This is a genomic window from Erwinia sp. AK-PDG3-5, assembly GCF_056821705.1.
On record NZ_CM165967.1, the window covers coordinates 2870686 to 2928356 of the forward strand.

Here is a 57671-nt window from a genome sequence, read left to right on the forward strand (position 1 = left end):
TTACGCTGAAATTGATCGATAACGGCTTTAGCATCAGCTAAAAGGGCATGAATTGCATACGATGTTGAGAGCGGATTTTGACGAATTTTCGCAGAAGATTTTTGCAGAGGTTTTGCAGAACAAAGCCATTGAGCAATTTTAGAGAGCGGGAGCATGATGCTCCCGCCAGCAAACACACTTACATGTGTTTGATCATTGCGTCACCAAACTCAGAAGATTTCAGCAGTTTAGCGCCATCCATCAGACGCTCAAAGTCATAGGTCACGGTTTTGGCAGCGATTGCGCCTTCCATGCCTTTAACAATCAGGTCTGCGGCTTCGAACCATTCCATATGACGCAGCATCATTTCTGCGGACAGGATCACTGAACCTGGGTTCACTTTATCCTGACCAGCGTACTTAGGTGCTGTGCCGTGGGTCGCTTCGAACAGTGCACACTCGTCACCGATGTTTGCACCAGGCGCAATACCGATACCGCCAACCTGCGCCGCCAGGGCGTCGGAGATGTAGTCACCGTTCAGGTTCATACAGGCAATAACGTCATATTCAGCCGGACGCAGCAGGATCTGCTGCAGGAACGCATCGGCGATCACGTCTTTTACCACGATCTCTTTGCCGGTGTTCGGGTTCTTGATCTTCATCCACGGGCCGCCGTCGATCAGCTCACCGCCGAACTCTTCCTTCACCAGCTGATAGCCCCAATCCTTGAAGGCACCTTCGGTGAACTTCATGATGTTGCCTTTGTGAACCAGCGTCAGCGAGTCACGATCGTTGGTGATGGCGTACTCGATGGCAGCGCGAACAAGGCGTTTGGTGCCTTCTTCTGAACACGGCTTAACGCCGATACCGCACTGCTCTGGGAAGCGAATTTTCTTCACGCCCATTTCATCACGCAGGAACTTGATCACTTTATCCGCTTCTGCAGAACCGGCTTTCCACTCGATACCCGCATAGATATCTTCAGAGTTCTCACGGAAGATGACCATGTCGGTCTCTTCTGGACGCTTAACCGGGCTTGGTGTGCCGGTGTAATAACGCACCGGACGCAGGCAGATGTAGAGATCAAGCTGCTGGCGCAGAGCCACGTTCAGGGAACGAATACCGCCGCCGACTGGGGTGGTCAGTGGGCCTTTGATCGCCACGCGGTACTCTTTAATCAGGTCCAGCGTCTCTTCTGGCAACCAAACGTCCGGGCCGTAGAGCTCTACCGATTTTTCACCGGTGTAAATTTCCATCCAGGAAATTTTACGCTCACCGTTATAAGCTTTCTGCACAGCGGCATCGACAACTTTGATCATCACTGGAGAAACGTCCACACCGATACCGTCACCTTCAATGAAAGGGATGATAGGGTTGTTAGGTACGTTCAGTTTTCCATTCGCCAGGGTGATTTTCTGACCTTCCGCCGGAACAACTACTTTGCTTTCCATTAACCTCTCCTTCGAGCGCTTTTTTTGTTAATGATTTGTAAGATGCGCGTCAATACTACTTGAATATTCACGTCGCGCCAATCATCTCCGGATTGCGGTATAATGCGCTCATGGTTTTAAAGTGCAAAGCATATGCGAAAATCTTCCGTTAAGAATCACCGCGTTAAACGATTCAGCCCGTCCTCTAGCGCCCGTCAGGTCGATAAAGGTCCACGCCGTGTCATTATTTTTAACAAACCTTTTGATGTGCTGCCCCAGTTCAGCGATGAAGCGGGACGAAGTACGTTGAAGGATTTCATCCCGGTGGCCGGTGTTTACGCCGCAGGACGCCTGGACCGTGACAGCGAAGGGCTGATGGTGCTGACCAACGACGGCGCGCTGCAGGCCACGCTGACTCAGCCCGGAAAACGCACCGGAAAAATTTACTATGTCCAGGTGGAAGGCATCCCCGATATCAGCCATATTCAGGCGCTGCGGGATGGCATTAATCTGAAAGATGGCCCGACCCTGCCCGCCGGCGCAGAGTTAGTGGCCGAACCGGAGTGGTTATGGCCGCGTAATCCACCGATCCGTGAGCGAAAAGCCATTCCCACCAGCTGGTTAAAGATCACTTTATACGAGGGGCGTAATCGCCAGGTCAGAAGGATGACCGCGCAGATTGGCTTCCCTACCCTGCGCTTGATTCGTTTTGCGATGGGCACGCAGATGCTGCAGGATTTACCGCCGGGCGAATGGCGAGACGTCACCGCCGAATTTCCTCTTTGAGCCACTTAAGCCATTACCCGCAAGGAGTCAGCCATGTTCAAACCCCACGTCACCGTGGCCACCGTTGTACAAGCCGAAGGGCAATTTTTAGTGGTGGAAGAGATGGTAAGAGGACGCGCGACCTGGAATCAGCCTGCCGGTCATCTGGAAGCTAACGAAACCCTGCTGCAGGCCGCGGTGCGCGAGCTGTATGAAGAGACGGGGTTGGAAGGCGTTCCGCAGGCGTTTTTGCGCCTGCATCAATGGATCGCGCCGGATAATACGCCGTTTTTACGCTTTCTGTTCGCGCTGGATTTACCGAACGTGCTGCCGACGTACCCGCAGGATCGCGATATCGATCGCTGCTGGTGGCTACCGCCGGACGAGATCCTCAACGCGAAAAAGCTCCGTTCTCCGCTGGTTGCGGAAAGTATCCGCATTTATCAGCAGGGGCCGCGCTATCCACTGGAGGTGCTGAGCGCGTTTCAGTGGCCATTTAGCGAGGATGCGCCCGCGGCAGACGCGTGGTAGAATATGCCGCAATTTTACAGGGCAGCCTTTAACTGCCACTAAAGTCGGGTATTTCTCATGTCTCTAAGCCAGAAAAAAGTGATCGTCGGTATGTCCGGCGGTGTTGACTCCTCGGTTTCCGCCTGGTTACTGCAACAGCAGGGCTATCAGGTTGAAGGCCTGTTTATGAAAAACTGGGAAGAGGACGACGGTGAGGAATACTGTACCGCCGCGGAAGATTTGGCCGATGCGCAGGCGGTCTGCGACAAATTAGGTATCTACCTGCATACGGTAAACTTTGCTGCCGAATACTGGGATAACGTTTTTGAGCACTTCCTGGAAGAGTACAAAGCCGGACGCACGCCTAACCCGGATATTCTTTGCAACAAAGAGATCAAATTCAAAGCCTTCCTCGAGTTTGCCGCCGAAGATTTGGGCGCCGACTTTATCGCGACCGGTCACTATGTTCGTCGCCAGGATGTCGATGGCAAAAGCCGCCTGCTGCGCGGCCTGGACGATAATAAAGACCAGAGCTACTTCCTCTATACCCTTGGCCACGAGCAGATCGCACAAAGCCTGTTCCCGGTTGGCGAACTGGCAAAACCGGAAGTGCGTCGCATTGCCGAAGAACTTGAGCTGATTACCGCTAAGAAGAAAGATTCGACCGGCATCTGCTTTATTGGCGAGCGCAAATTCCGTGACTTCCTGGGCCGTTACTTACCGGCTCAGCCAGGTCCGATTTTAAATGCCGAAGGAGAAGTGGTCGGCGAACACCAGGGCCTGATGTACCATACGTTGGGTCAGCGTAAAGGTTTGGGTATTGGCGGCACCAAAGCCGGCAGCGAAGAACCCTGGTACGTGGTCGATAAAGATGTCGCCAATAACATCCTGGTGGTGGCACAGGGCCATGAGCATCCGCGCCTGATGTCTGTTGGCCTGGTGGCACAACAGCTGCACTGGGTGGACCGCGAAATCCTCACGGCGCCGCTGCGTTGCACGGTCAAAACCCGTTACCGCCAGGCCGATATTCCTTGCACCGTGACGCCATTAGGCGAAGATCGGATTGAAGTCCGCTTCGACGAGCCGGTTGCCGCTGTCACACCGGGCCAGTCTGCGGTGTTTTACCTTGATGAAATCTGCCTGGGCGGTGGGATTATCGAAGCACGCATGCCGCTGCTTTAAGCCCACGCTGCCCCTGAGAATGATAACAGCATACTGGCGTAACCCCTGAATAAGGGGATTTACAGGAGTTACCGTGGCGAAGAATTATTACGATATTACGCTGGCCCTCGCGGGCATCTGCCAGTCTGCTCATCTGGTCCAGCAACTGGCGCATCAGGGCCATTGTCCGGCAGAGCCGCTGAAAACCTCGCTGCAAAGCGTGGTCGATCTTAACCCGGCCTCCACGCTGGCGATTTATGGTAATGAAGAAGCCAATCTGCGCTTCGGTCTTGAGTCGCTGCTGGCAGTGTTAAACAGCAGCAGCCGCCACGGTGCCGGTGCCGAACTGACCCGCTATACGCTGAGTATGATGGTGCTGGAGCGTAAGCTCAGCGCCAATAAGACCGCGCTGAACGACCTTTCTCAGCGCGTCAGCCAGTTAGATCGCCAGCTGGCGCACTATGATTTAGATTCCGACACGCTGCTGAGCGCCATGGCGGCCATTTATGTCGATGTGATTAGCCCGCTCGGTCCACGCATTCAGGTTACCGGCTCGCCCGCCGTGTTGCAGAATGCGCAGATCCAGAGCAAAGTCCGCGCCACCCTGCTTGCCGGCATCCGTTCTGCGGTACTCTGGCACCAGGTCGGCGGCGGTCGCCTGCAGTTAATGTTTTCACGCAATCGCCTCGCCGCCGAGGCGAAGCAGATGCTGTCCCGTATGCCCGAGTCTTCACTCTAATTTGTTAACCGATCCAGGAGTTGCACCGATGGAATTATCCTCTCTGACTGCCGTCTCACCCGTTGATGGCCGTTATGGCGACAAAATCACCCCGTTACGTGGCATTTTCAGCGAATTTGGCCTGCTGAAATTCCGCGTGGAAGTGGAAGTTCGCTGGTTACAGAAACTGGCCGCCTGCGCAGAGATCAAGGAAGTTCCTGCATTTGATGCCGACGCAAACGCTTTCCTCGATGCGATTGTCAGCAACTTTAGCGTGGAAGATGCAGCGCGCATCAAAACCATCGAACGCACCACCAACCATGATGTGAAAGCGGTTGAGTACTTCCTGAAAGAGAAGGTGGAGCCAAACGCCGCGCTGCATGCGGTTTCTGAGTTCATCCACTTCGCCTGTACCTCTGAAGACATCAACAACCTGTCTCACGCACTGATGCTGGAAACCGCACGCCGTGAAGTGATCGTGCCTTACTGGACCCAGATCATTACCGCCGTGAAAGACCTGGCCGTGCAATACCGCGATATTCCTCTGCTTTCCCGTACCCACGGTCAGCCGGCCACGCCGTCTACGCTGGGTAAAGAGATGGCGAACGTGGCATACCGTTTCGAGCGTCAGCTTCGTCAGCTGGAACGCATTGAAATGCTGGGTAAAATCAACGGCGCTGTCGGTAACTACAATGCACACATCGCTGCTTACCCGGAAGTGGACTGGCATGAACTAAGTGAAAGCTTTGTCACCGGTCTGGGCATCACCTGGAACCCGTACACCACGCAAATCGAGCCGCACGACTACATTGCCGAGCTGTTTGACTGCATGGCGCGCTTCAACACCATCCTGATCGACTTCGATCGTGATGTCTGGGGTTATATCGCTCTGAACCATTTCAAGCAGAAAACCATCGCTGGCGAAATCGGTTCTTCCACCATGCCGCATAAAGTTAACCCGATTGACTTCGAAAACTCAGAAGGTAACCTGGGCCTGGCCAATGCCATGATGCAACACCTGGCAAGCAAACTGCCAGTTTCACGCTGGCAGCGCGACCTGACTGACTCCACCGTGCTGCGTAACCTTGGCGTGGGTGTCGGCTATGCGGTGATCGCTTATCAGTCAACGCTGAAAGGCATCTCTAAGCTGGAAGTGAACCGTGACCGTCTGCTGGACGAGCTGGATCACAACTGGGAAGTGCTGGCTGAGCCAATTCAGACGGTGATGCGCCGTTACGGCATTGAAAAGCCATATGAGAAGCTGAAAGAGCTGACCCGTGGCAAGCGTGTGGATGCTGCAGGCATGAAGGACTTTATCGACAGCCTGGCGCTGCCGGAAGAAGAGAAAACCCGCCTGAAACTGATGACCCCGGCTAACTATATCGGCCGTGCAATTCAGATGGTCGACGACCTGAAGTAATACTGCCTTTCGGGCCGGCGCTAGTCGGCCCGCGTTAACCTGCTGTTTATCTGCTTTCACCTATACTCTGCAAAGACTTATAACAAGGCTCTGGGGCCGTAACACTGTCATAAAGAAAGGATAAATTATGCGCGTACTGGTTGTGGAAGATAATCAACTGCTTCGTCACCATCTCGCCGTACAGTTGCGGGAGATGGGCCATCAGGTTGATGCCGCTGAAGATGCGAAAGAAGCCGACTATTTCCTCAACGAACACACGCCTGATATCACTCTGGTTGACTTAGGCCTGCCCGATGAAGATGGCATGGCGCTGATCCGCCGCTGGCGTAGCGAAGATGTTAAGCAACCAATTCTGGTGCTGACCGCGCGTGAAGGCTGGCAGGCAAAGGTCGAAGCGCTGGAAGCCGGTGCCGATGATTACGTCACCAAACCGTTCCATATTGAAGAAGTGGTTGCCCGCATGCAGGCGCTGATGCGCCGTAACAGCGGTCTGGCCTCACAAATTATTTCGTTAGCGCCTTTCCAGGTCGACCTCTCACGCCGTGAGCTGACCATTAACGACACTCAAATTAAGCTGACCGCGTTTGAATACACCATCATTGAAACGCTGATCCGCAATGCAGGCAAAGTGGTCAGCAAAGATTCGCTGATGCTGCAGCTCTATCCGGATGCTGAACTGCGTGAAAGCCATACCATCGATGTCCTGATGGGCCGTCTGCGCAAGAAAATGCAGGCTGAACATCCGCTGGATGTGATCACCACCGTGCGCGGTCAGGGCTACAGGTTCGATTTGTAAACAGATGCCAGACTTCCGCCCGAAAACGCCCTTCTCGCTCCGCGCCCGCTTCCTTGTGGCTACTGCTGCCGTGGTACTGATCCTGTCACTTTCCTACGGGATGGTGGCGGTGGTCGGCTATGTAATGAGCTTCGATAAAAACACCTACCGGGTGATGCGCGGTGAAAGTAACCTGTTCTTCACCCTTGCGCAGTGGCAGGACGGTAAATTAACCATCGCCCAGCCAGAGCGGGTTTCGCTAAACTTCCCGACGCTGGTGTATATCTATAACGAGAAAGGCAAGCTGCTGTGGCAACTGCGCGACGTGCCGGAAATCCGCAATAAGATTAAGCGCGAATGGCTGAAAAGTTCGGATTTCTACGAGATCGATACCGACAACAGCACCAGTCGGGAAGCGTTGGGAAATAATACCGAAGCGCAGAACAAACTGACCGCGTACGACGATGATAATAACGACACCTTCACCCATTCGGTGGCGGTTAACCGTTATGATGCCACGCCGAACCTGCCTGCGCTGACCATCGTCGTGGTCGATACCATTCCGCAGGAATTGCAGCATTCAGACGTGGTCTGGTCATGGTTCAGTTATGTGCTGTTGGTGAACCTGCTGCTGGTGATCCCCCTGTTATGGCTGGCCGCGCACTGGAGTCTGCGCCCGATTGGCACGCTGGCGGCGCAGGTTCGCGAGCTGGAAGGTGGCACGCGCGACACGCTGGATCCCCGGCCGCCGCAGGAATTAAAAAGCCTGGTGCGCAACCTCAACCTGCTGTTGGATAACGAGCGTCAGCGATATACCCGCTATCGCACCACGCTCAGTGATTTAACCCACAGTCTGAAAACCCCGTTAGCGGTGCTGCAAACCACCCTGCGCTCGCTGCGCGGCGGTCAGAATCTGTCGATTGAGCAGGCCGAGCCAATCATGCTTGAGCAGATCAGTCGTATTTCGCAGCAGATTGGCTACTATCTTCACCGCGCCAGCATGCAGGCCGACCACAACGTGCTGAAGCGCGAACTGCATTCGGTTCCGGCGCTGCTGGACAGCCTGTGCTCAGCGCTGAATAAGGTTTATCAGCGCAAAGGCGTGGTGCTTACCTTGGATATCTCCCCTGAACTGACCTTTGTTGGCGAACATAACGATCTGATGGAAGTGATGGGCAACGTGCTGGATAACGCCTGCAAATATTGCCTGGAATTTGTCGAAATCAGCGTGCGTCAGACCGACGAAGAGCTGCATCTTATTGTTGAGGATGACGGTCCGGGCATTCCTGAAAGTAAACGGGACATGATCTTTATCCGCGGACAGCGAGCCGACACCCTGCGTCCAGGCCAGGGGTTGGGTTTAGCGGTAGCGAGAGATATTCTTGAGCAGTATGCCGGTGACATCGTCGCCTCCACCAGCGAGCTGGGTGGCGCGCGGATGGAAGTGATATTCCGGCGTCAGGAAGTCTTACACACCGACGAATAGTGACGACCGCCGCTTCCCTGAGCAGTGCCGGGAAAATGGGTACCCCGACCCCGCCCGGCACTGTTATAATCGATTAAATTCAGCGTTTCAGGAACTCCCTTCATGGATTATCAACTCGATCTCAACTGCGCAGATTTTATTCAGCGTTACTGGCAGAAACGTCCGGTAGTGCTTAAGCGTGGCTTTAAAAATTTCGTTGACCCAATCTCCCCGGACGAACTGGCCGGGCTGGCGATGGAAAACGAAGTCGACAGCCGTCTGGTCAGTCATCAGGACGGAAAATGGCAGGTCAGCCACGGCCCCTTTGAGAGTTTTGATCACCTTGGTGAGAACAACTGGTCGCTGCTGGTGCAGGCTGTCGATCACTGGCACGAGCCTTCTGCCGCGCTGATGCGCCCATTTAGTTTCCTGCCTGACTGGCGTACCGACGATCTGATGATCTCCTTCTCGGTCCCTGGCGGCGGCGTGGGTCCCCACTTCGATCAGTACGACGTGTTTATTATTCAGGGCACCGGCCGCCGTCGCTGGCGCGTGGGCGATAAGGTGCCGTTAAAGCAACATTGCCCGCACCCTGACCTGCTACAGGTTGAGCCGTTCGACGCGATCATTGATGAAGAAATGGAGCCAGGCGACATTCTGTATATTCCGCCGGGATTCCCGCATGAAGGCTACTCGCTGGAAAACGCCATCAACTACTCTGTTGGTTTCCGTGCACCGAGCGGCCGTGAACTGATCAGCGGCTTCGCTGATTATGCTATCGCCCGTGAATTAGGCAGCCACCGCTTCAGCGATCCGGATGTGCCGGCACGTGAACACAAAGCTGAAATCCTTCCCGAAGAACTGGAAGGCATCCGCGCGATGATGATCGACGTGATCAACCAGCCGGAACAATTCAACCAGTGGTTCGGCGAGTTTATTTCGCAATCGCGCCATGAGCTGGACGTGGCTCCGCCAGAACCGCCGTATCAGCCAGATGAGATTTACGATGCGCTGCAGCAGGGCGATAAGTTATCGCGCCTTGGCGGTCTCCGGGTGCTGACTATCGGCTCTGCGGTGTTTGTGAACGGCGAGCAGATGGAATCTCCACATCATGCAGCCCTGACCGCCATTGCTAACCTGCATCAGCTTGGCGCAGAGGATCTGGCCGAGGCGCTGGACGATCCGTCTTTCCTGGCTCAGTTGGCGGCACTGGTGAACAGCGGTTACTGGTACTTCGGCGACGAAGACTAGTAGACAGCCCTGAATAGGATCTGCACCCCAAAAGTTGCATAGCTAACAGAGTAAGGTGCAGTTCATTAAACAGACGGAATTTTTTGGCGTTATAACTCCCGCGTAAGGCATCATTCCCTGATAAGGAGGGTACTTGTAGTTTGTTACCTGACGGTAGTTGTGTTATTCGACTTAGTTTTGTTTAATTCTAAAATGCATCTGTTTTTCCAATACGCTCCTGAAGGTAATTTATTAAGTGCTATATTGGCCTTCGATAAGTATTCCATCACTTCATCGCTGGAGGGTTCGATGAACGGCGCACCACATATAGCGCCTATATTTGATTCATCAAGGAACTTCAAAACCTCTAAAGGATTTTCAGGCAGTGCATACGCCATCGATATATTCAAACCCTCTTGCAAAGAGGTAATACCCAGAAATGGCGGTTTTGTCAGTGTTGGGTAGAGATCAACCCAGTATGCTTTACCCTCAGAGATGTAGTGAGTTAACTGATCATAATCAACGTCTGATAAACTTTGTATATCATCTTTTTTTGCGGCTAGTGTTATTTTATTAAACAAATTTTCTTCTTCATTTTTTACGCCAGAAGATGAGCAGGACAAAGAGAGTAATGTGAATATGAGTATAATTCGCAGTTTCATCGTACAATCAACTCCTTGTCGCCACTGTCTGCAATTTCCTTTCTGACAATGAAAGACGCGACTATGCATCCATTAGATGCTGTACCATGACCATTATCCCCATGTATAAGAAACCCGGCACGACCACACATATTATTGCCGGCATAAGGAGTTAAACGCAGAACAAACCGACCCGCTGTGGAGTGCTTTGCCACAGGGTTACCAATCTTGTATTTCCCTCTTGGCAGCGGACCTTTGTTTACCTCACACCCTAAACCGGGGTCGTCTTTATATCCTTCAGCGCCAGCATAAAGAGCATCGAACTTATAGTCTCCATTGAGTGTGAAATATTTTTTCCTGACATCATAAATCCATGTCATGTAACCTCCTATTGATGGCGCAAGGAGAGATTGCGCCATGACATTATAAATTATGCGCGTTCCTTCCAGGAATCTGAATGCTGAATATTTCCATCACAATATTTCCAGGTTATTTTTTCATATCGTAACGTGACTGATTCAAGATGATTCATATTTTCAATCGATTTAATATTATGCATAAGCGGATTCACGGACACCACCTTTACCTTTTCAAGGAACATGTTGAATTATTCTTCCTCCTGACCTGCATAGTTAATTCGATACCATTTTATTTCTGCTGACTTCAGTGTCTGACCGGATGAGACTGCTTTATATAGGTAGGGACTGGATGAATCGAATTCTTTTTCGAATTCTAATGCGCTATGAATGCGCGTCCCGGTGAGTTTCCCAGTATGGGAGTCAGTAGGGATACTTAAGCCATGCATGAAACTAAGAACTTCGATACTTCCTTCCCTATCCCGAACATCAACCGAACCTTTTATATCCGCACCACCGTCGTCCTTCAACCATAGATAAGCGGGGATTGCCATAAGCGTAAACCTCCATGTTGAGTAAAAATCTGAATTTACTGTAATTAATCCGAGAGGGCTTGACTAAAGTCAAACTGGAGGCCATTAGCGATATTATTGCGGGTAAAAAAACAAAAAGGCCGATATCGCATCGGCCTTTATTTTGTGCACTTATTTCGCTTTTTCTGCCGTTAGCGCAGCGATGCGCATAATCACCGTCACCGCTTTTTCCATATTATCCAGCGAGGCAAACTCGTGCTTACCGTGGTAGTTATAGCCGCCGGTAAACAGATTCGGGCAAGGTAACCCCATAAAGGATAATGCCGCGCCATCGGTGCCGCCGCGAATAGGCTTCACCTCCGGTTCAATATCGCACTCACGCATCGCCTGCAGCGCCAGCTCGACAATATGGGGATGGGCCTCCACCTTCTCGCGCATATTGAAGTAGCTGTCATCAATTTGAACGTCGATACGGCAACCCGCCTGCAGATTTTTGCTTTGCGTGGCCGCAAGATCCCTTATCAACTGCTTACGGGCGGTGAAGCTGTCAAAATCAAAATCTCGGATGATGTAGTGCAGCTCGGCTTTATCCACGCTGCCCTTGATGTTGTGCAGATGGTAAAAACCTTCATAGCCCGACGTGTGTTCCGGCACTTCTTTTTCCGGCATCGCCGCATGGAAACGCATCGCCAAATCCAGCGCATTCACCATCACGTTTTTAGCGGTGCCGGGATGAACGTTATTGCCGGTGATTTTGACCGTCGCAGAAGCCGCGTTAAAGTTTTCAAACTCGAACTCACCCATACCGCCGCCATCCACGGTGTAACCCCATTCGGCGCCAAAAGCCGCCACATCAAAACAGCTGGTGCCTTTACCGATCTCTTCGTCTGGCGTAAAGGCCACGCGGATTCTACCGTGCGGAATATTCTCTGTTTTCAGCCGCGCCAGCGCGGTCATAATTTCGGCAACGCCGGCTTTGTCATCAGCGCCCAACAGGGTTTTACCGTCGGTGGTGATAAGCGTATGGCCAATCAGGCTGTGCAATACCGGGAACATCACTGGCGACAGAATTTCATCACCAATGCCGAGGGCAATATCGCCGCCGCGATAATTTTCGACGATTTGCGGATTAACGTGTTTCGCGGTGAAGTCCGGCGAGGTGTCCATATGCGAAATAAAGCCAATCGTCGGCACGTCCCAGTCGACATTCGCGGGGAGCGTCGCCATCACAATGCCGCGATCGCTGAGCGTAATGTCGCTGAGGCCCAGGCTTGTCAGCTCCGCCTGCAGCACGCGCGCCAGCTGCCACTGTCCTTCAGTGCTCGGCACCTGACGTGCGGCGCCTTTCGACTGCGTGTCATAAGAAACATAGTTTAAGAAGCGATCGAGTAAGTTATTCATCTGCCGTCCCTCTGAATGCGAATGCGTAGTATGTGAAACCTCACCCATCAGAATATTGCTCCAGGTCACTACTGCGGCAAGTTACCCGGCTGTTGTTGCCTTCTGACGGTATTTAGTGGGTTTTGGGATAGTGGATCAGGCTTTGGAAGTGAACCACCCGATCGGTTTCATTACGATAGCTGTGCGGACAGTCGGCCTGAAAACGTAATCCTTCCCCGGTCTGCAAACTGTGCCAGCGTCCGTTAACCTCTAGCGACAATTTGCCGCTGAGCACGATCACATGTTCGATTACCCCGTGGTCGTGTGCCGAAGAGTCACTGGATGCGCCCGCCGCCAGCTCGACGGCCAACATATCAAATCCCAACTGGGGATCGAAAGGAAACACCGGCGTGACCTGCATATTGCCGCTGTGTTGCTGCCAGCTGGCAATGGAACCACTGCGTTGCACCTCTGTTGAAGATGGCGGTGTGGTCGCGGTGATAAACAGTGAAAACGGGACGTTAAAGCCGGTGGCGATTTTCCACAGCGTGGCCACCGTCGGGCTGGATTCGCCGCGCTCTATCTGCCCGAGCATGGCTTTACTGACGCCAGTCTGCTCCGCCGCCACCGTCAGGCTCCATTCGCGCGACGTTCGCAGTGATTTCAACGTGTGTCCAAGGTCGGGTTCCATCAATCCTCCAGTCATTCCGGGGCTCAGTATAGCGCTTGTACGTTATAACGCACAGTGGTAGCGTGTGCGTTATAACGTACAAACAGGAACTTGCCATGCGCCCGCCGTTTTCCTTTAAGCATCTGACCTTCCCGGCCGTCGCGGCCGGTTTTGTTGCCGTGTTGGTGGGTTATACCAGTTCAGCGGCGATCATTTTTCAGGCTGCGGGTGCCGCCGGTGCCTCTGAGCTGCAAATCGGAGGCTGGCTAAGTATGCTCGGCCTGGCGATGGGCATGACATCGCTGGGACTGTCGCTTTACTACCGCGCGCCGATTCTGACCGCCTGGTCAACGCCCGGCGCGGCCCTGCTGGTGACCAGTCTGCCAGGCACGCCGATTGCACAAGCGATTGGCATCTTCATTTTCGCTTCAGGGCTGATTTTCCTGTGCGGCGTGACGGGTCTGTTTGCGCGGCTGATGAACTATATCCCGCAGGCGATTTCTGCCGCGATGCTCGCCGGGATCCTGCTGCGGTTTGGTCTGGATGCCTTTGGCGCGCTGAAGCTTAACTTTCCGCTCACCGCCAGCATGTGTCTGGCTTACCTGCTGGCAAAGCGCTATCTGCCCCGCTATGCCATCGTGCTGACGCTGGTCGCCGGGCTGCTGATCGCAGGCTTCAGCGGTGAGATCCACTTCTCCCATCAGCCGTTGCGCTTTGCCCTGCCGCAATTTATTGCCCCTGAGTTTAGCCTCTCAACGCTGCTCGGCATTGGCATCCCGTTTTTTGTGGTGACCATGGCGTCACAGAATGCGCCGGGCATTGCTACCCTCAAAGCCGCCGGTTACCAGGTACCCATTTCCCCGTTGATGAGTTGGACCGGCCTGGCCTCGCTGCTTCTGGCACCTTTTGGCGGATTCTCGGTGTGTATTGCCGCGATTACCGCCGCGATTTGTATGGGGCCTGATGTGCATCCCGATCCCCAGCGGCGATACTGGGGTGCGGCCTGCGCCGGCTTTTTCTACCTGCTCGCAGGATTATTTGGCGCCGCGATTGGGCAGTTATTCAGCGCCCTGCCGCCAGCATTGATCCACACTATCGCCGGCCTTGCCCTGCTGGGGACCATCGCTGGCAGTCTGCAACGTGCTCTTGCCGACGAGAAACAGCGGGAAGCGGCGGTGATCGCTTTCCTGATCACCGCGTCCGGGCTGAGTTTGCTCGGTGTGGGTGCCGCGTTCTGGGGCCTGGTGGGCGGCGTGATCACCCATCTGATCCTTTCCCTGCCAAAGAAAAAGCCCGTTGAGGTATAGTCGTTATCCCCAAGCGAGTGGTGGCAGCACGATGAAAAAGAAAGACTTTGTGACTCAGGATTTGCTGAGCAAAATCTATCAACAGCACGATCCGGCGCAGCGTAAGCTGCCGCCAGAGCGACAGCTGGCGGAAGAGTATGGCGTGTCGCGCTTTACCATCCGCCAGGCGCTGGAGAAGCTGGTGAGCATTGGCGTGGTCAATGTGGTGCAGGGATCGGGCATCTATATCAGCGAGCGCGCCCGCACCAATCCCCTGGTCTTTAACTCGATTACCGAAAAGCGTTTCGACCAGATTGGCTTTAAGCTGATCAGTCTGCATAAAAAGCTGCCGGATAAAGACGAGCGTCAGGTATTTGGCCTGGCGGCAGACGCGTGGATTTGGCAGTTTTGCCGGGTACGTTACGTGGATAATGTACGCACGCAGATTGAGGTGTCGAAGCTGCCGGTGACCGATTTTCCGGATCTCAACCAGCACATTATTGAGAGTTCACTGCAAAAATACGTTTTGAGCCGCGGGTTCCGCATTTCGCATCTGCTCACCAGTTATCAGGCGATTGCGGTCAGTAAAGAGCAGGCGGCGTTGCTCACCTGCAAAAAAGGCATTCCGGCGATGCAGATCAACACCAGGGGAATTCTGGAAGGCGGCCGCGTATTTGAGATCAGCGAGGTGGTGGATATCCATTACAACTGCACCTACGTCATCCCGTTTAATCACGACAGCCTGACCTTCCGCCAGTCTTCGGGTTAAGGCGTATGCATGGCGCCATTGGGTAAGCGGCTTTGCGTCCATTCATGCGCGCGATACGCTACCGGAAACGCTTCTGCGGCCTGTTGTTCAAAGCCCACCCCAATGCCCGGCCGATCTATCGGATAGAGATAGCCCTGCTCCGCCTGTGCAGCCTGTGGGAAGACCTTCAGCGTATTGGCACCATACGGGTTGAATTCCTGAATCGCGGCATTATGCAGGTGGATATTCAGATGGGTATTCACCGCGGCGCCAATTGGCGTCATATCCGGCGGCCCATGCCAGGCGAGCCGCACGCCAAATGCCTGACAGAGCACCGCCAGTTTCAGCGCCGGGGTGATTCCGCCCAGTTGAGAGACGTGGCAGCGGATAAAATCAATCCGACGGTTAACCACCAGGTCGTGCCATTCGGCCGGATTGTTAAACAGTTCGCCCAGCGCCAGCGGCACGCAGGAATGGGCACGCACCTGCTCGAGCCAGCCGGATTGCTGAGGCGAGACAATATCTTCGATAAAGTACGGCTGATAAGGTTCAACGGCTTTGGCAAACTGGATCGCCTGCTGTGGAAACAGGCGTTCATGGACGTCGTGAAGGATATGGAAGCGATTGCCGTACTTTTCCCGCAGCGCCTTAAACATCGCCACGGTGTTGGCCATATATTCATCCTGATCGAAGTAAGCGCCCGGCGTGGGTTGTCGGGTGCTGTGCATCCCTTCCGGCGTACCGCCGTAAAAGCCGAGCTGGCAGCGAATATGCCGATGACCGTCGGCGAGTAATGTATCGATCTGTGGATAGAGGCCTTCCAACGTTTCCGCCGACGCGTGGCTGTATACGGCGATAGCATCTTTTGATTTACCGCCGAAGAGCTGATAAAGCGGCATACCGGCCAGCTGCCCTTTGATATCCCACAGCGCCATATCCACGCCAGAGACCGCATTGTTGATCACCGGGCCATTCCGCCAGTAGGCATTCACCATCATCATCTGCCACAAATCTTCAATGGCATTGGCATCGCGGCCAATCAGCAGCGGCTTAAGATAGTCATCCACCATGGTTTTCACCGCCAGTGGGCGTTGCTGGAAGGTTGCGCAGCCATAACCAATGATATTTTTATCGGTGGTTACACGGACCACAATTAAATTGTGGCGGTCAGGCTTAGTGATAAAACATTCAATATTTTTAATCAGCGTGGGTGACATTAAAATAGGCTCCGGTCTGGATCAGGTGTTCACTGAAGAGGTTTTCCCCGGTTAATGTGCAGTACTATGAAGCTATTTATCGGCTGGCGTAAACCCTTTTTTTCGTCTGTTTTTTTTGGTCTGAAAAGCCTCATGATTTTCGCAAAAAACCAGACCAATTCTTGATTACCCTGTCTTTTAGCGCCTACTGATGGCGAATTGTGAGCTGAGTCAACATTTATTGGTTTGTTATAGGTTGAGGGTTTCTCTACTATTTCGCCTGGAATATCAGATCGTTTCAGGAGCAGGCTTTATGGGAATTACCGCGACAAGTCAAAAAATAATAGAGCTGGTAGGGGGTGCCGGAAATATAAATAAAGTCTGGCACTGCATGACCCGTCTGCGTTTTGATCTGGTTGATAAGAGCAAAATACGTCAGGCCGATATTAAGGCGTTACCGGGTGTATTAGGCGCACAGATTCAGAGCGATCAGTTTCAGATCATTATCGGGCCGAAGGTCAATGAGTGGTATCAGGCGATTTTGCCTCAGGTGTCGCCGGAGGCCGATCGGCCACCCGCTGCGGGAAAAGCCAGAAAAGGGCTGATTTCGCTGTTTATGGATACGGTTTCGGGGGTATTTGGTCCAATTGTACCGGCCATCGCGGGTGCCGGGATGATCAAAGGGTTGCTGGCAGGATTGATTGCCCTGAAGGTGATTTCGGCCAGCAGCGATACGGTGGTGGTGATTGATTTGATTGCCAGCGGCGTGTTCTATTTTCTGCCGTTTTTCCTGGCAATTTCTGCCGCGAAGATGTTCAAAACCAACGAGTATCTGGCTGCGGCAGTGGCGGCCTGTCTGATGTATCCTTCGCTGATTGACGCAGCGAAAGCGTTGGCCAGCCATGCATCTGACGCAGTGGACACTATTTACTTCCTCAACGTGGTGCCGGTATCGGTGTTTAATTACGCCTCCAGCGTGATCCCGATTATTTTCTCTGTACTGGCGCTCAGTTATATCCATCGTTGGGTCGACCGGTTTATGCCGGACGTGCTTAAAACGGTATTCACCCCGACATTGACGCTGTTTATTGCCGCATTAGTCGCGCTGGTGGTGATTGGACCAATGGGCATCTGGCTGGGCAAGCTGTTGGCCTGGTTTATCGAAGGGTTGTTTAGCATTTCGGCAAGCTTCGCGGGTCTGGTGGTCGGTGCCATCCGTCCGGTAGCGATTCTTACGGGAATGCATCACGCCATGACGCCGATTGCGTTGCAGAACTTTACCGATCGCGGCTATGACATGCTGATGCCGATGATGTTTATGGCCAATATGGCGATAGCCGGTGCAACCTTCGCCATCTGGCTGCATTGCAAGACGCGTCAGGAGAAGTCCGTGGTGCTTTCTGCAGCGATTTCAGCGTTATTGGGAATTACCGAGCCGGCACTGTTTGGGGTGTTAACGCGTTATAAGAAAGCGTTTATCGCCGCGACCATTGCCAGCTCATTAGCCTCGGCCTTTATCGCCTTCTTCGGCGTGCGGTTATACGGTTATATTCTGTCGAGCATTTTCAGTTTGCCCGCCTACATCGGCCCCTATTTCGTTTTCGCGTTAATGGGCGTAGCAATAGCGTTGGTGTTGTCGTTTACGCTGACGATGTTGTTGGTAAGGAATAAACCGGCGGAGAGTGCTGAGCAGGTGGTTGAGGGCGAGGCATGAAGGGGGATGAGGGGGTGAGGTCAAAGGCGGGCGCGGTGGCACGGCGTCAGCATAGAGTGCCTTATCCGAGACGCCGTAAATACATCCCTGTAGGCTTGGCTGCGGCATCCCTGCCGCAGACACTCGGCTAAGGCACTCTAAGCCGCCACCCAATAACAATTGCGTCGTTGATTGGATTCGTGGACGCACAGGTCAAGAACAGCACGGTGCCACGGTGTCGGTGGCTGGGCCTGTCGGACGCCAATTCTGAAATATGTCGCCGCGAAGGGTTTTGACGTGTGCAGCCCCCTTTAACCAGGCGGCAATAACCTTAGAGGAAGGGAGAGAAGGTTGATAGCGAGTCTTCGGCGACAGGGATGTCGCCGCTGAGCCCCAGGGATGGGTTTACGGCGTCTTTGCGTTCAACCTTCTCTCCCTGACCGGGACACCGGGCCATGCAGACGACTTACCATCCCCCAGCGACAAGCTCAGCTGAACCTATCGCCCGATCACCCAGACGACTTACCCACCCGCCTTTCCCCTCAACCCCGGCAAATTACCGTGCGATTTTCGCCAGCAGATTGTGCACAAACTTCGGCACGACTTCACTCGCTAAACCGTAGTCTTTTTCTTCGAACTCACTGCCGACCTGGCTGGGCTCGAGGTTCAGCTCGACGGTATGCGCGCCCTGTAGTTTGGCTTCGTGAACGAAACCGGCGGCGGGGTAAACGTGGCCTGATGTACCGATGGCGACGAAATAGTCGGCCTCGCTCAATGCCGCGTAGATCTCGTCCATCTGTAATGGCATCTCGCCAAACCAGACGACGTGGGGACGCAATACAGACGGGAACTGGCAACAATGACAGCGATCTTCTGGCTTAACGTCATCACCCCAATGCAGGATCTGCCCGCTGGTGGCACAACGCACTTTCAGCAACTCACCGTGCATGTGGATCACATGACTGTTCCCTGCTCGCTCATGCAGGTTGTCGATATTCTGCGTCACTAACAGGAAATGATCGCCCAGCGCGGCTTCCAGTTCCGCCAGCGCTTCGTGTGCGGCGTTGGGCTGGATCTCCGGCTGTTGCAACTGACGACGGCGGGCATTGTAGAAGTCTTGCACTTTTTGCGGATCGCGCGCAAAACCTTCCGGCGTGGCCACATCTTCGACTTTATGATCTTCCCATAAGCCATCGGCCGCGCGGAAAGTCCGGATACCCGACTCGGCGGAAATACCTGCGCCGGTCAGCACCACCACGCGTGGCAATGGATGTTGGGCTATCTCAATATTGCGATCGCGTTCAAAAATACGCTGACGAAAACGCTGGTGCACCTGGCGTCGGGTCTTCTTGTATCGCGCCAGACGCAGTCGGCGACGGGGGGTTCGCATCATAATTTCTCTATTCCTTAACGTGCAGGAATGCGGCACCGCGCATTCCACCTGCGTCTCCGTGACGCGCCTTTTCAAACCTTGGCGGTTTGGCAACCGGCAGCAGATGAGGTCTTACCTTCTCTGCCAGGCCGTCATACAGCGCGTCGAAATTGGACAATCCACCCCCCAGTACCACCAGATGCGGGTCTACCAGCGTCAGCAAGTTACCCAGACAAACGGCCAGCAACTCCCGGTATCGGTCGGTATGGGCGACAGCTTGCGGATCTCCCTGATAATAGCGGGAGATAATCTCGGGTGCACTGAGAGCCTGCTGATTATGCAGCTGCCAGAGGCGGGAAAATCCCGAACCTGACAGCCAGGAATCAATGCACCCTGTCTTGCCACAGCCACAACGCGGCTGCACTACGTTTTGTCCCAGCACGTCCAGCGCATCAATCGGCAAACGCGTGTGGCCAAACTCGCCCACCACGTAATTGCGCCCGGTTAACGGCTTGCCGTCAACAATCAGTCCGCCGCCAACGCCAGTGCCCAGGATCAGCCCCATCACCACCGGATAGGCCTGAAACTCTTCATCCCAGGCTTCCGACAGGGCAAAACAGTTGGCGTCGTTATCGATGCGCACATCGCGACCCAGCCGTTGCGAGAGATCGGCCTGCAAGGTTCTGCCCGTCGCGGCGGGCACGTTGGCGGTGAACAGCGTGCCATCGTCGGGCACCGGGATCCCCGGCACGCCAATGCCCACGCTGCCCCGTTTACCACAAACGGCATCGGCTTCTTCCGTAAGCGCAACCAGCAGATCCACCAGCGTCTGATAGTCGTCTTTTGGCGTGACGACCCGCTTTGTCCAGACCTGCTGAAGCTGAAGGTTATACACCCCCAGCGCAATCTTGCTGCCACCAACGTCGAAACCGTAATACATGCTGTTATTGTCCGCTCAGTACACGCGCCGGGTCGATTTTACTCGCCCGCCGTGCAGGATACCAACTGGCAATCAGACTCAGCACCAGCGAGGTGAACAACACGATAGCCACATCTGACCAGTGCACTTCTGATGGCAGGAAGTCGATAAAGTAGATATCGCCGGACAAGAAATGATAGCCGGTTAAGGTTTCAATTCCGCGAATGAGCGGCGTGAGGTTGAATGCCGCCAGCACGCCAACCACCACGCCACTGACGCTGCCGACCAGCCCGGCCATCAGGCCATACCAGACAAAGATAGCGCGGATCAGGCCATCCTTCGCCCCGAGCGTGCGCAATACCGCAATGTCGCCACTCTTATCCTTCACCGCCATCACCAGCGTGGAAACGATGTTGAAACAGGCCACACCAATCACCAGCACCATCGCCAGATACATGATGGCGCGGATCATCTGGATATCGCGATACATGTAGCCATAGGTGCCAATCCAGCTGCGGATATAAACGTATGAATGGGTCACTTCACCGGCATCACGCACCAGCTTTTGCGCGGCAAACGGGTCGCTCATCTTCAGTGCAATGCCCGTGACGTTGTCACCCATGCCTAAATATTGCTGCGCATCGCCAAGAGGAACCAATGCCAGGCTGTGATCCAACATGCCGCTGAGCGCTAAAATGCCGCTCACCTGCAAACGTACGCGCTTCGGTTGCAGCAGCTTATGCTCGGGATCGCTGTTGGGGATCATGATGGTCAGCCAGTCGCCCTGCTTAACCTTCAGGCTGGTCGCCACGCCCTGACCAAGAATGATTTGCTGTTTGCCAGCGCTGAAACTCTGCCAGGCATTGTTCTGCACATACTTTGGCAACGCGCTCAGGTTGTTTTCCTGCTGAGGATCGACGCCCTTAACCTGAACCGCCTGCAGCTTCGCGCCGCTTTCAATCAGCCCGGTGAAGTTGATGTACGGTGCAGCCGCAGCGATGCCTTTCACCTGCTCTACCTTCGGCAGCAGTTGCTGCCAGCCCGTGAAGGGCTGATTGACCGGCTCGATTTCGCCATGCGGCACTACCGCGAGGATACGGTTATTCAGCTCGCGCTCGAAACCGTTCATCGCACTCAGACCCACGATCAGTACCGCAACGCCCAGCGCAATACCAACGGTGGAAATCACCGAGATCAACGACACCATGCCGCTACGGCGACGCCCACGGCTGAACCGCAGGCCAAGAAGAAGAGAAAGATTGCCCGCCATTACGCCTTCCCTGCCAGTAACACGTCTCCGCTTAGCTGTCCGTCACGCATCTCCATCTGGCGGATAAGCCGCTTGGCAAGATGTAAATCGTGGGTTACCACCAGGAAAGCCGTGCCCTGACGCACGTTCAGTTCGCCCAGCAGATCGAAAATGGCATCCGCGTTGCGGGCATCCAGATTACCGGTGGGCTCATCCGCCAGCACCAGTCGCGGATTGTTCACCAGCGCACGGGCGATAGCCACACGCTGACGCTCGCCGCCGGAAAGCTCGGACGGACGGTGTTTCGCACGCTTATCCAGACCCACGGCCGTCAGCATCTCCATCGCTTTGGCTTCGGCCTCGGCTTTGCCCACTTTGCCAATCAGCAGCGGCATCGCCACGTTTTCCATCGCCGTAAAATCCGGCAACAGATGGTGGAACTGGTAAATAAAGCCCAGCTCGCGGTTACGCAGTTCGGCCTTCGCCGAGGAGCTCATGCCGTTAAGGGATTTGCCGTTAAACACCACATCGCCAGAGGTGGGCGTATCCAGTCCGCCCAGCAGATGCATCAGGGTGCTTTTACCGGAGCCGGAGCTGCCGACAATCGCCATCATCTCGCCAGGGGCCACGCTAAAGGAGACATTGCGCAGCACATCCGTCTGGACGCTGCCTTCCTGATAGCGTTTGCACAGGTCATTGCACTGCAACAGAATCGGGTTACTCATAACGTAAAGCCTCAGCGGGTTGTACGGCGGCGGCGCGCCATGAAGGATACAGCGTGGAAAGCAGCGCCACGACCATCGCCGTCACCACAATGGTGATCACTTGCGGAATGGAAATTTCTACCGGCAGCGCCGCGCCATCAAGGAACGCGCCAATCAACGGCATCAGGTTATTCAGCTGGCTGGCTAACAGCACGCCGAGCAGCGCGCCCAGCACCGAGCCAACAATGCCTGCGGTGGCACCCTGCACCATAAACACCATCACAATTTGCCGGCGGGTTAAGCCCTGGGTTTGCAGGATCGCCACTTCGCCCTGCTTCTCCATGATCAGCAGCCCCAGCGAGGTGATGATGTTAAAGGCCGCCACGGCAACGATCAGGCTCAGTAGCAGGCCCATCATGTTTTTCTCCATGCGCACCGCCTGGAACAGCTCGCCTTTGCGCTCGCGCCAGTCTTTCCATACCAGCCCTTCCGGCAGCGTCTGCTGGCTGAGGCTATCAACCTGTAGCGGCTTATCCAGCCACAGACGCCAGCCGGTGATGTTGCCTGCCGGATAACGCATCAGTCTTGAGGCATCCTGCTGATTTACCAGAATCTGATAACCGTCCACCTCACTGTTGGCGGCGAAGGTGCCCACCACGGTAAACAGACGCTGGCTCGGCAAGCGGCCCATCGGCGTGAACTGGCTGGCAGAAGGCACCATCAGTCGCAGCTCTTCACCGCGCTTCACGCCCAGCTGGGTCGCCAGCTGTTCACCAATGATCACGTTATATTTGCCGGGCTGCAGATCGGTCTGCTTAACGTTAACCAGATAAGGCGAAAGGGGATCCGGTTCATCCGGGTTGATGCCCAGCATCACCCCCACGCCCACGCTGCGGGCGCTTTGCAGCACCACATCCCCGGTGGTCAGCGGCGTGATTTTCGTCGTTCCTTGCAGCTTGAGGCTGTCGGCCGGCAGCTGTTGCGGATTGATCGAGCCTTTGTCGCTGGTAATCAGCGCCTGAGGCATCAAATTGAGGGTGCTCTTCTCGAGCTCATGCTCAAAACCGTTCATCACCGATAACACGGTGACCAGCGCCAGCACGCCAAGCGTGATGCCAATGGCGGAGAGCCAGGAAACAAACCGGCCGAAGCGGTCTGAAGCTCGTCCACGCATATAGCGCAGACCGATAAATAACGCGACAGGTTGATACATGTAATCCGTCTTCTGGCAAAGCGTTAGCAAAAAGTGATCGAAGATAATAAAGGTTAGCCCGGCGTTATGGAACCTCTAAGCCGCTGACTGTGCAGCTTTGTTTTGTCAGCAACGGCAACAATGGCCCTCACCACTACAATATCGCACAAAAAACAGCCGCTAATTGCTCAATTGTCGGACGCGAATCGGCTTACACTACTATTAACCCCTCTCAAAAAGAGGAAATACGTTAAGTGCAATATCGCCGTAGAGTCAGCGCAGGAGTAGTAAATATGTCTAAATATCCTAAAGGCAGCATTGTCAGGCACAAAACCGGCGACATCAAAGGCATGGTAGTGAACGTGTTCGAACAGGGCGATTCACCCGCGGGTTACTACGTAAAGTGGGATGACGGCAACCACAGTTATCACGGTGAAAAAGAGCTGATCTGGGCAAACATTGACCGACCTAAGATGCACTACACCCAACAATCGCCGAAATAGAGGTATACTCCGGTTAGCTGAAGGGGAACACGGTTCCCTGCTCTCCATTTTGCGAAGAGACCGTCTGACTGATTATGCCTGAACACATTCGTTACACCCTGCCCGTAAAAGCAGGTGACCAGCGCCAGTTAGGTCAACTGACCGGTGCCGCCTGTGCGGTGGAATGCGCTGAAATCATCGAACGCCATCCTGGCCCGGTGATGTTAATCGCCCCCGACATGCAAAATGCCCTCCGCCTGGTTGATGAGATCAAACAGTTTACCGCCGAGCCGGTGATCAGCCTGGCCGACTGGGAAACGCTGCCTTTTGACAGTTTCTCACCCCATCAGGACATTATTTCCTCACGCCTTTCCACACTCTACCAGTTGCCGATGATGGAACGCGGTGTGCTGATCCTGCCGGTGAATACGCTGTTGCAGCGGGTTTGTCCGCACAGCTTCCTGCACGGGCACGCGCTGGTGATGAAGAAAGGCCAGCGCCTGTCGCGCGATACCTTGCGCAGCCAGCTTGAACAGGCCGGTTACCGTCACGTCGATCAGGTGATGGAGCATGGCGAATACGCCACCCGTGGCGCGCTGCTGGATCTCTATCCGATGGGCAGCGACCAGCCCTACCGCATCGACTTCTTTGATGATGAGATCGACAGCCTGCGCTTGTTCGACGTCGACAGCCAGCGCACGCTGGAAGAGGTTCCGGCGGTTAACCTGCTGCCGGCGCATGAATTCCCGACCGACAAAGCGGCAATTGAGCTGTTCCGCACCCAGTGGCGGGAACATTTCGAGGTACGCCGCGAGTCCGAACACATTTATCAGCAGGTGAGCAAAGGCACGCTGCCGACCGGCATTGAGTACTGGCAGCCGCTGTTCTTCGATCAACCGTTGCCGGCGCTGTTCAGCTATCTGCCGGAAAACACCCTGCTGGTGAATACCGGCGATCTTGAAGTTAGCGCCGACCGTTTCCTGCTAGATGTCACCTCGCGCTTTGAAAGCCGCCGCGTGGATCCTATGCGCCCGCTGTTGCCGCCAGAAAAGCTCTGGCTGCGCACCGATGAGCTATTTAGCGAGCTGAAAAACTGGCCGCGCGTGCAGTTGAAAAGCGAAGAGCTGCCGAAGAAAGCCGCTAATACCAACTTGCAGTATCACCCGCTGCCGGATCTGGCGGTGCAGGCGCAGGCCAAAGTGCCGCTGGATACATTGCGTCGCTTCCTGGAAGAATTCAGCGGCCCGGTAATCTTCTCGGTTGAGAGTGAAGGCCGCCGTGAAGCGCTGCAAGAGTTGCTGGCGCGGATTAAAATTTTGCCTCAGGGCGTGCAGTCATTTGCCGAAGCCGAAGCGGCTGGTCACTATCTGATGATTGGTGCCAGCGAAAAAGGCTTCGTCGACGGTTTGCGCCAGCGGGCGTTTATCTGCGAAGGCGATCTGTTGGGCGAACGCGTCAGCCGTCGTCGTCAGGACAGCCGCCGCACCATCAACCCTGATGTATTAATCCGTAACCTCGCCGAACTGCGTTCCGGGCAGCCGGTGGTGCACCTCGAGCATGGCGTGGGTCGCTATATCGGGCTGACCACGCTGGAAACCGGCGGTATCACCGCCGAGTACCTGATGCTGACCTACGCCGGTGACGCCAAGCTGTATGTGCCGGTGTCGTCGCTGCACTTGATTAGCCGCTATGCCGGCGGTGCGGATGAGAACGCGCCGCTGCATAAGCTGGGCAGCGATGCCTGGTCCCGGGCGCGGCAGAAAGCCGCCGAGAAAGTGCGTGATGTGGCTGCAGAGCTGCTGGATATTTACGCCCAGCGTGAAGCCAAGAGCGGTTTTGCCTTTAAGCACGATCGTGAGCAATATCAGCTGTTCTGCGAAAGTTTCCCGTTCGAAACCACCCCAGACCAGGCGCAGGCAATCAATGCCGTGCTCAGCGATATGTGCCAGCCGCTGGCGATGGATCGCCTGGTGTGCGGCGACGTCGGCTTCGGTAAAACGGAAGTGGCGATGCGTGCCGCCTTCCTGGCGGTGGAAAACCACAAACAGGTTGCGGTGCTGGTACCGACCACCCTGCTTGCTCAGCAGCATTACGATAACTTCCGCGACCGTTTCGCCAACTGGCCAGTGCGCATTGAGATGCTTTCCCGCTTCCGAACCGCCAAAGAACAATCGGCAATCCTTGAGCAGGCCAGAGAAGGCAAAATCGATATTCTTATTGGCACGCATAAACTGCTGGCCAATGAGATCAAATGGCGCGATTTAGGGCTGCTGATCGTCGATGAAGAGCACCGCTTCGGCGTTCGTCATAAGGAACGCATCAAAGCGATGCGCGCCGATGTGGATATCCTGACGCTGACCGCCACGCCAATCCCGCGTACGCTGAATATGGCGATGAGCGGCATGCGCGACCTGTCGATTATTGCCACGCCACCGGCGCGTCGTCTGGCGGTAAAAACCTTCGTCCGTGAATTCGACGATCTGGTGGTGCGCGAAGCTATCCTGCGTGAAGTGCTGCGGGGTGGCCAGGTTTACTATCTGTATAACGACGTTGAAAACATCGAGAAAGCGGCTAATCGCCTGTCTGAACTGGTTCCGGAGGCCCGTGTGGCCATCGGCCACGGTCAGATGCGTGAGCGCGAGCTGGAACGGGTGATGAATGATTTCCACCATCAGCGCTTTAACGTGCTGGTGTGTACCACTATCATCGAAACCGGTATCGATATTCCGACCGCCAACACCATCATCATCGAGCGCGCGGACCATTTCGGTCTGGCGCAGTTACACCAGTTGCGCGGCCGCGTGGGACGTTCACACCATCAGGCGTATGCCTGGCTGATGACGCCGCATCCGAAAGCGATGACGTCCGATGCGCACAAACGTCTGGAAGCACTCGCCTCTCTGGAAGATTTGGGAGCCGGGTTTGCGCTGGCGACCCACGATCTGGAAATTCGTGGCGCGGGTGAGCTGTTGGGTGAAGGACAAAGCGGACAGATGGAAACCATTGGCTTCTCGCTGTATATGGAGCTGCTGGAAAATGCCGTTGAGGCTCTGAAAGAAGGCCGCGAACCGTCGCTGGAAGATCTGACCAACAGTCAGACTGACATTGAGCTGCGGATGCCTTCGCTGTTGCCAGATGAGTACATTCCGGATGTGAACACCCGTCTGTCATTCTACAAACGCATCGCCAGCGCGCAGGAAGAAGGCGAGTTGCAGGATCTGAAAGTCGAACTTATCGATCGCTTTGGCCTGTTGCCGGATGCCGCACGTAATCTGCTGGATACTGCTTCGCTGCGCCTGATGGCGAAGAAGATCGGCATTCGTCGGGTGGAAGCCAGCGACAAAGGCGGATTTATTGAGTTCGCCGAGAAGAATCTGGCTAATCCAGGCTGGTTGATTGGCTTGTTGCAGAAGGAACCGCAGCACTGGCGCCTTGATGGCCCGACCAAAATCAAGTTTATCCGCGACCTGGCTGACCGCAAGTTAAGGATGAAATGGGTCGGTGACTTTATGGCTCAGGTGCTGGCAAACGCCGCCTGAGCCTGACTCAGCAATAAAAAAAGCGGCTAATCAGCCGCTTTTTTTCTGTCCGTGAGATGCCCGCAACAGAGCATCTTATCAGGCAGCAACGCGCGTGGCGTCAACTGCCGGATTTTACGCCTTGTCGTTCAGCACCAGCTGACCATTACTGTCCAGCGGGATACGGGTGCCAGGGTCGTTATCCATACGGATTTTTCCCTGGTCGTTACCGATTTTATAGGTAACGTCATAACCCATCATTTTTTCCTGCTTGTCGTAGACGGTTTTGCAGCGCTGCTCGGTGGTGGTGTAGGTATCCCGATCCTGCAGTGCGCCCTGCACCTGATTACCACCGTAGCCACCGGCCACTGCACCGGCAACGGTTGCCACGTCGCGACCGCGACCGCCGCCAAACTGATGGCCCAACACGCCACCCGCTACCGCGCCCAGTACTGAACCGGCAATACGGTGCTCATCCTGCACGGCGCGACGGTGTGTCAGCGTCACGTTACGACATTCCTGACGGGGGTTTTTGGTCGTTTCTTTGATTGGTGTTGCGGAAAGCACCTGCGCATACTGCGGGCTGCGATCAAAAACGTTCATGCCTGCAACAGCAGCGACGCCCAGGGCCGCTGCCACACCAATTCCAATACCTGCCAACATTGATTTATTCACAGGACGTTCTCCTGAAATTGTTACCGCGCAATTTAGCCTGCAGCCCATTCCGTGGCAGAGACCATTACCTGGCGTGCGCGACGCGCCATGTGGTGTTGGGGTAATTTTGCGCATCAGGACCAATTGTGACAATAAGAATACCGGACGAAATCACGTCCAGTTACCATAAGAGAAAGCTTTTAAGAGTGTTCCGATCGACGGCTTTGCGGGGCGGTAAAAGAAGAAAGGCTTATAGTAAACGCGTCACTATAAGCCTTGATGCTTGCAAATACTGTGGTACTACAACGACTAAATTGCGATCAGTGCATTTTCAGACGCGGACGGATCACCCGATTAATGCTGCCAACCAGCATCATCAGGCCGGTTTTAAAGTAGCCGTGCAGCGCCACCTGGTGCATACGGTACAGCGAGATGTAAACGAAACGCGCAATGCGTCCTTCCACCATCATCGAGCCGCGCATCAGGTTACCCATCAGGCTTCCCACCGTACTGAAGCGAGAGAGCGACACCAGCGAACCGTGATCCTTATAGACATAGGATTTCAGGCTCTGGCTTTTAATTTGCGCCAGGATGTTACCCAGCACCAGCGAAGCCATCTGGTGAGCAGACTGCGCGCGCGGCGGCACAAATCCGCCGGATGGCAGTGCGCAGGACGCACAGTCACCAATGGCGAAGATGCTGTCATCCAGCGTGGTTTGCAGCGTTGGCTTCACCACCAGCTGATTGATGCGGTTAGTTTCCAGACCGCCAATCTCTTTCATAAAGTCAGGCGCTTTGATACCCGCTGCCCACACCATCAGATCGGCATCGATATACTCGCCCGATTTGGTGTTGAGCCCTTTTTTATCGGCGCTGGTAACCATGGTCTGCGTTAATACCCGCACGCCCAGCTTGGTCAGTTCCTGATGCGCCGCGGTGGAGATACGTGGCGGCAGCGCTGGCAGAATACGCTCACCGGCTTCCACCAGCGTGACGTTCAACGCGCTGTTATCCAGCCCTTTGTAACCGTAGCTGTGCAGCTGTTTGACCGCGTTATGCAGCTCGGCCGACAGCTCAACGCCGGTGGCACCTGCGCCAACAATGGCGATGTTCACTGTGTCCTGCGGCCCTTCACTGGAAGAGAATTTCAGGAACAGGTTGAGCATTTCATTGTGAAAACGACGCGCCTGGTGCGGGTTATCAAGGAAAATGCAGTGGTCTTTTACGCCCGGCGTACCAAAGTCGTTAGAGGTACTGCCCAGCGCCATCACCAGGGTGTCATAAGCCAGTTCACGTTCAGGGACCAACAGCTCACCCTGCGCATCGCGGATCTCAGACAGCTGCAGGCGTTTGCCTTCGCGGTCAATATCCGTCAGCGTGCCCAGCTGGAACTGAAAACCGTGATTGCGGGCATGTGCCAGGTAGCTCAGTCCATCAATCCCTTCATCCAGCGATCCGGTGGCCACTTCATGCAGCAGCGGTTTCCACAGGTGACTGGTGTTACGATCGACCAGCGTGATTTCAGCCTTTTTCTTACGCCCCAACTTGTGACCCAGCTGAGTAGCAAGTTCAAGTCCACCTGCCCCTCCGCCAATAATGACAATTTTCTTCAGTGGTGTAGTCAATTGACCCCCTTAAATTGTGAACCGATCGTTAACTAAAGGTTAAATTAATATCCTTAGTAAACATAGGGTTGGCGAGTTTAATTCGCTATCTGCTGGCAGAATAGCACGGGGATGAAGCAGAGATCTCTTAAAATTGATGCAGGTCAATTTTTACCAACGATCTCTGAATAGTACGAAGAAATAAGGGGCAGGACGCAGCCAAATGACCGCGCCCTTAAGCGTTAACCGAGGGTTTTAAAAGCTTTGATGCGTTGCAGATGTTGCGCGATATTTTTGAATTTATGGCCCTGCACGTCGTCCCAAATAATCTCATAGGTGCTTTGCAATGCTTCAGCCGAACGCTGACTGTCCAGCGCGTCATCGTTGCGTGAGAGAATGGCCAGGCAACGGTCACGGTTCTTCTCGCGGAAATTACTGACGCATTTCGTCGCCAGATCGACATACTCTTCCGGGCGATTGATTTTCCCCACCATGTTCTCTTCAGGCCAGAGGTTCGGATTGAAAATGACCTGGCGGATATCGCTGAGAAAACCAATGCGCTCGGCCCAGAAGCCCCCCAAGCCCACGCCGCAAATCAACGGCCTTTCATCGTCAGTGCTGCGCAGCAGTTTATCGGTCTCATTCAGCAGATACTGCATATCATGCTTGGGATGCAACGTGCTATAGCTCAGCAAGCGCACATCGGGGTCAATAAACTGCAGCTGGAGAACCTTTTCATGGTTCCCCGGGCTGGTGGAATCAAAACCGTGCAGATAAATGATCATCGCCATCCTCGTTGAGAATTGCCGTCAGCTGCCTTTTTGCTCCAGCCAGCGCGATTGCAGCGCGGTCAGGGCCTTGTTCGCCTCTTTCCAGCGAGGCGAATCCAGCAGCTGCTGGCGGGTAAATGTTCCCCGATGATACAACCGGCTGACGCGTTCGGCGTTGATCGGCGACAGATTATCCAACACGCTGACCGCACCTTGACGATTATTGCAGACCAGAATCATATCGCAGCCGGCATCCAGCGATGCCTGACCACGCGCTGCGTAGCTGCCCATAATCGCCGCACCTTCCATCGACAGATCGTCCGAGAAAATCACGCCGTCATACCCTAACTCGCCGCGAAGCACGGTCTGTAACCAGTGGGACGATCCGCTTGCCGGGCGGGGATCGATCTGAGTATAGATAACATGCGCCGGCATGATCGCATCCAATGCCTGCTCTTCAATCAGCTGTTTGAAAATCTGCATGTCGTGCTGGCGGATTTCCTGCTCGCTGCGGTCATCACGCGGCGTCTCTTTGTGCGAATCGGCACTGACCGCACCATGGCCGGGGAAATGTTTGCCGGTGGTTTTCATGCCCGCGTCGTGCATCCCGCGGATAAACTGACGCGCCATACGTAAAGCAATGGCCGGATCTTCATGGAAGCTGCGCTCACCAATCGCCGCGCTGCCGTGGCCGATATCCAGCACCGGCGCAAAGCTGATGTCGATATCCATGGCGATCATTTCTGAGGCCATTAACCAGCCGGCCTGCTGAGCCAGCTCGCCGGCTTTCGCTTCGTCATTCAGCGCAAAGAAAGACTGCATAGCGGGCAGGCGGGTAAAGCCCTCACGAAAGCGCTGAACGCGTCCGCCTTCCTGATCGACGGCAACCACCAGCCGGTTGCGCGAAGCCGCGCGAATTTGCCTGACCAGTTCGGCCAGCTGCGCAGGATCGTGATAATTACGGCTAAACAGGATCAAGCCGCCGACCAGCGGGTGCTGTAAAATCTCACGCTCTTCTGCATCGAGCTCGTAGCCGAGCACGTCTAACATTACCGGTCCCACACTTCACCTCTTAATCTGATAACACCCGCTGCCAGGCTTCTGCTGCCAGCGTGTAAAACATCGGTTGTTGAGTCTGCTGCCAGCGCAGCTCATACCAGCTGGCCATCAGCAGCCGCAGCCACGGCTGCCAGCGTTGCATCTGCTGCGTCAGCGCCTGCTGGTTAAGATTCTGTTGCGCTGCATAGCAAGCCGTTAGCTGCTGTTGTTGTTGCTGGTTGAGGCCGTTGCCCGCCACTATCGCCGCCAGCTCCAGCGCCACATCGCCATCGCTGGCGTATTCCCAGTCGATAAGCTGCAGGCTGTCCCGATGACGGATGACGTTGCCGCCATGGATATCCATATGCAGTAACGCCAGCCGCAGCGGCCTGGGCTCGCCCTGCTGTTGGCACTTTTTAAGCGCCCGCAGCCAGCCATGATGGCGTCGCGTCGGGCAACTTAACTGCCAGTATTGCTGTAACAGCGACAGCAGAGAAAGCCGGTAGCCGCTCAGTGGCTGCGCGTGCAAGGTGGCCACCTTTAAGGCAACCGCCTCAAGGTGCTGAATAAACCCCTGCCGATCCAGCGCGTCGCCCGGCTGCCAGCCCAGCAGTAACCACTCTGCGTTAAAACCCTGCACCGCTGGTGCAAGCCCGCTGCCTGAGAGTTTACGCAGAATATGGTACTCGCGATGGCGATCGACGCCGGGAACAGGCTCGGCTTTTCGCTGATGGCGAGCCAGCAAGGTCAGATCGCCCACCACCACTTTTCCGGTCTGGCCGGTGAGTCCGGTCAGCGGAAAAAAAGAACCGGCGGTTTGCGCCGCCGGAAACTGTTGGGTGATCAGCCTGGCAAGCGCCGGATCAATGCTGGACGACACCGTTGCCTGACCAGATGATTTCACCTGTCTGCACCAGCATCAGCTGCATTTGCAGCGAAGGCGTTTTCACATCGCCCTGTACGTTGCTGTACAACACATACTGCGCACCAACAATACGCGCCAGACCCACTGCTTTACTGCGTGAGCCCAGGCTGTCTTCTGCCGAGAGGCCCAGCGTCTGCTTGGCGGTCGCTAGCTGCTGCGGTGTGACCAGCGTGAACTGGGTATTATTATCCAGTGCCGTGTGCAGCGCAGCGGTAGCTTTAGAGATTTGCAGGCTGCCGTTGGTGCTGTTTTTCACCCCATCCACCAGCAGAACGCTGCCGGCGGTGACGCCATCGGCTTTCAACATCTGCGCAATCAATGGCGAGACGCTGGCATCCCAGTTAATGGACTGGAACTTCGGCGGCTGTGGTACGGTTTCCGCTGGCGGTGGCTCAACAGGCGGTTGGACTGGCTGAGTCGGCTGCACCGGCTCGACCGGCGCAGGCTTCTGCGGTTGCTGCTGTTCATTCACACAGCCCGCCAGGATCAGCGCCAGTAACACGACACCCGAGAGTTTGATTAACTTCCTTTCCACGCAATAACTCCTAAAGATACAAATAGAGCCTGACTTTGCTCGCCGTCAGGTTACCGGTTTGCGATGATATTTCAATATTGCCATTGGCGGCCACGGTGGTGGTGCGCGGGGCTTCAAACGGGGTGATTTCCAGACCTTTGTCATCATACCAGTAGAAACGGTAGTGAACGGTTACCGGCTTCACCTGCTGATTATAAAGCACCGAGGAGGCCCGCTGCTGCCCTTCATTTTCGGACATCACCGGCTGATCGGTGGTGATCCCGGCTGAAAGGACCGATGACTCCATCACCAGGGACTGCGAGGTATTGATGGTGGTTGGAGCGCTGCTGCATCCGCTGAGCAGCGCCAGTAACGTTATGCCTGTGGCAATCGCCCGCATAGTGAGGTGTGTCCGTATCAGAGGGCTAGTTAGCCAGCATTGGGCCTAAAGGACGACCACCGACGAGATGGAAGTGGATATGATAAACCTCCTGCCCGCCGTGTTTATTGCAGTTCATGATCAGGCGGTAGCCATCTTCGGCAATGCCCTGATCTTTGGCAATTTTAGCCGCAACGGTGATCATCCTGCCCAGTGCCGCTTCATGGCCTGGCACCGCATCGTTAGCGGTAGGGATCACAATATTGGGAATGATCAGAATATGGGTGGGCGCTTTTGGCGAGATATCACGGAAGGCGGTCACCAGCTCATCCTGATAGACGATGTCAGCCGGGATTTCACGGCGGATAATTTTACTGAAAATCGTTTCTTCTGCCATCAGTCACTTCCTTAACGAAAAGTAGAGTTCAGGCAGTATGAGTGAGTTAGCCGTTTTCTTTCAACCTTCCCGTGACATTTCTTACGCTAATCGCCTGGCATGTCAGCATTCAGCATGTACGGGTACAAAAAAGGGGAGCCTCAGCTCCCCTCTCATCACGGAATAAACCCTTAGCTGTTACGGATATAATCATCCATATCGGTTTTCAGGTTATCGGATTTAGTGCCAAAAATGGCCTGAACACCGGACCCGGCAATTACCACGCCCGCCGCGCCTAATTTTTTCAGGCCAGGCTGGTCGACTTTGGTCACGTCCGCCACGCTGACACGCAGACGGGTAATACAGGCGTCCAGATTGGTGATGTTCTCTTTGCCGCCAAAGGCTGCGACCAGATTACCGGCCATCTCACTGGCGTTACCCACCGTTTGCTCCGCGGTAGTCTCTTCACGACCTGGCGTTTTCAGGTTGAATTTGGTGATCACAAAGCGGAATACGGTGTAATAAATCAGGCCATAAATGACACCAACCACCGGGAACAGCCAGATTTTGCTGCTGTTACCACTGAGCACCACAAAGTCGATCAGGCCGTGCGAGAAGCTGGTGCCATCACGCATTCCTAACAGGATACAGATTGGGAACGCCAGACCGGCCAGCAGAATGTGGATGGCGTACAGCACCGGGGCCACAAACATGAATGAGAACTCAATCGGTTCGGTGATGCCGGTCAGGAACGAGGTCAGTGCAGCGGAGATCATGATGCCGCCCACTTTGGCGCGGTTCTCTGGTTTCGCTGAATGCCAGATAGCGATAGCCGCCGCTGGCAGACCGTACATTTTAAACAGGAAGCCGCCGGAGAGTTTGCCCGCCGTTGGGTCACCCGCCATATAGCGTGGGATATCACCGTGGAATACCTGACCCGCCGCATTGGTAAACTCACCAATTTGCATCTGGAAAGGAACGTTCCAGATATGGTGCAGGCCAAACGGCACCAGCGTACGCTCAATCAGACCATACAGGCCGAAAGCAACAACTGGGTTCTGGTAAGCCGCCCATTGTGAGAAGTCCTGAATCGCCGTTCCAATCGGTGGCCAGACAAAGGAGAGCGCCACACCCAGGAAGATTGCCGTGAAGCCAGAGATAATCGGCACAAAGCGTTTACCGGCAAAGAAGCCCAGATACTCTGGCAACTTGATACGGTAGAAGCGGTTAAACATGTATGCCGCAATCGAACCGGCAATGATGCCACCGAGCACGCCGGTATCCGCCAAATGTTTGGCTTCGATTTCCGCAGGCGGTAAATGCAGCACCAGCGGCGCAACGACTGCCATGGTTTTCACCATGATGCCATAGGCAACGACGGCGGCCAGTGCCGAAACGCCGTCATTATTAGTGAAGCCCAGCGCCACGCCAATCGCGAAGATTAACGGCATATTGGCGAAGACTGAACCACCGGCTTCCGCCATGACGTGAGAAACCACGGCAGGCAACCAGCTGAAGTTGGCAGAACCAACGCCCAGCAGAATACCGGCTATCGGCAAAACCGACACCGGCAGCATCAGCGATTTGCCGACCTTTTGCAGGTTGGCAAAGGCATTTTTAAACATAGTGTGGAGCTCCTGAGTATGGTTGCTGTTTTACGCGCGTTACGCGTGATAACGGAGGGGAGATCCCCGCTATTTTCGGAACGTCTTAGCGTTCTCGGTATTTATTACGAAGAGTAAAATAAATCGCTGAAATTTAGTTTGATGAGCGTCACGTTTCATCGAAGCTTTGCACATCGGCTAGTTCAAATGGCCAGAAAATGCCAGGTTTTGCACAATAAAAAACCGCATCACCCTTAAGGGCGATGCGGCATTGCATCAACAGCCGCTGCCGGCTGAAGTGAACGCCGTTGTCAGGCGTCGGTTAACCGGGAGAGCGGCACGTGGAACAGATCGGAAAAGTTCCTGGTGGTGGCTTCCGCCATTTGCTCAATGCTGACGCCTTTGACCACCGCCATATATTCGGCAACATCCCGTGTGTAAGCGGGCTGATTCTCTTTACCCCGGAACGGCACCGGCGCCAGGTACGGTGAATCCGTCTCGACCAGCATACGATCGAGTGGCACGTAGCGTGCCGCTTCGCGGATGCTCTCCGCATTGCGGAAGGTGGCGATGCCCGAGAACGAGATATAGAACCCCATATCCAACAGTTTGCCGGCCGTTTCACGATCTTCAGTAAAGCAGTGCAGCACGCCGCCACAGCCTTCCACCTTCTCTTCTTTCAGGATCGCCAGCGTGTCTTCACGCGCATCACGCGTATGGACGATCACCGGTTTGTTCAGATCGCGTCCGATGCGGATATGCTCGCGGAAAGATGCCTGCTGCTGCTCCTTAGTCTCTTTCTGATAAAAGTAATCGAGGCCCGTTTCACCCATGGCGACCACCCGCTCGTCTGCAGCCAGCTGGCGCAGTTCGGCAAAGTCATAGGGCTGTTCCTGATTCAGCGGATGAACGCCGCAGGAGTAGGCAACGTTCGGGCGATCGCCAATCAGCTCAACCATCGATTTATAACCCGGCAGCGTGGTGGCGACCGCCAGCATAAATTTCACATCGCGCGCGGCGGCTTTCGCCAGCACATCGCTGACATCGTTGTGCAAGGTGTCATAATCCAGTCCATCAAGATGGCAGTGCGAATCAACTAAAAACATCATTCTTCTCTATTCAGTCTGACCAGATGCCGCCGGGTTAAGCATTTGCTCCCATCCCAGCAGCTGGTCGGTCAGTAATAATTCACGGTTTACGGCAACCACGTTAAGCAGACGATCGCGGCAGACCATCCACTGGCGTACGCTTTCATGCAGTGCGCTGGTCGGCAGTTGCAGGGCCATATCAGCAATCAGCGCTTGCCGATCGACGTTGGCAATATATTGGCCCCCACCCTGCTGCCATTTCAATGCATCGACCAGTAAGGCACACAGCCAGCCGGTGCGCTGCGCGGCATCATCAGTGTTCAGCGCGGGCAGCAAGCTTAGCATATCCTCGCGCAATGCGGTCGGTAGTGCGTTACACAGCGACTGGCGGGCCGCCCAGCGCTTTTCTTCTAACAGACTGAGCGCCGCCGCCGGCGCACCGCCACTGAGACGTAAAGCGGTTATACCATCCTGTTCCGTAGTGGAGACCTGCTTCAGCAGCCAGTTAAGGCTTTGCGCCTCATCCGGTGGAGAAAGATGAAAGTTAAGGCAGCGACTGCGCAGCGTCGCCAGCAGTTGCGCAGGCTGCTGGCTGCAGAGCAGGAACCAGGTATTTTTGGGCGGCTCTTCCAGCGTTTTCAGCAGCGCATTCGCCGCCGCTTCGGTCAGCTGAGCCGCATCCGGGATCCACACCACCTTCGCACCACCCTGCTGAGCATGGTGGTAGAGCTTCTCGGTGATGCTGCGTACCGCATCGATGCCGATCGAACTCTTGCCCTTTTCCGCTTCCAGACTGTACCAGTCCGGATGGGTGTGCGCCTGCATCAGCTGGCAGGCATGGCATTCACCGCAGCTTTTCAACCCGTCACGGCGCTGGCACATCAGCCAGCGGCTGATGCCCCACACCAGCGAGGCATCGCCCATCCCCGGCAGCGCCTGCAGCAGCAATGCGTGATGACCACGCCCTGCCTGATGCTGGCTGAGGATCTGACGATAGGGCTGGTTCAGCCACGGATACCAGATCATCGCTGTTCCTTCAGCCATGCCACCAGCACCTGACGGATCGAGGCGCTGACCTGCTCAATGGACTGCGTGGCATCAACCGTTTTGATCCTGCTGTCGCTGGCGGCCAGCTCCAGATAACGCTGACGGGTGCGGATAAAGAAGTTCAGCGACTCCAGCTCGATGCGATCCAGTTCACCACGGGCTCTGGCGCGCTGCAGGCCAATTTCAGGCGTCACGTCGAGATAGATCGTCATATCTGGCGCAAACTCGCCGAGCACGTTGTGTTTCAGCTGGCTCATCAGCGCAATGTCCATGCCGCGTCCGCCGCCCTGATACGCCTGGGAAGAGAGATCGTGACGATCGCCCACGACCCAGGCCCCTGTGGCCAGCGCAGGTTTGATCACGTTTTCAACCAGCTGAACGCGCGCGGCATACAGCATCAGCAGTTCAGCCTGATCCGTCACCCGCTCACCATCAATGCCCTGCTTGATCAGGTCACGAAGCTTTTCCGCCAGCGGCGTGCCGCCCGGCTCGCGTGTGAACACGATGTCACTGATGCCCTGCTCACGCAGCGTGGCGACCACCACATCACGGGCGGTGGTTTTACCTGCCCCTTCCAGCCCTTCGATGACGATAAATTTACTGTCCATTTTTTTCCTTCACCGCAAGACGCCACGCCTGAACCGCGCGATTATGGCTGGCCAGATTAGTGGTAAACGTGTGTCCACCTTTGCCGTCTGCGACAAAATAGAGGAAGTCCGTTTTCACCGGATGCGCAGCCGCTTCCAGTGAGGCTTTGCTCGGCATGGCAATCGGCCCTGGCGGCATACCGGCAATGACGTAGGTATTGTAAGGGGTTGGCGTGTCCAGGTCTTTACGCGTCAGGGTGCCTTTGTAGCTGTCGCCCATGCCGTAAATCACCGTGGGATCGGTCTGCAAACGCATACCGACGCGCAGGCGATTGATAAACACCGAGGCAACCTTACTGCGTTCGTCGCTTAAGGCCGTCTCTTTTTCGACGATCGATGCCATGGTAACCAGATCGTTTTTGTCTTTATACGGCAGGCCATCCATTCTGCCCTGCCACTGGTTATCCACCAGTTTCACCATCCGCTCGTTAGCCCGCTTCAGCAGCGCCACGTCGGTGGTATTGGCGGTATAGGCATAGGTGTCCGGGAAGAGCCAGCCTTCCACATCCTGTTCGGGTAATGACAGTGCAGCGGCAACGGTCGCCAGCTTATCGTCAGACAGCGTGTGCTTGATATAAGGCGCTGCACGCAGCTGTGCCAGCCACTCCTGCAAACGCTGCCCTTCAACCAAACGTAACGGGAACTGAGCTTCTTTCCCGCTGGCCAGCAGATCGAGCATCTGCCTGACGGTCATGCCCTGGGGGAAGCGATAGGTCCCGGCTTTAAACTTCGCCAGTTCCGACTCCAGCTTCAACAGCCAGCCAAACCAGACCGTTTGCGGCACGATATGCTGGCGGTTAAGTTCGGCTTCCAGCACCACACGTCCGGAACCCGCCGGCAGCGTGAAGATCGTTTCTTTGTTAATGGTCAGCGCCGAGTCGGCAAACTGGCGGATCTGCCAGTAGCTGAAGGCGATGGCCGCCACGACGATGACGACAATCCCGGTGAAGAGTTTTCTTTTTACTGTCATGAAATATCCATGTTAATCGTCTTGAGGGTGTAACAGAGTAAACAGCTGCCGCGAGGAATAGTGCCAGCTCTCGATCTGCTGCACCGGCAGGATCGGCATTAGCGCATTGGTTATGATCGCTTCGTCCGCGTCTGCCAGTGCTTCAAGCGGCTGGCTGACTTCCTGCACGGCGGTTCCCAGCTCGCGCAGTCGCTGGATGACCCGCTGGCGTTGAATACCGTTCACCCCTGAATGGCGGAGATCGGGCGTAAACACCTGCTCTCCCTTACGCCAGAACAAATTTGCCGCACAGCATTCCACCAGGCTACCGTCAGTGTCAAGCACCAGCGCCTCGTCTGCGCCAGTCTGGTCAAGCTCTGTACGGATCAGCACCTGCTCAAGCCGGTTGAGGTGTTTGATGCCGGCAAGCAGTGGGTTTCTTCCGAGGCGGATTGAGCTTAACGCCAGCGTCACGCCGGTGTTGCGTAACTGATGATAATGCGCGGGATAGTCAGAGAGGAAGATCATCCGTGAGGGCTGTTGGCATCCGGCGGCACTGTAGCCCCGACCACCCACTCCGCGCGAAAGGATCACTTTCAGCACGCCATCAGCACGGGTCGCTGCCGCAAAACGCATTTCATCCTGCAGCGCTGGCCAGTCGACGTTGGCGATCATCAGACGCTCGCAGCCGAGTTGAAGGCGCTGCAGGTGGGCTTCCAGCATCACGATTTCACCCTGCAAAATGCGGGCGGTGGTGAAACAGCCGTCACCGAACTGCACGGCACGATCGCGCGCCTGCAGGCTGTCCTGCCGCTCGCCATTTATCCAGACCATTGCTCCCCCTGCGTGAACATCGCATAGCGGTAAAGATACCCTGTATGCCGCTGCAGATTCATCCGATTGTCTGTGCATAATTGTATAGAGAGATAAAAATCCCGACCCGCTGTGCGCTTAGCAACAAAAAAGGCCCGCAGAGCGGGCCTTCTTCAAGGTAAGGCAACAATCAAATTTTACGGAAAATCAACGAACCGTTGGTTCCGCCAAATCCGAAGGAGTTACACAACGTGTACTCCAGACCTTTTACCTGTCGTGCTGTGTACGGGACAAAATCCAAATCGCAACCTACATCCGGGTTATCCAGATTGATGGTTGGCGGGATAACCTGATCGCGCAGGGCAAGAATAGAGAAAATAGACTCTACGGCGCCTGCAGCCCCTAAAAGGTGACCGGTCATGGATTTGGTGGAGCTCACCATCACGCTGCCTGCACTGGCACCGAAGACCGTTTTCACTGCCTGGGCTTCAGCTTTATCACCGGCTGGCGTGGACGTGCCGTGCGCATTGATATAGCCAATCTGCTCGGGTGACAACTGCGCATCTCTCAGCGCATTTTTCATTGCCAGAGCGGCACCTGCACCATCTTCCGGTGGTGACGTCATATGGTAAGCATCGCTGCTCATGCCGAAACCAACCAGTTCCGCATAAATTTTCGCGCCACGCTTTTTCGCGTGTTCGTACTCTTCAAGCACCACCAGACCAGCACCATCGCCCAGCACGAAGCCATCACGATCGCGATCCCATGGACGGCTCGCCGCCTCAGGATTGTCATTGCGGGTTGAAAGCGCACGTGCGGCGCCAAAACCACCCATACCCAAAGGCGTACTGCCCTTCTCGGCACCGCCTGCCAGCATCACGTCGGCATCATTGTAAGCAATGATACGTGCAGCCTGACCAATGTTATGCACACCGGAAGTACAGGCTGTGGAAATGGCGATGCTTGGACCTTTCATGCCGAACATAATAGTCAGGTGACCCGCTATCATGTTTACAATCGTGGAGGGAACGAAGAAAGGACTGATTTTACGCGGGCCGCCGTGGATCAGCGAATCGTGGTTTTCTTCAATCAGACCGAGACCACCGATACCGGAGCCAATAGCGGCACCAATACGATCGGCGTTCTCATCAGTAATGACCAGACCGGAATCCTGCATGGCTTGAATGCCAGCGACAACGCCGTACTGAATGAAGGCATCCATCTTGCGCTGATCTTTGCGCGAGATAAATTCTTCACAGTTAAAATCTTTTACTAAGCCAGCAAAACGCGTTGCGTAGGCACTAGTATCAAAATGGTCGATCAGGCTGATGCCACTCTGACCGGCAACAAGAGCATTCCAGGTGGACTCTACGGTATTGCCGACAGGAGACAACATGCCAAGACCGGTCACAACTACACGACGCTTAGACACGTTCGTCCTCCAGGGAGGGAAAAAATGACAATGGAACAGTATGGGGTGTACAGAAAAAACTCAGGCGGTCGAATGACCGCCTGGAGATGCTCACTTATGCCTGGTGATTATTGATGTAATCAATAGCAGCCTGAACAGTAGTGATTTTCTCAGCTTCTTCGTCCGGAATCTCGGTATCAAACTCTTCTTCCAGAGCCATTACCAGCTCAACGGTATCAAGAGAATCAGCGCCCAGATCTTCTACAAAAGAGGCAGTGTTAACGACTTCTTCCTGCTTAACGCCAAGCTGCTCGCCAATGATTTTCTTAACGCGTTCTTCGATAGTGCTCATACTATTAAATTTCCTATCAAAACTCGCTTTCGCGATGGTTTTCGTAGTGTATAAAATGGTGAAAAAGATGCAACTAAATCCCGGCTGGTCAAACCACGAATTTACGCTATTTTGCGGGTATAACCGCAAATAACGCAAATATATTTCGTGATTATCAGACCATATACATTCCGCCGTTGACGTGCAGCGTCTCACCAGTGATGTACGCAGCCTCGTCGGAGGCTAAAAATGCTACGGCATTCGCGATTTCCTGCGCGCCGCCGAGGCGACCCGCTGGCACTTCCGCTAGAATGCCCGCACGCTGATCTTCAGTCAGCGCGCGCGTCATGTCGGTTTCAATGAAACCTGGCGCCACGACGTTAACGGTAATACCACGTGACGCGATTTCACGCGCCAGTGACTTGCTGAAGCCGATCAAACCCGCTTTTGCTGCTGCGTAGTTTGCCTGGCCCGCATTACCCATCGTTCCGACTACAGAACCAATGGTAATGATTCGGCCTACGCGTTTCTTCATCATAGCGCGCATTACCGCTTTTGAAAGGCGGAATACAGAAGTCAGGTTTGTGTCCAGGATATCCTGCCACTCATCATCCTTCATACGCATCAGTAGATTATCACGCGTAATGCCAGCATTATTGACTAAAATGTCCACTTCGCCAAATTCAGCACGAATATTTTCTAACACCGCATCAATTGACGCACTATCAGTCACATTCAGCAGCAGGCCTTTACCATTGGTGCCCAGATAAGCACTGATGGCGTCCGCACCACTTTGGCTGGTCGCTGTACCGACAACTTTCGCGCCGCGTGCTACCAATGTTTCTGCGATAGCACGGCCAATGCCGCGACTTGCACCGGTAACCAGTGCGATTTTTCCTTCAAAGCTCATGTTCATCCTCGTCTACTGTTAAAGCGCCGCTGACAGGCTGGCCGGATCGTTTACCGGAGCCGCAGTCAGGGTGTCAACAATACGCTTCGTCAGGCCTGTCAGCACCTTACCAGGGCCAACTTCCAGCAGTGACGTCACGCCTTCCTGCGCCATAAACTCCACACACTCAGTCCAACGGACCGGGTTGTACAGCTGACGAACCAGCGCGCTACGAATGGCCTCTGCTGAGGTTTCGCACTGCACATCAACGTTGTTAACCACCGGGAATGTCGGGGCGTTGAAGGTCAATTTTTCCAGCGCAACAGCCAGTTTATCGGCTGCGGGTTTCATCAGTGCACAGTGAGAAGGTACGCTCACAGGCAACGGCAGAGCACGTTTGGCACCGGCAGCCTTACAGGCTGCGCCAGCGCGTTCTACCGCTTCTTTATTTCCTGCAATCACAACCTGACCAGGCGAGTTGAAGTTTACCGGTGAGACAACCTGCCCCTGAGCCGACTCTTCACACGCTTTCGCGATTGACGCATCATCCAGACCGATAATAGCCTGCATGGCGCCCGTGCCTTCTGGCACCGCTTCCTGCATCAGTTTGCCACGCAATTCAACCAGTTTGATCGCTTCTTCAAAGGCGATCACACCTGCACAAACCAGCGCACTATACTCGCCCAGGCTGTGTCCCGCCAGCATTGCAGGCATCTTACCGCCTTTTTCCTGCCAAACGCGGAAAATAGCAACAGATGCAGCCAGCAAAGCCGGTTGGGTCTGCCAGGTTTTGTTCAGTTCTTCTACAGGTCCCTGCTGCACCAGTGCCCACAGGTCGTAACCCAGCGCAGCGGAGGCTTCGGCGAAGGTTTTCTCAACCAGCGGATTCTCTGCAGCCAGCTCAGCCAGCATGCCTACCGTCTGGGAGCCCTGTCCCGGAAAAACCATAGCAAATTGCGTCATTGTGAAATCCTTAATCAAAAACGAACCAGCGCCGAGCCCCAGGTGAATCCACCGCCGAAGGCTTCCAGCAGAATAAGCTGACCACGTTGAATGCGACCATCACGCACGGCCTCATCCAGTGCGGTAGGCACGGAAGCGGCGGAGGTATTGCCGTGACGATCGAGCGTAACCACCACTTTCTCCATGCCCATACCCAACTTGCGGGCGGTGGCACTGATAATACGCAGGTTGGCCTGATGCGGAACCAGCCAGTCAATGGCTTCACGCTCGAGGTTATTGGCCTGCAGCGTCTCTTCAACGATATGCGCAAGCTCGGTAACAGCCACTTTGAACACTTCGTTACCGGCCATGGTCACGTAGGAAGGCTGCTGCTGGTTCTGACGATCCTGATTAGACAGGGTCAACAACTGGCCGTAACGGCCATCAGCGTGGAGATGGGTCGAGATGATGCCTTGTTCTTCGCTGGCACCTAACACCACCGCGCCAGCGCCATCACCAAACAGGATGATGGTGCCACGATCTTCAGGATCGAGCATGCGTGCCAACACGTCAGCACCAATCACCAGCGCATTTTTTACCGCGCCGTTCTTGATGTACTGGTCAGCCACGCTCAGGGCGTAGGTGAAGCCTGCACAGGCGGCCGCAAGGTCAAAAGACGCGGCATCTTCAATCTCCAGCAGTTGCTGGATCATGCAGGCTGAGCTTGGGAAGGCGTGGCTGGAGGAGGTCGTCGCCACCACAATCAGTCCGATATCATTTTTATCAATGCCGGCCATTTCCAGCGCGCGTTCTGCGGCGTGGAAACCCATTGAGGCAACGGTTTCATCCGGCCCGGCAATGCGACGTTCACGGATACCGGTGCGGGTGACAATCCACTCGTCCGATGTATCCACCATTTTTTCCAGATCGGCGTTAGTCCGCACCTGTTCAGGCAAATAGCTGCCTGTACCGATAATCTTCGTATACATGTACGTCATTCACTCTTAGGTAATACAGCTTGAAGGCGGGCAGCAATCCGCTCTGGGACTTGCCGCGCCACCGCCTGCTCTGCCTGTTCGATCGCCGCAGTGAATGCGCGTTGATTGGCCGCACCGTGACTCTTAATCACCGTGCCGCGCAATCCTAACAGACAGGCGCCATTGTACTGGTCGGGGTTGAGGTGGCCGAAGCGCTTTTCCAGACGTTTTTTTATCAAACGTGCCAGCAGCGTCATCCACCAGGCCCTTTTTTTACCTTCGCCCTGTGATTTCAACAGCGAAAGAAACATTCTTACCACGCCTTCCATGGTTTTCAGGGTGACGTTGCCCACAAAACCATCGCAGACCATCACGTCCGTTTTCCCGGTAAGAAGATCGTTGCCTTCGAGGTATCCAATATAGTTAATTTCTGGCGATGCACGCAGGATAACTGCGGCATCGCGAATACTGCTTAACCCTTTGGTCTCTTCCTGACCAATATTCAGCAACGCCACGCGGGGAGAGTGTATCGACAGAACTTCTTCCGCCATCACCGCGCCCATCACTGCAAATTGTACCAGCATCGCGCTGTCGGACTCGACGTTAGCGCCCAGATCCAACACCACGGTTTTACCCTTGAGCTGATTCGGTAATACCGTCATCAGCGCCGGGCGCTCAATACCGTCCAGCGGCTTGAGCATCATTTTTGCCAGGCCCATCAGCGCACCGGTATTTCCGGCGCTGATACAGGCCTGCGCCCGCCCTTCTTTCACCAGCTCAAGCGCCACACGCATGGACGTGCCACGGCTGTGGCGAATGGCCTGTGAGGGTTTGGCATCACTGGCAATAACCGACTCAGCAGGGATCACCTGCAGACGTGCCAACAAGGCAGAATCAGCTTTTGCGAGAAATGACGAGATGTTGTCGGGATCGCCGACCAGAAGAAGATGCAGCTGTGTGTTAGAGGCCAGTGCCTGCATTGCAGCAGGCACTGTCACGCAGGGACCGAAGTCCCCGCCCATGGCATCTATCGCCAGGGTCAGACGTGGCAAAGTATCGCCTTGCGTATCCGCAAGAACTACTTAACGATGACCTTGCGACCGCGGTAGTAACCATCCGCAGTGATGTGGTGACGCAGATGCGTTTCGCCAGAAACTTTATCTACGGAAAGAGATGCTGTGGTCAGGGCATCGTGTGAACGACGCATGCCACGCTTGGAACGGGTTGGTTTATTCTGTTGTACGGCCATGGACCTTACTCCTATTACTTACGCTTTAAACTGGCTAATACGGCAAATGGGTTTGGTTTTTCTGCCTCTGCAGGCAGCTTGCCAAAGACCATGTCCGCCTCGGACACTTCACAGTGTTCAGAATCATGCACCGGAACGACAGGCAGGGCGAGGATAATTTCATCTTCAACCACCGCCAGCAGATCGATTTCACCAAACTCGTTGACCTCGACCGGCTCGTACGCTTCCGGCAGTGCCTCAGCCTGCTCGTCAGTAACGATCGGGCTGAAACAATACGTCACGTGGACCTGATGCGGAAATGTCTTGTTGCAGCGTTGACAACACAGGGTTACGGAGACCGCCGCAGTACCGTTAAATACTGCTAACCGCTGATTGTCGATGGCGAACGACATCGAGCACTCTACATCACTGTCCACACTCACTACCGATTCGGTAATACGCTCCACCTGTTCAGGGGTGTAAACACCCTGATAATCAAGGCGCTTTTGAGCGGTACGAACCGGATCGAGAGTCAGGGGTAATTTCACTTTTTGCATAGGGCGCGCATATTAACTTTCAAACGAGATAGAGTCAAAGAAAAAGGCCGGTTTACAGCATCTTTCACCCAATATTCGCATCCAATGCGGCGCACAGTTTAAAATGCCTTGAACTGATTCGCTATCTATTCTGGAAAAAAATATGACACGACTGGTGCTTGCTTCAACCTCCCCTTTCAGAAAGTCCCTGCTGGAAAAGTTGGGGATCCCGTTTATCACTGCCGCACCCGAGGTTGACGAAAGCGCGCAACTTGATGAATCCGCTACCGATCTTGTGATGCGACTCGCCGGTGCCAAGGCGCAGGCGCTGGCGGAAACCTACCCGGATCATCTGATTATCGGCTCCGATCAGGTCTGCGTGATTGACGGAAAAATAACCGGGAAGCCGCATACGGCCGACAATGCGCATCAGCAATTACGCCAGGCCAGCGGCCACAGCGTGATTTTTTATACCGGTCTGGCGCTGTACGACAGTGGTTCTCAGCAGTTACAGGTGATTTGTGAGCCGTTTAACGTCGATTTTCGTCCCTTATCCGATGAGGAGATCGTGAGTTATGTGGCAAAAGAGCAGCCACTGAACTGCGCGGGGAGTTTTAAAAGCGAAGGGTTGGGGATCACGCTGTTCGACCGACTTTCCGGCCGCGATCCCAATACCCTGGTCGGGCTACCACTGATTGCGCTTTGCGAGATGTTACGTGCGGCCGGAATCGATCCGCTAAGGAATTGAAAAAGCGCCAGTGTTGCCCGTTTGAATCGGGCAACACAGTGCAAAAGCGACGCTAAGTACTTTAGCACTGTCTATCCGCCACCTAATCCACGGCTACTTCGCCGGTGCGGTTTTGCGCAGAACTTCCAGGCAGTGCTTCAGCTCATTGTCGAGCGGCGCTTCGACACGCATCACTTCACCGGTATTTGGATGGGTGAACTTCAACGCAGCCGCATGCAGGAACAGCCTTTTCAGACCCGTACCCGCAAGCTGCGCATCAAAATCGCGCTCGCCATAGCGATCGTCAAAAGCAATCGGATGGCCCGCGTGCAGCGTATGAACGCGGATCTGGTGGGTTCGCCCGGTGATGGGGCTGGCTTTAACCAATGTGGCATGCGCATAGCGCTCTTCAACCTTGAAACGCGTTTCAGACGGCTTGCCTTCGCTATTCACGCGCACAATACGCTCACCGCTTTGCAAAATATTCTTCAGCAGTGGTGCCTGTACGGCTTTGATATGCGATGGCCAAGAACCCCGAACCAGCGCCAGATAATCCTTCTGCATCCCCTTCTCTCTCAACTGCTCATGCAGCGAGCGCAGTGCTGAACGCTTTTTGGCGACCAGCAGGATGCCCGAGGTATCACGGTCAAGGCGATGTACCAGTTCGAGGAAACGGGCTTCGGGTCTGAGGGCGCGTAATCCTTCGATTACCCCGAAGCTCAGGCCGCTGCCACCGTGCACGGCGGTGCCGGACGGTTTGTTCATCACCAGGATGTAATCATCTTCATAGACGATGGCGTGGGCTAAGGCCGCAACTTTATCCAGCTTCGGCGAAATCGCCTCTTCCTCACGTTCTGCCACGCGAACCGGCGGAATGCGGATCTCATCGCCGGCAACAAGCTTATATTCTGGCTTGATGCGACCTTTATTCACGCGCACTTCGCCCTTACGCAAAATGCGATAAATCATGCTTTTCGGCACGCCTTTGAGCTGCGTGCGTAAAAAGTTATCGATGCGCTGTCCTGCCTCATCGGCAGAAATCGTCACCATTCGTACTGCGGGAGTATTGGTTTTCATGGTCGGCGATTCTAAATAGAGCGCCAGGATAGCGCCACCTCTTTTTCTGTGCTTAACTGACGGTGACCCTTGTGGCTGATGATTTATGACCAGTTTTTGGGCAATTTGTGGAATTGAGATGCAAATCGCCATAAAAGCCGGAATAAACTTCACAGAGCCATTAAAGTCACCTTGCTATCACAAGGTTAGCAATGGAATAATGCTACTGTTTTTCCTCGCTAAACCTTGTGAAACAAGAAAAAAGCGTAATAAGAAAGTTTGCCGGATAGCCCATACACGCAGCAATGGCGTAAGACGTATTGTGCAATCAGGCATTTAGCGGGCTGCGGGTTGCAGCCTGGACGACAAGACGGGATTGGTTCACTCTGGTTACTCACTGGCGGTTCCCCCCTTTTTAAAAGCGCTGTTTTTCCATATGAAAAACAGGCTGCCGAGATTTTGCGCCCCTTAGCAGACCACAACCGTGAGGTTGACGTTTTTGCGATGAGACTCGGGGCCATCGGTTACTCGCGTCCAGCGTTACTATTGCCCGTAGCTTTGTCACTAATGTAAGAATAATGAGTAAGTTACGATGAAAAGAATGTTGATAAACGCAACTCAGCAGGAGGAGTTGCGTGTCGCCCTGGTGGATGGACAGCGCCTGTACGACCTGGATATTGAAAGCCCAGGACACGAACAGAAAAAAGCCAACATCTATAAAGGCAAGATCACCCGCATTGAACCAAGTCTTGAAGCAGCATTTGTCGATTACGGTGCTGAAAGACACGGTTTTCTCCCTCTGAAAGAAATCTCCCGCGAATACTTCCCAAGTAATTACAATTCTCATGGTCGCCCTAATATCAAGGACGTACTGCGTGAAGGCCAGGAAGTTATTGTTCAGATCGATAAAGAAGAACGTGGAAATAAAGGCGCCGCCTTAACCACCTTTATCAGTCTGGCCGGCAGCTATCTGGTGCTGATGCCAAATAACCCACGTGCTGGCGGTATTTCCCGTCGCATCGAAGGTGATGACCGTACTGAACTGAAAGAGGCGCTCTCTGCACTTGAGCTGCCAGAAGGGATGGGTCTGATCGTTCGTACTGCAGGCGTTGGCAAATCTGCCGAAGCGCTGCAGTGGGACTTAAGCTTCCGGATGAAGCACTGGGACGCGATTAAAAAAGCCGCTGACAGCCGTCCTGCTCCGTTCCTGATCCATCAGGAAAGTAACGTCATTGTCCGCGCATTCCGCGACTATCTGCGTCAGGATATCGGTGAAATCCTTATCGATAACCCGAAAGTTCTGGAGCTTGCTCGTCAGCATATCGCTGCCCTGGGCCGCCCGGACTTCAGCAGCAAAATTAAACTCTACACCGGTGAAATCCCGCTGTTCAGCCACTATCAAATCGAATCGCAAATCGAATCTGCCTTCCAGCGTGAAGTGCGCCTGCCTTCTGGCGGCTCGATTGTCATCGACACCACCGAAGCGCTGACCGCCATTGATATCAACTCCGCTCGCGCAACGCGCGGTGGCGATATTGAAGAAACCGCCTTCAACACCAACCTGGAAGCGGCAGACGAAATTGCCCGTCAGCTGCGCCTGCGTGACCTTGGCGGCCTGATCGTTATCGATTACATCGATATGACCCCGGTTCGTCACCAGCGTGCGGTTGAAAACCGTCTGCGTGAAGCCGTTCGTCAGGACCGCGCCCGCATTCAGATTAGCCACATTTCGCGTTTCGGCCTGCTGGAGATGTCCCGTCAGCGCCTCAGCCCATCACTGGGTGAGTCAAGCCATCACGTCTGCCCGCGCTGTAGCGGCACCGGCACCATCCGTGATAACGAATCGCTGTCACTCTCTATTCTGCGTCTGATTGAAGAAGAAGCGCTGAAAGAGAACACCAAAGAAGTTCATGCAATCGTTCCAGTGCAGATTGCCTCTTACCTGCTGAACGAAAAACGCGAAGCGGTAAGCGCGATTGAAAAACGCCAGGGCGGCGTGCGGGCCATCATCGTGCCAAACGATCAGATGGAAACCCCACACTACTCCGTTCTGCGTGTGCGCACCGGTGAAGAGACTCAAACCCTCAGCTACCACTTGCCGAAGCTGCATGAAGCCGAAATGGCGCTGCCTTCTGAAGAAGAGCACGCCGAGCGCAAACGTCCTGAGCAACCGGCTCTTGCCGCGTTTGTGATGCCTGATGCGCCGCCAGCGCCACAGGAAGCAGTTGTTGCTGAAGCGCCACCTGTGGCAGCCGCAGCAGCGCCAGCCCCTGCGGCGGCTAAAGCACCTGCCGAAGCGGGAACCGGCCTGATGAGTCGCTTCTTCCGTGGCCTGAAGAAAATGTTTGCTGGTGAAGAGAAGCCAGTAGAACAACCGCCTCAGCCAGCCGTTGTGGTGGAAGAGAAAGCCCCTGAAGCGGCAGCGCCACGGGGTGAACGCCGTAATAACCGCCGTCAGAATAACCGTCGTGACCGCAACAACAGCGGCGAACGCGGTGAGCGCTATGGCGACCGTAACGAACGCAATGCCGATCGTAATGGTTCTGAGCGTGGCGAACGCAACGAGCGTAATGGCAATGACCGCACCGAGCGTAATGACCGTAACGGTTCTGACCGTAACGAACGTAACGCCGATCGCAATACTGACCGTAATGCGGATCGCAACGAGCGGACTTCTGACCGTCCTGAACGTAATGAGCGTAACGATCGCAACGAGCGCACCCCACGTAACGACCGTAACTCTAACCGCAATGAGCGCATGACTCGTGACCGCGATCCTGCTGCTGAAAGCCGTGAAGAGAACCGTCGTAACAAGCGTAATGCGCCGGCCGTTGAGTCTCCGGAAGATCTGCTGATGCAGGCTGTCGCCGAAGATGCACAACAGCAACAGCCGCGTCGTGAGCGTCAGCCACGTCGTCGTCAGGACGAAAAACGCGCACCGGTGCAGGAAGAGAAAGTCGCTGAAATCGCTGAGCTTCCAGAAGCCGTTGTCGACGCTTCCGTTGACGGTGATGAGCACGTTCAGGTTATGCCGCGCCGTAAGCCGCGTCAGTTGGATCAGAAAGTGCGTATCGAAACGGCTGAGCAAACTGCGGCTCGCTCGTTTGCGCCGACCGAAGACGAGGTTGCACCGGTACTGGAGCAGACTACTGACTTCCCTGCTGCGGAACACGTCAGTGACGCGGAAGAAGGCGAGGATCGTGACAGCAACAGCATGCCACGTCGTTCACGTCGCTCTCCTCGTCATCTGCGCGTCAGCGGTCAACGTCGCCGTCGCTACCGTGATGAGCGCTACCCGAACCAGTCGCCAATGCCACTGACCTTCGCGGCTGCGTCGCCAGAAATGGCTTCCGGTAAAGTGTGGATCACCTATCCTGTTGCTCAGGCAACGGATGAGCATGAACACGAGCAGTCTGTGGTGCCAGAGTACGGTCACCAGGATACGGCTGATGCGATTGCCGTGGCTGCAACAGCAGACGCTGCACAGCCAGAAGTGATTGCTGAAGCTGAGCCGGTGCATTTCTCTGAGCCACAGCCGGAAAACACCCCGGCAGTGACGCTGGTGAACACTGACGAAACGACTGCTATCGAAACTGCCGTTAACGAAGAGCTGTCCGTGGTGTCTGCCGCTGACGAAGTCATCGCTGATGCTGTGACTCAACAGGCTGTGCCAGCGGAAGAGGCTCCGGCAGTTCAGGCTGTCGACGCGGTAGAAGATATTGTGGTTGAAGCGAAGCAGGCTGAAGACCAGCGTGTGGCAGAAGAAGCCAGCCATCAGGCTGAAGAAGCCGCCTCTGACGCCAGCCCGGCGCTGGAACAGCAGGTAGAAGAAGTGTTGGCAGCACCGGAAGCCGTGGCCGATGTCACTGCAACCGAGCCGCATGCACCTGTTCCTGCCCGTGACGAGCCAGTTGAAGCCCCGGTTGCTGAGGCACCGGTTGAAGCACCAGTTGCTCAGGCGCCTGTTGCTGCACCGGTTGAAGCACCAGCGGCTCAGGCACCAGTAGAAGCACCGGTTGCTCAGGCGCCTGCTGCTGCCCCGGTAGAAGCGCCAGCGGCTCAGGCACCTGCTGCTGCGCCGGTTGAAGCACCAGCGGCTCAGGCTCCTGTTGCTCCATCGGTAACCGCTCAGCCTGCTTACAAGCACCACGCAACGGCGCCAATGACTAAAGCGCCTGCGCCTGAGTATCAGGCTGAACCTGCGCGTGCAAGTGACTGGGTACGCCCTGACTATCAGTTCGATGGTCAGGGTTCTGCAGGCGGTCATGCTGCAACCCATCAGGCAACGGCTCCGGCAACTCGCCCAGAGTAACTGTCGCCTGACTGAAAAAGCCCTGGTCTTATGACCGGGGCTTTTTTTTACCTCACTATATTCAGGGCAAAAAAAACCCGCTATCAGAAGGTTAACGCTGATAGCGGGAGAAACTGAACGTACCCGGTTTAAGCACGTTCAAAATTGGTGAAGCTTTAATTACATTTTGAACAGTGACATGCTGGACATGTCGGTAAAGACTTTATATGAGGCCTGCAATGCCGTCTGCTGCATGGTGTAGGACGAGATGGCACTGGTGTAGTCAACATCGACCAGATTGCTCATCTGCGTAGCCTGATTCACCTTGGTGTCATCGCCTTTCGAGTCCAGGTTGTCCAGCTCGGTCAACTGCGTACCCAGTACTGAACGCACAGCAAGCACGTTGTTCAGCGAGTTCTTCAAGCCACGGTTGGTCTTATCCAGTGCGGCAGAAGCCGCATCTGACGTCGCCTGGTCCGCGCTTTCCAGCGGAGTGTTCAGCGCTTTAATCGCGGTATTCAGCGTGGTAAAGATATTGCTCTCACTGGCGCTGCCGTCCGGCTCAGCCGTTGGGTTGCTGGTCAGTGACGTAAAGACCTGGCTACCGGTATGGTTGGTGACCATGGTGCGGTTAGAGTCAACTTTCTGGCTGATTGGCGTATCGCCACCGACATAGGTCACATCCCCGTTAGCATCCTGAGTGAACGGTGCTTTATCGGTCTGATAGCCGGCAAACATGTAACGGCCGTTGCCGTCAGTGGTGTTCGCCAGGTTCAGCAACTGGTCACGGATCCCGGTCAACTGCTGCGCATAAGACGCGCGGTCATCATCAGATAAGGTGCCGTTTGCTGCTGCAACCACGATGGTTTGCGCCTGCTGAACAACGCTGGTCACCTGCTGCAGGTTGGTTTCTTCCTGCGAGATGTTGTTGGTGGCAAAACCCCTGGCCGTAGAATACTGGCTGGTTTGTGCCTGAGCCTGTGACAGCACCACCGCTTGCGCGGCAGCGACAGGATCATCAGACGGATTCACAACCCGCTTTCCTGAAGAGAGTTGCTCGCCCACTTTCAACCAGCTGGCCTGAGAACTTGAGATCCCACGCATCTGTTGATCATAGATTTGGGCAGTACTGAGTCGCATCATGAACTCCTTATTCTGTCATCAGCTAACGGCGCTGATCAGCGCGTCAAAAATGGTGCTGGCGGTTTGAATGACCTGGGCATTGGCAGTGTAATACTGCTGATAACGCGTCAGGTTGCCGTATTCTTCATCCAGGTTTACGCCGGAGATTGACTGCTGCTGATTGGTCAGCTGCGTCACGACGTTGGTCTGGGTGGTGCTGGTGGTTTCCAGGTTACTGGTTTTGTTACCGATATCCGCAACCATACTGGCGTAGCTTTGCGTCAGCGTTTTTGATCCGGTTATGACGTTTTTGGTTTGCAGATCCAGCAACGACTGGGCGTTGGTGTTATCACTGACACCATCATCGGCACCGGCTGCGGCAACTTTAGACTCATCGGTAATATTGACGCCCATGTTTACCACGACGTCAGCAACAGGTTTCACCAGGAAGCTGTCATTCTTGGCCGGCGAACCACTTACCGTCAGCTGCAAGCCATCGAAGCTCAGGGTGGCCTTGCCGTTGGTGTCGGTGCCCATGGTCGGCGTGATGCTGGCGTTATCTGAATTGCGGGTCACGCTCCAGTTGGTGCCGTCGTAGCTGACCTTGTAGTTTGAGGCCTGAACCTTGCTGGTATCGGTCCATTGCGCACTCACTGAGGCGGTGGTGGTGTTCTTGGTATTGGAGATCACCGCCGGGCTGCCCAGATTAAAGAAGGCTTCACCGGCATCACCGTTGCTGTCATAACCGGCTTCATGCTGGGTGTTAAAGCTGGAGCCCAGCGCCATCGCCAGCTGACCTAATTGATTACGGGTGTTATCCAGGTCGCTGCGGAAAGCCAGTAAGCCGCCGAGTGAACCGGTGGTCACCAGCTTTTCAGGAATTTCACTGGTTGCGCCAGTGGTTGGATTCACCGACGCAATGGTCAACCGGCTTGGATCGCTGCTGGATGGGACGGCTGCCAGCGTGTTGTAGCTGTCGCCGGTGACCAGCGAGATGCCGTTGCCGATGCTGATGTTATAACTGCCGCCGTCCTGCTGGCTGACGGTAACGCCCACCAGGTTATTCAGGTTGCTGACCAGCTGATCGCGCTGATCCAGCAAATCGTTCGGTGGGTTGCCGTCGCCAGAGCCTTTCAGCTTGGCGATCTGCTGGTTCACGTTGGCGATCTGTTTGGCGTAGCTATTGACCTGATCGACTGTGGACGACACGGAGGTATTCAGGCTGCTGTCGAGGTTGCGCAGATAGGTATCTGACACCTGAAGCTGGTTTACCAGGCCGCTGGCCTTGCCCAATACCGCCTGACGCGCAGACGCATCGTCAGCATTGCTGACCAGCGTCTGAATCGAGGAGAAGAAATCCTGGATGTTAGTCGACAGCGTATTGGTGGTGCTGGAGAACATATCATCAATGTTCGACAGCTGATTATATTGCGTGGTCAGTGCGCTGGACTGCGTGCTGGCCGCGCGCAGCTGATTGGTGATGAACGCATCATATTCACGGTTGACGCTGGCAACGGAAACACCGTTTCCGTAGTAGTTTGTCCCGCTTAGCGTGCTGCTGGCCTGAGCAAGGACCGTCGTCTGACGTGAATAGCCCGCAACGCTGTAATTACTGATGTTGTTACTGGTGGTATTCAACGCTGCCGAAGCCGCGTTTATCCCGCTTAATGCGGTATTAATTAAGTTAGACATGTCGGTTCCTTGTTTACCCTGACACAGCACGGGCCGGCATTAAAAGTCGCCGGGGTGCTTTAACACAAATCCGGCCTGAAAAGGTTATCGGTAAAACCGGGACAAACTTGAGTAAAAATCAGAACAAATCACCAATATCCTGGCTGTAAGCCTTGACGACTTTTTCGCCCATATTTTTAAACTGCTGGATCATGCCGACCAGCTTTTGGGCATACTTCGGATCGGTGGCATAACCCGCTTCCTGCAAGGCTTTAGCGCCCTGCTCCGGCGTGGCGGCAGTGGTCACGGCGCTGTATCGCGGGTTATTGGCGATCAGCTTGACGTAGTCATTCAGCGCATCGAAATAGGAGTCATAAACGCGGAATTTGGCCTTCACCTTTTTCGCTTCGCCATTCTCATATTCGGTGGTAGTAATTTCGGTGGTTTTTCCCTGCCAGTTCGCCGAGGCTTTAATACCAAACACGTTATAGCTTGGCTTGCCTTCAGCGGTGCGGATCTGACGCTGTCCCCAGCCGGATTCCAGCGCCGCCTGGGCAAGGATCAGGTGATGAGGGATGCCACTTTCCGCACTCGCCATCTTAGCGGGCTGGGAGAGCTGGGAAATAAAGTCGCTGCTGTCACCGCTCATGGTGGCATCAGACGCCGGCAGGCGCGGAACGGCCTTGCGCACCAGCTGTTCCATCGCCAGCGGCGGCAGCGTGTTGATAAAGCCTTTATCCAGCAGCATCGGCACGGTGCCGGCTTTCTCATCCAGCGGTGCCGCCTGCTCTATCTGCTTGACCATCATGTCAGCGAGGCCCAGCCCTTTGGATGCAATCTGTTGCCCAATCTGCTGATCGTACATCGAGGTATAAAGACGCGTTTGCTCGGTGCTTAGCAGGCCATCCTGCGGCAGCGCCTGACGCATACTTTTCAACATCATTTGTACGAACATCCCTTCGACCTGCTTCGCGACTTCCCGGGCATGGGTCTTCGGGTCACCGCTGGCTTCGCGCTTCAGGTTGTTCAGTGAGCGGCTGTCATACGCCGCGCCCATCAGAGATTGGGAATCGCTCATCAGATAATTTCCAGTTTTGCGTGCAGGCAACCGGCACTCTGCATGGATTGCAGGATAGACATCAGATCGATTGGCGTGGCACCCAGCGCATTCAGGGCACGCACGACGCTGTTGAGGTTGGCGCTGGCATTGACGCTTTGCAGCGCTCCGCCACTCTGGCGCAGATCGATCTGCGTCTGCGGCGTCACCACGGTCTGACCACCACCAAACGGCGTATTCGGCTGACTGACGTTCTGCGACTGGTTGACGGTGACTGACAGGTTACCCTGCGCGATGGCACAGCTGCTCAGCTGCACTTCGCGGTTCATCACCACTGAGCCGGTACGCGAGTTGATGATCACTTTAGCGTCCATAATCGGCACGGAAACATCGATGTTCTGAATATCGGCCAGCAGGCGCACCTGCGAGGTGCCATTAGCGGAAACCTGCACCTGTACGGTACGACCGTCCAGCGCCTGCGCCGAGCCGTAACCACTGCGCGCGTTAATGGCATCGGTGATCCGCTGCGCCATGCTGAAGTCTTCTTCATTCAGGAACAGGTTGATCACGCTGGAAGTGCCGAAGTTGTTCGGCAGCTCGCGTTCAATGGTCGCTCCACCGGTGATACGACCGCCGTTTACCTGGTTGACGGTGACGCTGCTGCCGCCCGCGGACGCCCCTGCCCCGCCCACCAGAATATTACCCTGCGCCAGCGCATAAACCTGGTTGTCGACGCCCTTCAACGGGGTCATCAGCAGGGTGCCGCCGCGCAGGCTTTTGGCGTTACCCATTGAGGAAACCACCACGTCGATGTTTTGTCCCTGACGACCGAAAGCCGGCAGCTTGCCGGTCACCATCACCGCCGCCACGTTTTTCAACTGCATGTTGGTGCCAGCCGGCACGGTAATGCCTAACTGGGACAACATGTTGTTCAGACTCTGGGTGGTGAACGGGGTCTGGGTGGTCTGGTCACCCGAACCATCCAGCCCGACAACCAGGCCATAACCGATCAGCTGGTTTTCACGGACGCCGCCGACGGTGGTCAGATCGCGGATGCGATCGGCGTTGGCAAAAGCACTGAAGCCAGCCAGCAGCAGCAGGGTGAAACGAAAAATCATCTTACGCATGGTGGAACCTCTTAATACGGTGACAGGTTCAGGAAGAACCTTTGTAGCCAACCCATCGTCTGCGCTTCATTGATGTAGCCGTTACCGACGTATTCAATGCGGGCATCCGCAACCTGAGTCGACACCACGGCGTTGCTGCCGCTGATGGTGCGAGGGTTAACCACGCCCGAGAAGCGGATAAATTCCGTTCCCTGGTTAATTTCAATCTGCTTTTCACCGACCACTTTCAGGTTGCCGTTCGGCAGCACCTGATTGACGGTAACGGTGATGGTGCCGGTAAAGGTGTTGTTGGCCGTCGCGCCACCTTTACCTGCAAAGTCATTTTTGCCGGAGGCATCGATATTGGTTTTATCACCGCCCAACAGGCCGGTCAGAGAACTTGGCACGGTCAGACCGAGCGTGGTGCTGCCGTCGCGTCCTGCACTTGCCGTGGAGCTTTTGCTCGCACTGACGTTCTCTTGCAGGGTAATGGTCAGCGTGTCGCCAATGTTACGTGGCCGACGGTCT

Annotated in this window: 55 protein-coding genes and 1 pseudogene (2 of these 56 only partly in view); 15 read left to right on the forward strand and 41 right to left on the reverse strand. The window is 55.0% G+C overall.

The annotated features are described in order from the left end of the window. Both AC1UKS_RS13225 and icd read right to left on the reverse strand, forming a co-directional pair. On the reverse strand, positions 1 to 155 hold the 5' portion of the coding sequence (locus AC1UKS_RS13225) for a hypothetical protein (RefSeq protein ID WP_482433978.1). It extends 76 nt beyond the left edge of the window; 155 of the gene's 231 nt are visible here — the first part of the coding sequence; its start codon is at positions 153 to 155; the stop codon falls past the left edge of the window. 23 nt (positions 156 to 178) lie between these two features. Further along, positions 179 to 1429 (reverse strand): NADP-dependent isocitrate dehydrogenase, encoded by a 1251-nt coding sequence (gene icd, locus AC1UKS_RS13230; protein WP_013201718.1) that lies wholly within the window; start codon positions 1427 to 1429, stop codon positions 179 to 181. 132 nt (positions 1430 to 1561) lie between these two features. On the opposite strand from icd, the gene rluE reads away from it, so the two are divergent. The 8 genes from rluE to AC1UKS_RS13270 all read left to right on the forward strand — a co-directional run bounded on the left by rluE (position 1562) and on the right by AC1UKS_RS13270 (position 9473). Next, positions 1562 to 2194, forward strand: a complete 633-nt coding sequence (rluE, locus tag AC1UKS_RS13235; RefSeq protein WP_482433979.1) for a 23S rRNA pseudouridine(2457) synthase RluE — start codon at positions 1562 to 1564, stop codon at positions 2192 to 2194. 33 nt (positions 2195 to 2227) lie between these two features. Further along, positions 2228 to 2704: an NUDIX domain-containing protein gene (locus AC1UKS_RS13240; protein WP_013201716.1), complete on the forward strand. Its 477-nt coding sequence runs from the start codon at positions 2228 to 2230 to the stop codon at positions 2702 to 2704. Between the two features lie 57 nt (positions 2705 to 2761). Continuing rightward, positions 2762 to 3865 carry a tRNA 2-thiouridine(34) synthase MnmA gene (gene mnmA / locus AC1UKS_RS13245; RefSeq protein WP_206403124.1) on the forward strand — a complete coding sequence of 368 codons (1104 nt, stop codon included), beginning with the start codon at positions 2762 to 2764 and terminating at the stop codon, positions 3863 to 3865. Between the two features lie 73 nt (positions 3866 to 3938). Then, on the forward strand, positions 3939 to 4583 hold the full coding sequence (gene hflD, locus AC1UKS_RS13250) for a high frequency lysogenization protein HflD (protein WP_265910167.1): 645 nt from the start codon (positions 3939 to 3941) through the stop codon (positions 4581 to 4583). Between the two features lie 28 nt (positions 4584 to 4611). Next, positions 4612 to 5982 carry an adenylosuccinate lyase gene (gene purB / locus AC1UKS_RS13255; RefSeq protein ID WP_265910166.1) on the forward strand — a complete coding sequence of 457 codons (1371 nt, stop codon included), beginning with the start codon at positions 4612 to 4614 and terminating at the stop codon, positions 5980 to 5982. Positions 5983 to 6109: 127 nt separating this feature from the next. Next, complete coding sequence (phoP, locus tag AC1UKS_RS13260) at positions 6110 to 6778, forward strand: two-component system response regulator PhoP (protein WP_322874482.1); 669 nt, start codon at positions 6110 to 6112, stop codon at positions 6776 to 6778. 4 nt (positions 6779 to 6782) lie between these two features. Next, a complete protein-coding gene (phoQ, locus tag AC1UKS_RS13265) occupies positions 6783 to 8243 on the forward strand; it encodes a two-component system sensor histidine kinase PhoQ (protein ID WP_013201711.1) in 1461 nt (486 codons plus the stop codon). A 102-nt stretch (positions 8244 to 8345) separates the two neighbouring features. After that, complete coding sequence (locus AC1UKS_RS13270) at positions 8346 to 9473, forward strand: ribosomal protein uL16 3-hydroxylase (RefSeq protein ID WP_482433981.1); 1128 nt, start codon at positions 8346 to 8348, stop codon at positions 9471 to 9473. A 143-nt stretch (positions 9474 to 9616) separates the two neighbouring features. On the opposite strand, the gene AC1UKS_RS13275 is transcribed toward AC1UKS_RS13270, so the two are convergent. The 5 genes and pseudogenes from AC1UKS_RS13275 to AC1UKS_RS13295 all read right to left on the reverse strand — a co-directional run bounded on the left by AC1UKS_RS13275 (position 9617) and on the right by AC1UKS_RS13295 (position 13053). Beyond that, entirely contained in the window at positions 9617 to 10114 is a 498-nt protein-coding gene (locus AC1UKS_RS13275; protein ID WP_482433982.1) for a hypothetical protein, read from the reverse strand. After that, on the reverse strand, positions 10111 to 10473 hold the full coding sequence (locus tag AC1UKS_RS13280) for a tlde1 domain-containing protein (protein WP_482433983.1): 363 nt from the start codon (positions 10471 to 10473) through the stop codon (positions 10111 to 10113). The genes AC1UKS_RS13275 and AC1UKS_RS13280 overlap by 4 nt, the downstream gene beginning before the upstream one ends. Positions 10474 to 10523: 50 nt before the next feature. Further along, positions 10524 to 11003: pseudogene (locus AC1UKS_RS13285) on the reverse strand (Hcp family type VI secretion system effector). Positions 11004 to 11153: 150 nt separating this feature from the next. Beyond that, entirely contained in the window at positions 11154 to 12383 is a 1230-nt protein-coding gene (gene pepT / locus AC1UKS_RS13290) for a peptidase T (RefSeq protein ID WP_265910161.1), read from the reverse strand. 112 nt (positions 12384 to 12495) lie between these two features. Further along, on the reverse strand, positions 12496 to 13053 hold the full coding sequence (locus AC1UKS_RS13295) for a helix-turn-helix domain-containing protein (protein ID WP_482433984.1): 558 nt from the start codon (positions 13051 to 13053) through the stop codon (positions 12496 to 12498). A gap of 95 nt (positions 13054 to 13148) precedes the next feature. On the opposite strand from AC1UKS_RS13295, the gene AC1UKS_RS13300 reads away from it, so the two are divergent. Together AC1UKS_RS13300 and AC1UKS_RS13305 are read left to right on the forward strand one after the other, a co-directional pair. After that, positions 13149 to 14339, forward strand: coding sequence for a benzoate/H(+) symporter BenE family transporter (locus AC1UKS_RS13300; protein WP_482433985.1), 1191 nt, complete (start codon positions 13149 to 13151; stop codon positions 14337 to 14339). Between the two features lie 31 nt (positions 14340 to 14370). Then, positions 14371 to 15087: a GntR family transcriptional regulator gene (locus tag AC1UKS_RS13305; RefSeq protein ID WP_482433986.1), complete on the forward strand. Its 717-nt coding sequence runs from the start codon at positions 14371 to 14373 to the stop codon at positions 15085 to 15087. Here the strand turns inward: AC1UKS_RS13305 and AC1UKS_RS13310 are convergent. After that, positions 15084 to 16283, reverse strand: a complete 1200-nt coding sequence (locus tag AC1UKS_RS13310; RefSeq protein WP_482433987.1) for an enolase C-terminal domain-like protein — start codon at positions 16281 to 16283, stop codon at positions 15084 to 15086. The two genes, AC1UKS_RS13305 and AC1UKS_RS13310, sit on opposite strands and share 4 nt — an antisense overlap. A 292-nt stretch (positions 16284 to 16575) precedes the next feature. Here AC1UKS_RS13310 and AC1UKS_RS13315 point away from each other — a divergent pair, with 292 nt between their 5' ends. Continuing rightward, complete coding sequence (locus tag AC1UKS_RS13315; RefSeq protein WP_482433989.1) at positions 16576 to 17976, forward strand: PTS transporter subunit EIIC; 1401 nt, start codon at positions 16576 to 16578, stop codon at positions 17974 to 17976. 535 nt (positions 17977 to 18511) lie between these two features. Here AC1UKS_RS13315 and cobB read toward each other — a convergent pair. Genes cobB through lolC form a run of 5 tightly spaced genes read right to left on the reverse strand, consistent with a single transcriptional unit; the run spans position 18512 to position 23412 of the window. Then, on the reverse strand, positions 18512 to 19345 hold the full coding sequence (gene cobB, locus AC1UKS_RS13320; protein WP_013201702.1) for a Sir2 family NAD+-dependent deacetylase: 834 nt from the start codon (positions 19343 to 19345) through the stop codon (positions 18512 to 18514). Positions 19346 to 19355: 10 nt separating this feature from the next. Further along, a complete protein-coding gene (nagK, locus tag AC1UKS_RS13325; RefSeq protein ID WP_482433990.1) occupies positions 19356 to 20267 on the reverse strand; it encodes an N-acetylglucosamine kinase in 912 nt (303 codons plus the stop codon). Between the two features lie 4 nt (positions 20268 to 20271). Beyond that, positions 20272 to 21516 (reverse strand): lipoprotein-releasing ABC transporter permease subunit LolE, encoded by a 1245-nt coding sequence (gene lolE / locus AC1UKS_RS13330; RefSeq protein WP_105759243.1) that lies wholly within the window; start codon positions 21514 to 21516, stop codon positions 20272 to 20274. Next, complete coding sequence (gene lolD / locus AC1UKS_RS13335) at positions 21516 to 22220, reverse strand: lipoprotein-releasing ABC transporter ATP-binding protein LolD (protein WP_482433992.1); 705 nt, start codon at positions 22218 to 22220, stop codon at positions 21516 to 21518. The genes lolE and lolD overlap by 1 nt, the downstream gene beginning before the upstream one ends. After that, complete coding sequence (gene lolC, locus AC1UKS_RS13340) at positions 22213 to 23412, reverse strand: lipoprotein-releasing ABC transporter permease subunit LolC (RefSeq protein WP_265910153.1); 1200 nt, start codon at positions 23410 to 23412, stop codon at positions 22213 to 22215. Before lolC ends, lolD begins: the two co-directional genes overlap by 8 nt. 272 nt (positions 23413 to 23684) lie before the next feature. On the opposite strand from lolC, the gene AC1UKS_RS13345 reads away from it, so the two are divergent. After that, entirely contained in the window at positions 23685 to 23894 is a 210-nt protein-coding gene (locus AC1UKS_RS13345; RefSeq protein ID WP_013201697.1) for a hypothetical protein, read from the forward strand. 74 nt (positions 23895 to 23968) lie between these two features. Next, positions 23969 to 27412, forward strand: coding sequence for a transcription-repair coupling factor (gene mfd, locus AC1UKS_RS13350; protein ID WP_482433993.1), 3444 nt, complete (start codon positions 23969 to 23971; stop codon positions 27410 to 27412). Positions 27413 to 27526: 114 nt separating this feature from the next. On the opposite strand, the gene AC1UKS_RS13355 is transcribed toward mfd, so the two are convergent. The 22 genes from AC1UKS_RS13355 to yceD form a co-directional block, all read right to left on the reverse strand. Beyond that, the gene (locus AC1UKS_RS13355; protein ID WP_013201695.1) at positions 27527 to 28066 is read right to left on the reverse strand and encodes a glycine zipper 2TM domain-containing protein; all 540 of its coding nucleotides are present in this window, start codon (positions 28064 to 28066) and stop codon (positions 27527 to 27529) included. Between the two features lie 299 nt (positions 28067 to 28365). Then, positions 28366 to 29670 carry an NAD(P)/FAD-dependent oxidoreductase gene (locus tag AC1UKS_RS13360; RefSeq protein WP_482433995.1) on the reverse strand — a complete coding sequence of 435 codons (1305 nt, stop codon included), beginning with the start codon at positions 29668 to 29670 and terminating at the stop codon, positions 28366 to 28368. A 221-nt stretch (positions 29671 to 29891) separates the two neighbouring features. Continuing rightward, positions 29892 to 30434: an alpha/beta hydrolase YcfP gene (ycfP, locus tag AC1UKS_RS13365; RefSeq protein ID WP_013201693.1), complete on the reverse strand. Its 543-nt coding sequence runs from the start codon at positions 30432 to 30434 to the stop codon at positions 29892 to 29894. A 24-nt stretch (positions 30435 to 30458) separates the two neighbouring features. Beyond that, positions 30459 to 31469, reverse strand: a complete 1011-nt coding sequence (nagZ, locus tag AC1UKS_RS13370; protein WP_482433996.1) for a beta-N-acetylhexosaminidase — start codon at positions 31467 to 31469, stop codon at positions 30459 to 30461. 22 nt (positions 31470 to 31491) lie between these two features. Next, positions 31492 to 32361, reverse strand: a complete 870-nt coding sequence (gene thiK, locus AC1UKS_RS13375; RefSeq protein WP_482433998.1) for a thiamine kinase — start codon at positions 32359 to 32361, stop codon at positions 31492 to 31494. After that, the gene (gene lpoB, locus AC1UKS_RS13380; protein ID WP_013201690.1) at positions 32321 to 32917 is read right to left on the reverse strand and encodes a penicillin-binding protein activator LpoB; all 597 of its coding nucleotides are present in this window, start codon (positions 32915 to 32917) and stop codon (positions 32321 to 32323) included. Before lpoB ends, thiK begins: the two co-directional genes overlap by 41 nt. Positions 32918 to 32927: 10 nt before the next feature. After that, the gene (locus AC1UKS_RS13385; protein WP_482433999.1) at positions 32928 to 33296 is read right to left on the reverse strand and encodes a YcfL family putative periplasmic lipoprotein; all 369 of its coding nucleotides are present in this window, start codon (positions 33294 to 33296) and stop codon (positions 32928 to 32930) included. Positions 33297 to 33321: 25 nt separating this feature from the next. After that, positions 33322 to 33672, reverse strand: coding sequence for a purine nucleoside phosphoramidase (gene hinT, locus AC1UKS_RS13390; RefSeq protein WP_013201688.1), 351 nt, complete (start codon positions 33670 to 33672; stop codon positions 33322 to 33324). A gap of 170 nt (positions 33673 to 33842) precedes the next feature. Continuing rightward, positions 33843 to 35276: a PTS glucose transporter subunit IIBC gene (gene ptsG, locus AC1UKS_RS13395; RefSeq protein WP_134823889.1), complete on the reverse strand. Its 1434-nt coding sequence runs from the start codon at positions 35274 to 35276 to the stop codon at positions 33843 to 33845. Positions 35277 to 35566: 290 nt separating this feature from the next. After that, a complete protein-coding gene (locus tag AC1UKS_RS13400) occupies positions 35567 to 36361 on the reverse strand; it encodes a metal-dependent hydrolase (protein WP_482436983.1) in 795 nt (264 codons plus the stop codon). 9 nt (positions 36362 to 36370) lie between these two features. Then, positions 36371 to 37369, reverse strand: a complete 999-nt coding sequence (gene holB, locus AC1UKS_RS13405) for a DNA polymerase III subunit delta' (protein ID WP_482436985.1) — start codon at positions 37367 to 37369, stop codon at positions 36371 to 36373. After that, on the reverse strand, positions 37366 to 37998 hold the full coding sequence (gene tmk / locus AC1UKS_RS13410) for a dTMP kinase (RefSeq protein ID WP_482434002.1): 633 nt from the start codon (positions 37996 to 37998) through the stop codon (positions 37366 to 37368). Before tmk ends, holB begins: the two co-directional genes overlap by 4 nt. Further along, positions 37988 to 39007: a cell division protein YceG gene (gene yceG / locus AC1UKS_RS13415; RefSeq protein ID WP_482434004.1), complete on the reverse strand. Its 1020-nt coding sequence runs from the start codon at positions 39005 to 39007 to the stop codon at positions 37988 to 37990. The genes tmk and yceG overlap by 11 nt, the downstream gene beginning before the upstream one ends. 12 nt (positions 39008 to 39019) lie before the next feature. Next, positions 39020 to 39820 carry an aminodeoxychorismate lyase gene (gene pabC / locus AC1UKS_RS13420; protein ID WP_482434006.1) on the reverse strand — a complete coding sequence of 267 codons (801 nt, stop codon included), beginning with the start codon at positions 39818 to 39820 and terminating at the stop codon, positions 39020 to 39022. 169 nt (positions 39821 to 39989) lie between these two features. Then, on the reverse strand, positions 39990 to 41231 hold the full coding sequence (gene fabF / locus AC1UKS_RS13425) for a beta-ketoacyl-ACP synthase II (RefSeq protein ID WP_482434007.1): 1242 nt from the start codon (positions 41229 to 41231) through the stop codon (positions 39990 to 39992). A 94-nt stretch (positions 41232 to 41325) separates the two neighbouring features. Next, positions 41326 to 41562: an acyl carrier protein gene (gene acpP / locus AC1UKS_RS13430; protein ID WP_013201680.1), complete on the reverse strand. Its 237-nt coding sequence runs from the start codon at positions 41560 to 41562 to the stop codon at positions 41326 to 41328. A gap of 154 nt (positions 41563 to 41716) precedes the next feature. Beyond that, positions 41717 to 42451, reverse strand: coding sequence for a 3-oxoacyl-ACP reductase FabG (gene fabG / locus AC1UKS_RS13435; protein WP_013201679.1), 735 nt, complete (start codon positions 42449 to 42451; stop codon positions 41717 to 41719). A gap of 18 nt (positions 42452 to 42469) precedes the next feature. Then, complete coding sequence (gene fabD / locus AC1UKS_RS13440) at positions 42470 to 43393, reverse strand: ACP S-malonyltransferase (RefSeq protein ID WP_482434009.1); 924 nt, start codon at positions 43391 to 43393, stop codon at positions 42470 to 42472. Between the two features lie 14 nt (positions 43394 to 43407). Further along, on the reverse strand, positions 43408 to 44361 hold the full coding sequence (locus tag AC1UKS_RS13445) for a beta-ketoacyl-ACP synthase III (RefSeq protein ID WP_265910144.1): 954 nt from the start codon (positions 44359 to 44361) through the stop codon (positions 43408 to 43410). 5 nt (positions 44362 to 44366) lie between these two features. Further along, positions 44367 to 45401 (reverse strand): phosphate acyltransferase PlsX, encoded by a 1035-nt coding sequence (gene plsX / locus AC1UKS_RS13450; protein ID WP_482434011.1) that lies wholly within the window; start codon positions 45399 to 45401, stop codon positions 44367 to 44369. Positions 45402 to 45427: 26 nt separating this feature from the next. Next, positions 45428 to 45598: a 50S ribosomal protein L32 gene (rpmF, locus tag AC1UKS_RS13455; protein WP_013201675.1), complete on the reverse strand. Its 171-nt coding sequence runs from the start codon at positions 45596 to 45598 to the stop codon at positions 45428 to 45430. A gap of 14 nt (positions 45599 to 45612) precedes the next feature. Further along, positions 45613 to 46134, reverse strand: coding sequence for a 23S rRNA accumulation protein YceD (gene yceD / locus AC1UKS_RS13460; protein WP_013201674.1), 522 nt, complete (start codon positions 46132 to 46134; stop codon positions 45613 to 45615). 142 nt (positions 46135 to 46276) lie between these two features. On the opposite strand from yceD, the gene AC1UKS_RS13465 reads away from it, so the two are divergent. Next, on the forward strand, positions 46277 to 46861 hold the full coding sequence (locus AC1UKS_RS13465) for a Maf family protein (RefSeq protein WP_482434014.1): 585 nt from the start codon (positions 46277 to 46279) through the stop codon (positions 46859 to 46861). Between the two features lie 93 nt (positions 46862 to 46954). On the opposite strand, the gene rluC is transcribed toward AC1UKS_RS13465, so the two are convergent. Continuing rightward, positions 46955 to 47917 carry a 23S rRNA pseudouridine(955/2504/2580) synthase RluC gene (gene rluC, locus AC1UKS_RS13470; RefSeq protein WP_013201672.1) on the reverse strand — a complete coding sequence of 321 codons (963 nt, stop codon included), beginning with the start codon at positions 47915 to 47917 and terminating at the stop codon, positions 46955 to 46957. 571 nt (positions 47918 to 48488) lie between these two features. On the opposite strand from rluC, the gene rne reads away from it, so the two are divergent. Further along, complete coding sequence (gene rne / locus AC1UKS_RS13475; protein ID WP_482434016.1) at positions 48489 to 52208, forward strand: ribonuclease E; 3720 nt, start codon at positions 48489 to 48491, stop codon at positions 52206 to 52208. A gap of 159 nt (positions 52209 to 52367) precedes the next feature. Here the strand turns inward: rne and flgL are convergent, their stop codons facing one another. The 5 genes from flgL to AC1UKS_RS13500 all read right to left on the reverse strand — a co-directional run. Then, the gene (gene flgL / locus AC1UKS_RS13480; RefSeq protein ID WP_013201670.1) at positions 52368 to 53327 is read right to left on the reverse strand and encodes a flagellar hook-associated protein FlgL; all 960 of its coding nucleotides are present in this window, start codon (positions 53325 to 53327) and stop codon (positions 52368 to 52370) included. A 21-nt stretch (positions 53328 to 53348) separates the two neighbouring features. Further along, on the reverse strand, positions 53349 to 55001 hold the full coding sequence (gene flgK / locus AC1UKS_RS13485) for a flagellar hook-associated protein FlgK (RefSeq protein ID WP_482434017.1): 1653 nt from the start codon (positions 54999 to 55001) through the stop codon (positions 53349 to 53351). Between the two features lie 118 nt (positions 55002 to 55119). Next, entirely contained in the window at positions 55120 to 56058 is a 939-nt protein-coding gene (gene flgJ, locus AC1UKS_RS13490) for a flagellar assembly peptidoglycan hydrolase FlgJ (RefSeq protein ID WP_482434019.1), read from the reverse strand. Then, complete coding sequence (locus tag AC1UKS_RS13495; RefSeq protein WP_134823882.1) at positions 56058 to 57164, reverse strand: flagellar basal body P-ring protein FlgI; 1107 nt, start codon at positions 57162 to 57164, stop codon at positions 56058 to 56060. Before AC1UKS_RS13495 ends, flgJ begins: the two co-directional genes overlap by 1 nt. A gap of 11 nt (positions 57165 to 57175) precedes the next feature. Next, positions 57176 to 57671, reverse strand: the 3' portion of a protein-coding gene (locus AC1UKS_RS13500; RefSeq protein ID WP_013201666.1) for a flagellar basal body L-ring protein FlgH. It continues 203 nt past the right edge of the window; 496 of the gene's 699 nt are visible here — the last part of the coding sequence; its start codon lies off the right edge, out of view — the gene reads right to left on this strand; the stop codon is at positions 57176 to 57178.

Coding starts and splice junctions, on each gene's coding strand:
- lolC (WP_265910153.1), bottom strand. CDS start 23,412: ATGTATCAACCTGTCGCGTTATTTATCGGTCTGCGCTATATGCGTGGA.
- AC1UKS_RS13270 (WP_482433981.1), top strand. CDS start 8,346: ATGGATTATCAACTCGATCTCAACTGCGCAGATTTTATTCAGCGTTAC.
- purB (WP_265910166.1), top strand. CDS start 4,612: ATGGAATTATCCTCTCTGACTGCCGTCTCACCCGTTGATGGCCGTTAT.
- AC1UKS_RS13400 (WP_482436983.1), bottom strand. CDS start 36,361: ATGTTTTTAGTTGATTCGCACTGCCATCTTGATGGACTGGATTATGAC.
- cobB (WP_013201702.1), bottom strand. CDS start 19,345: ATGCGAACCCCCCGTCGCCGACTGCGTCTGGCGCGATACAAGAAGACC.
- hinT (WP_013201688.1), bottom strand. CDS start 33,672: ATGGCAGAAGAAACGATTTTCAGTAAAATTATCCGCCGTGAAATCCCG.
- fabD (WP_482434009.1), bottom strand. CDS start 43,393: ATGACGCAATTTGCTATGGTTTTTCCGGGACAGGGCTCCCAGACGGTA.
- AC1UKS_RS13445 (WP_265910144.1), bottom strand. CDS start 44,361: ATGTATACGAAGATTATCGGTACAGGCAGCTATTTGCCTGAACAGGTG.
- pabC (WP_482434006.1), bottom strand. CDS start 39,820: ATGGTCTGGATAAATGGCGAGCGGCAGGACAGCCTGCAGGCGCGCGAT.
- phoQ (WP_013201711.1), top strand. CDS start 6,783: ATGCCAGACTTCCGCCCGAAAACGCCCTTCTCGCTCCGCGCCCGCTTC.
- nagK (WP_482433990.1), bottom strand. CDS start 20,267: ATGTATTACGGTTTCGACGTTGGTGGCAGCAAGATTGCGCTGGGGGTG.
- AC1UKS_RS13275 (WP_482433982.1), bottom strand. CDS start 10,114: ATGAAACTGCGAATTATACTCATATTCACATTACTCTCTTTGTCCTGC.
- AC1UKS_RS13300 (WP_482433985.1), top strand. CDS start 13,149: ATGCGCCCGCCGTTTTCCTTTAAGCATCTGACCTTCCCGGCCGTCGCG.
- rpmF (WP_013201675.1), bottom strand. CDS start 45,598: ATGGCCGTACAACAGAATAAACCAACCCGTTCCAAGCGTGGCATGCGT.
- pepT (WP_265910161.1), bottom strand. CDS start 12,383: ATGAATAACTTACTCGATCGCTTCTTAAACTATGTTTCTTATGACACG.
- AC1UKS_RS13295 (WP_482433984.1), bottom strand. CDS start 13,053: ATGGAACCCGACCTTGGACACACGTTGAAATCACTGCGAACGTCGCGC.
- AC1UKS_RS13345 (WP_013201697.1), top strand. CDS start 23,685: ATGTCTAAATATCCTAAAGGCAGCATTGTCAGGCACAAAACCGGCGAC.
- flgL (WP_013201670.1), bottom strand. CDS start 53,327: ATGCGACTCAGTACTGCCCAAATCTATGATCAACAGATGCGTGGGATC.
- yceG (WP_482434004.1), bottom strand. CDS start 39,007: ATGACAGTAAAAAGAAAACTCTTCACCGGGATTGTCGTCATCGTCGTG.
- AC1UKS_RS13280 (WP_482433983.1), bottom strand. CDS start 10,473: ATGACATGGATTTATGATGTCAGGAAAAAATATTTCACACTCAATGGA.
- nagZ (WP_482433996.1), bottom strand. CDS start 31,469: ATGTTAGACGTGCTCGGCTACGAGCTCGATGCAGAAGAGCGTGAGATT.
- ptsG (WP_134823889.1), bottom strand. CDS start 35,276: ATGTTTAAAAATGCCTTTGCCAACCTGCAAAAGGTCGGCAAATCGCTG.
- ycfP (WP_013201693.1), bottom strand. CDS start 30,434: ATGATCATTTATCTGCACGGTTTTGATTCCACCAGCCCGGGGAACCAT.
- mnmA (WP_206403124.1), top strand. CDS start 2,762: ATGTCTCTAAGCCAGAAAAAAGTGATCGTCGGTATGTCCGGCGGTGTT.
- rne (WP_482434016.1), top strand. CDS start 48,489: ATGAAAAGAATGTTGATAAACGCAACTCAGCAGGAGGAGTTGCGTGTC.
- yceD (WP_013201674.1), bottom strand. CDS start 46,134: ATGCAAAAAGTGAAATTACCCCTGACTCTCGATCCGGTTCGTACCGCT.
- rluC (WP_013201672.1), bottom strand. CDS start 47,917: ATGAAAACCAATACTCCCGCAGTACGAATGGTGACGATTTCTGCCGAT.
- tmk (WP_482434002.1), bottom strand. CDS start 37,998: ATGGACAGTAAATTTATCGTCATCGAAGGGCTGGAAGGGGCAGGTAAA.
- AC1UKS_RS13315 (WP_482433989.1), top strand. CDS start 16,576: ATGGGAATTACCGCGACAAGTCAAAAAATAATAGAGCTGGTAGGGGGT.
- holB (WP_482436985.1), bottom strand. CDS start 37,369: ATGATCTGGTATCCGTGGCTGAACCAGCCCTATCGTCAGATCCTCAGC.
- AC1UKS_RS13495 (WP_134823882.1), bottom strand. CDS start 57,164: ATGCGTAAGATGATTTTTCGTTTCACCCTGCTGCTGCTGGCTGGCTTC.
- AC1UKS_RS13310 (WP_482433987.1), bottom strand. CDS start 16,283: ATGTCACCCACGCTGATTAAAAATATTGAATGTTTTATCACTAAGCCT.
- acpP (WP_013201680.1), bottom strand. CDS start 41,562: ATGAGCACTATCGAAGAACGCGTTAAGAAAATCATTGGCGAGCAGCTT.
- phoP (WP_322874482.1), top strand. CDS start 6,110: ATGCGCGTACTGGTTGTGGAAGATAATCAACTGCTTCGTCACCATCTC.
- lolE (WP_105759243.1), bottom strand. CDS start 21,516: ATGGCGGGCAATCTTTCTCTTCTTCTTGGCCTGCGGTTCAGCCGTGGG.
- lolD (WP_482433992.1), bottom strand. CDS start 22,220: ATGAGTAACCCGATTCTGTTGCAGTGCAATGACCTGTGCAAACGCTAT.
- AC1UKS_RS13385 (WP_482433999.1), bottom strand. CDS start 33,296: ATGCGGGCGATTGCCACAGGCATAACGTTACTGGCGCTGCTCAGCGGA.
- AC1UKS_RS13465 (WP_482434014.1), top strand. CDS start 46,277: ATGACACGACTGGTGCTTGCTTCAACCTCCCCTTTCAGAAAGTCCCTG.
- AC1UKS_RS13305 (WP_482433986.1), top strand. CDS start 14,371: ATGAAAAAGAAAGACTTTGTGACTCAGGATTTGCTGAGCAAAATCTAT.
- rluE (WP_482433979.1), top strand. CDS start 1,562: ATGCGAAAATCTTCCGTTAAGAATCACCGCGTTAAACGATTCAGCCCG.
- AC1UKS_RS13240 (WP_013201716.1), top strand. CDS start 2,228: ATGTTCAAACCCCACGTCACCGTGGCCACCGTTGTACAAGCCGAAGGG.
- icd (WP_013201718.1), bottom strand. CDS start 1,429: ATGGAAAGCAAAGTAGTTGTTCCGGCGGAAGGTCAGAAAATCACCCTG.
- mfd (WP_482433993.1), top strand. CDS start 23,969: ATGCCTGAACACATTCGTTACACCCTGCCCGTAAAAGCAGGTGACCAG.
- fabG (WP_013201679.1), bottom strand. CDS start 42,451: ATGAGCTTTGAAGGAAAAATCGCACTGGTTACCGGTGCAAGTCGCGGC.
- flgJ (WP_482434019.1), bottom strand. CDS start 56,058: ATGAGCGATTCCCAATCTCTGATGGGCGCGGCGTATGACAGCCGCTCA.
- flgK (WP_482434017.1), bottom strand. CDS start 55,001: ATGTCTAACTTAATTAATACCGCATTAAGCGGGATAAACGCGGCTTCG.